The 57671-nt window shown below is 41.1% G+C and carries 61 protein-coding genes, 1 tRNA gene and 1 other annotated feature (1 of these 63 cut by a window edge); of the genes, 13 read left to right on the top strand and 49 right to left on the bottom strand.

Annotated features, from left to right (window positions below):
* On the bottom strand, positions 1-1226 hold the 5' portion of the coding sequence (locus H4683_RS22125) for an ATP-binding protein (protein WP_192598284.1). The gene continues 79 nt to the left of window position 1, outside the view; the window shows 1226 of its 1305 coding nt (coding positions 1-1226); it begins with the start codon at positions 1224-1226; its stop codon lies beyond the left edge, outside the window.
* Positions 1223-1390: a hypothetical protein gene (locus tag H4683_RS07775; RefSeq protein WP_192598283.1), complete on the bottom strand. Its 168-nt coding sequence runs from the start codon at positions 1388-1390 to the stop codon at positions 1223-1225. The genes H4683_RS22125 and H4683_RS07775 overlap by 4 nt, the downstream gene beginning before the upstream one ends.
* Positions 1391-2118: 728 nt before the next feature.
* On the opposite strand from H4683_RS07775, the gene H4683_RS07770 reads away from it, so the two are divergent.
* Positions 2119-2268 (top strand): hypothetical protein, encoded by a 150-nt coding sequence (locus tag H4683_RS07770; protein ID WP_192598282.1) that lies wholly within the window; start codon positions 2119-2121, stop codon positions 2266-2268.
* Between the two features lie 199 nt (positions 2269-2467).
* On the opposite strand, the gene H4683_RS07765 is transcribed toward H4683_RS07770, so the two are convergent.
* Both H4683_RS07765 and H4683_RS07760 read right to left on the bottom strand, forming a co-directional pair.
* Positions 2468-2974 carry a tyrosine-type recombinase/integrase gene (locus H4683_RS07765; protein WP_225941962.1) on the bottom strand — a complete coding sequence of 169 codons (507 nt, stop codon included), beginning with the start codon at positions 2972-2974 and terminating at the stop codon, positions 2468-2470.
* A 215-nt stretch (positions 2975-3189) separates the two neighbouring features.
* Positions 3190-4338 (bottom strand): IS4 family transposase, encoded by a 1149-nt coding sequence (locus tag H4683_RS07760; protein WP_192598281.1) that lies wholly within the window; start codon positions 4336-4338, stop codon positions 3190-3192.
* A 751-nt stretch (positions 4339-5089) separates the two neighbouring features.
* Between H4683_RS07760 and H4683_RS07755 the strand changes: the two genes are divergently transcribed.
* Both H4683_RS07755 and H4683_RS07750 read left to right on the top strand, forming a co-directional pair.
* Complete coding sequence (locus H4683_RS07755; protein WP_192598280.1) at positions 5090-5401, top strand: hypothetical protein; 312 nt, start codon at positions 5090-5092, stop codon at positions 5399-5401.
* Positions 5402-5508: 107 nt separating this feature from the next.
* Positions 5509-6003, top strand: a complete 495-nt coding sequence (locus H4683_RS07750; RefSeq protein WP_192598279.1) for a hypothetical protein — start codon at positions 5509-5511, stop codon at positions 6001-6003.
* Between the two features lie 391 nt (positions 6004-6394).
* Here H4683_RS07750 and H4683_RS07745 read toward each other — a convergent pair whose 3' ends face one another.
* The 4 genes from H4683_RS07745 to H4683_RS07730 form a co-directional block, all read right to left on the bottom strand.
* Entirely contained in the window at positions 6395-6718 is a 324-nt protein-coding gene (locus H4683_RS07745; protein ID WP_192598278.1) for a hypothetical protein, read from the bottom strand.
* 305 nt (positions 6719-7023) lie between these two features.
* A complete protein-coding gene (locus H4683_RS07740; protein ID WP_192598277.1) occupies positions 7024-7926 on the bottom strand; it encodes a hypothetical protein in 903 nt (300 codons plus the stop codon).
* A 337-nt stretch (positions 7927-8263) separates the two neighbouring features.
* A complete protein-coding gene (locus H4683_RS07735) occupies positions 8264-8662 on the bottom strand; it encodes a membrane lipoprotein lipid attachment site-containing protein (protein WP_192598276.1) in 399 nt (132 codons plus the stop codon).
* Positions 8663-8828: 166 nt separating this feature from the next.
* The gene (locus H4683_RS07730) at positions 8829-9278 is read right to left on the bottom strand and encodes a replication initiation and membrane attachment family protein (RefSeq protein ID WP_192598275.1); all 450 of its coding nucleotides are present in this window, start codon (positions 9276-9278) and stop codon (positions 8829-8831) included.
* 533 nt (positions 9279-9811) lie between these two features.
* On the opposite strand from H4683_RS07730, the gene H4683_RS21890 reads away from it, so the two are divergent.
* The 3 genes from H4683_RS21890 (at position 9812) to H4683_RS07720 (ending at position 10790) form a co-directional block, all read left to right on the top strand.
* Entirely contained in the window at positions 9812-9946 is a 135-nt protein-coding gene (locus H4683_RS21890) for a hypothetical protein (protein WP_275403069.1), read from the top strand.
* 70 nt (positions 9947-10016) lie between these two features.
* Positions 10017-10289 (top strand): transposase family protein, encoded by a 273-nt coding sequence (locus H4683_RS07725; RefSeq protein WP_192598274.1) that lies wholly within the window; start codon positions 10017-10019, stop codon positions 10287-10289.
* Positions 10290-10295: 6 nt separating this feature from the next.
* Positions 10296-10790: a transposase gene (locus tag H4683_RS07720; RefSeq protein WP_192598273.1), complete on the top strand. Its 495-nt coding sequence runs from the start codon at positions 10296-10298 to the stop codon at positions 10788-10790.
* 9 nt (positions 10791-10799) lie between these two features.
* Here H4683_RS07720 and H4683_RS07715 read toward each other — a convergent pair whose 3' ends face one another.
* The 13 genes from H4683_RS07715 to H4683_RS07655 all read right to left on the bottom strand — a co-directional run bounded on the left by H4683_RS07715 (position 10800) and on the right by H4683_RS07655 (position 21764).
* On the bottom strand, positions 10800-12389 hold the full coding sequence (locus tag H4683_RS07715; RefSeq protein WP_192598272.1) for a transposase: 1590 nt from the start codon (positions 12387-12389) through the stop codon (positions 10800-10802).
* Positions 12390-12825: 436 nt separating this feature from the next.
* Positions 12826-13578: a Fic family protein gene (locus H4683_RS07710; RefSeq protein WP_192598271.1), complete on the bottom strand. Its 753-nt coding sequence runs from the start codon at positions 13576-13578 to the stop codon at positions 12826-12828.
* 237 nt (positions 13579-13815) lie between these two features.
* A tRNA-Arg gene (locus H4683_RS07705) sits at positions 13816-13889 on the bottom strand.
* A gap of 73 nt (positions 13890-13962) precedes the next feature.
* The gene (locus H4683_RS07700; RefSeq protein ID WP_192598270.1) at positions 13963-14463 is read right to left on the bottom strand and encodes a metallophosphoesterase; all 501 of its coding nucleotides are present in this window, start codon (positions 14461-14463) and stop codon (positions 13963-13965) included.
* Positions 14460-15074 carry an XTP/dITP diphosphatase gene (locus H4683_RS07695; RefSeq protein WP_192598306.1) on the bottom strand — a complete coding sequence of 205 codons (615 nt, stop codon included), beginning with the start codon at positions 15072-15074 and terminating at the stop codon, positions 14460-14462. Before H4683_RS07695 ends, H4683_RS07700 begins: the two co-directional genes overlap by 4 nt.
* Positions 15074-15829, bottom strand: coding sequence for a ribonuclease PH (gene rph / locus H4683_RS07690; protein ID WP_192598269.1), 756 nt, complete (start codon positions 15827-15829; stop codon positions 15074-15076). Before rph ends, H4683_RS07695 begins: the two co-directional genes overlap by 1 nt.
* A 101-nt stretch (positions 15830-15930) precedes the next feature.
* A complete protein-coding gene (gene racE / locus H4683_RS07685) occupies positions 15931-16725 on the bottom strand; it encodes a glutamate racemase (protein ID WP_192598305.1) in 795 nt (264 codons plus the stop codon).
* Between the two features lie 8 nt (positions 16726-16733).
* Positions 16734-17141 carry a MarR family winged helix-turn-helix transcriptional regulator gene (locus tag H4683_RS07680; RefSeq protein WP_192598304.1) on the bottom strand — a complete coding sequence of 136 codons (408 nt, stop codon included), beginning with the start codon at positions 17139-17141 and terminating at the stop codon, positions 16734-16736.
* 253 nt (positions 17142-17394) lie between these two features.
* On the bottom strand, positions 17395-17619 hold the full coding sequence (locus H4683_RS07675; RefSeq protein WP_192598268.1) for a helix-turn-helix domain-containing protein: 225 nt from the start codon (positions 17617-17619) through the stop codon (positions 17395-17397).
* A gap of 61 nt (positions 17620-17680) precedes the next feature.
* On the bottom strand, positions 17681-18136 hold the full coding sequence (locus H4683_RS07670; protein ID WP_192598267.1) for an acyl-CoA thioesterase: 456 nt from the start codon (positions 18134-18136) through the stop codon (positions 17681-17683).
* Positions 18137-18383: 247 nt separating this feature from the next.
* A complete protein-coding gene (sdhB, locus tag H4683_RS07665) occupies positions 18384-19190 on the bottom strand; it encodes a succinate dehydrogenase iron-sulfur subunit (protein WP_192598266.1) in 807 nt (268 codons plus the stop codon).
* A gap of 5 nt (positions 19191-19195) precedes the next feature.
* The gene (gene sdhA, locus H4683_RS07660; RefSeq protein ID WP_192598265.1) at positions 19196-20950 is read right to left on the bottom strand and encodes a succinate dehydrogenase flavoprotein subunit; all 1755 of its coding nucleotides are present in this window, start codon (positions 20948-20950) and stop codon (positions 19196-19198) included.
* A gap of 202 nt (positions 20951-21152) precedes the next feature.
* Positions 21153-21764 carry a succinate dehydrogenase cytochrome b558 subunit gene (locus H4683_RS07655; protein WP_192598264.1) on the bottom strand — a complete coding sequence of 204 codons (612 nt, stop codon included), beginning with the start codon at positions 21762-21764 and terminating at the stop codon, positions 21153-21155.
* Positions 21765-21981: 217 nt separating this feature from the next.
* On the opposite strand from H4683_RS07655, the gene H4683_RS07650 reads away from it, so the two are divergent.
* Positions 21982-22398 carry a YslB family protein gene (locus H4683_RS07650; RefSeq protein WP_192598263.1) on the top strand — a complete coding sequence of 139 codons (417 nt, stop codon included), beginning with the start codon at positions 21982-21984 and terminating at the stop codon, positions 22396-22398.
* Between the two features lie 35 nt (positions 22399-22433).
* Here the strand turns inward: H4683_RS07650 and uvrC are convergent, their stop codons facing one another.
* The 12 genes from uvrC to zapA form a co-directional block, all read right to left on the bottom strand.
* Positions 22434-24227, bottom strand: coding sequence for an excinuclease ABC subunit UvrC (gene uvrC / locus H4683_RS07645; protein WP_192598262.1), 1794 nt, complete (start codon positions 24225-24227; stop codon positions 22434-22436).
* A gap of 60 nt (positions 24228-24287) precedes the next feature.
* Positions 24288-24602 carry a thioredoxin gene (gene trxA, locus H4683_RS07640; protein WP_192598261.1) on the bottom strand — a complete coding sequence of 105 codons (315 nt, stop codon included), beginning with the start codon at positions 24600-24602 and terminating at the stop codon, positions 24288-24290.
* 136 nt (positions 24603-24738) lie between these two features.
* Positions 24739-25716 (bottom strand): electron transfer flavoprotein subunit alpha/FixB family protein, encoded by a 978-nt coding sequence (locus tag H4683_RS07635; protein WP_192598260.1) that lies wholly within the window; start codon positions 25714-25716, stop codon positions 24739-24741.
* Positions 25717-25939: 223 nt separating this feature from the next.
* The gene (locus H4683_RS07630; protein WP_192598259.1) at positions 25940-26713 is read right to left on the bottom strand and encodes an electron transfer flavoprotein subunit beta/FixA family protein; all 774 of its coding nucleotides are present in this window, start codon (positions 26711-26713) and stop codon (positions 25940-25942) included.
* A gap of 25 nt (positions 26714-26738) precedes the next feature.
* Positions 26739-27512: an enoyl-CoA hydratase gene (locus tag H4683_RS07625; RefSeq protein WP_192598258.1), complete on the bottom strand. Its 774-nt coding sequence runs from the start codon at positions 27510-27512 to the stop codon at positions 26739-26741.
* Positions 27513-27549: 37 nt separating this feature from the next.
* Positions 27550-28131 carry a TetR/AcrR family transcriptional regulator C-terminal domain-containing protein gene (locus H4683_RS07620; RefSeq protein WP_192598257.1) on the bottom strand — a complete coding sequence of 194 codons (582 nt, stop codon included), beginning with the start codon at positions 28129-28131 and terminating at the stop codon, positions 27550-27552.
* A 94-nt stretch (positions 28132-28225) separates the two neighbouring features.
* Positions 28226-29923 (bottom strand): AMP-binding protein, encoded by a 1698-nt coding sequence (locus H4683_RS07615; protein ID WP_192598256.1) that lies wholly within the window; start codon positions 29921-29923, stop codon positions 28226-28228.
* A 230-nt stretch (positions 29924-30153) separates the two neighbouring features.
* Positions 30154-30567: a DUF350 domain-containing protein gene (locus tag H4683_RS07610; RefSeq protein WP_192598255.1), complete on the bottom strand. Its 414-nt coding sequence runs from the start codon at positions 30565-30567 to the stop codon at positions 30154-30156.
* Positions 30568-30676: 109 nt separating this feature from the next.
* Positions 30677-33034, bottom strand: coding sequence for an endonuclease MutS2 (locus H4683_RS07605; RefSeq protein ID WP_192598254.1), 2358 nt, complete (start codon positions 33032-33034; stop codon positions 30677-30679).
* 16 nt (positions 33035-33050) lie between these two features.
* Positions 33051-34757 (bottom strand): DNA polymerase/3'-5' exonuclease PolX, encoded by a 1707-nt coding sequence (gene polX, locus H4683_RS07600; protein WP_192598253.1) that lies wholly within the window; start codon positions 34755-34757, stop codon positions 33051-33053.
* Positions 34758-34881: 124 nt separating this feature from the next.
* Complete coding sequence (locus H4683_RS07595) at positions 34882-35421, bottom strand: CvpA family protein (RefSeq protein WP_192598252.1); 540 nt, start codon at positions 35419-35421, stop codon at positions 34882-34884.
* Between the two features lie 9 nt (positions 35422-35430).
* A complete protein-coding gene (gene zapA / locus H4683_RS07590) occupies positions 35431-35730 on the bottom strand; it encodes a cell division protein ZapA (RefSeq protein WP_420826549.1) in 300 nt (99 codons plus the stop codon).
* Positions 35731-36290: 560 nt separating this feature from the next.
* Here zapA and rnhC point away from each other — a divergent pair.
* Complete coding sequence (rnhC, locus tag H4683_RS07585; protein WP_192598250.1) at positions 36291-37226, top strand: ribonuclease HIII; 936 nt, start codon at positions 36291-36293, stop codon at positions 37224-37226.
* 42 nt (positions 37227-37268) lie between these two features.
* Here the strand turns inward: rnhC and pheT are convergent, their stop codons facing one another.
* The 3 genes from pheT to H4683_RS07570 form a co-directional block, all read right to left on the bottom strand.
* Positions 37269-39680: a phenylalanine--tRNA ligase subunit beta gene (gene pheT, locus H4683_RS07580; RefSeq protein WP_192598249.1), complete on the bottom strand. Its 2412-nt coding sequence runs from the start codon at positions 39678-39680 to the stop codon at positions 37269-37271.
* Positions 39681-39692: 12 nt separating this feature from the next.
* Positions 39693-40730, bottom strand: coding sequence for a phenylalanine--tRNA ligase subunit alpha (gene pheS, locus H4683_RS07575; protein WP_192598248.1), 1038 nt, complete (start codon positions 40728-40730; stop codon positions 39693-39695).
* A gap of 41 nt (positions 40731-40771) precedes the next feature.
* Positions 40772-41002 (bottom strand) — a binding site (T-box leader).
* Between the two features lie 570 nt (positions 41003-41572).
* A complete protein-coding gene (locus tag H4683_RS07570; protein WP_192598247.1) occupies positions 41573-42337 on the bottom strand; it encodes a TrmH family RNA methyltransferase in 765 nt (254 codons plus the stop codon).
* A 90-nt stretch (positions 42338-42427) separates the two neighbouring features.
* On the opposite strand from H4683_RS07570, the gene sspI reads away from it, so the two are divergent.
* The gene (gene sspI, locus H4683_RS07565) at positions 42428-42640 is read left to right on the top strand and encodes a small acid-soluble spore protein SspI (protein ID WP_192598246.1); all 213 of its coding nucleotides are present in this window, start codon (positions 42428-42430) and stop codon (positions 42638-42640) included.
* A gap of 178 nt (positions 42641-42818) precedes the next feature.
* Here the strand turns inward: sspI and H4683_RS07560 are convergent, their stop codons facing one another.
* The 4 genes from H4683_RS07560 to argF form a co-directional block, all read right to left on the bottom strand.
* Positions 42819-43271, bottom strand: coding sequence for a small multi-drug export protein (locus H4683_RS07560; protein WP_192598245.1), 453 nt, complete (start codon positions 43269-43271; stop codon positions 42819-42821).
* Positions 43271-43768, bottom strand: coding sequence for a hypothetical protein (locus H4683_RS07555; protein WP_192598244.1), 498 nt, complete (start codon positions 43766-43768; stop codon positions 43271-43273). The genes H4683_RS07560 and H4683_RS07555 overlap by 1 nt, the downstream gene beginning before the upstream one ends.
* Positions 43765-43974 carry a helix-turn-helix transcriptional regulator gene (locus tag H4683_RS07550; RefSeq protein WP_192598243.1) on the bottom strand — a complete coding sequence of 70 codons (210 nt, stop codon included), beginning with the start codon at positions 43972-43974 and terminating at the stop codon, positions 43765-43767. Before H4683_RS07550 ends, H4683_RS07555 begins: the two co-directional genes overlap by 4 nt.
* 127 nt (positions 43975-44101) lie before the next feature.
* Positions 44102-45064, bottom strand: a complete 963-nt coding sequence (gene argF / locus H4683_RS07545) for an ornithine carbamoyltransferase (protein WP_192598242.1) — start codon at positions 45062-45064, stop codon at positions 44102-44104.
* A gap of 787 nt (positions 45065-45851) precedes the next feature.
* Between argF and H4683_RS07540 the strand changes: the two genes are divergently transcribed.
* The gene (locus H4683_RS07540) at positions 45852-46307 is read left to right on the top strand and encodes a hypothetical protein (RefSeq protein WP_192598241.1); all 456 of its coding nucleotides are present in this window, start codon (positions 45852-45854) and stop codon (positions 46305-46307) included.
* Between the two features lie 281 nt (positions 46308-46588).
* On the opposite strand, the gene H4683_RS07535 is transcribed toward H4683_RS07540, so the two are convergent.
* The 7 genes from H4683_RS07535 to H4683_RS07505 form a co-directional block, all read right to left on the bottom strand.
* Complete coding sequence (locus H4683_RS07535; protein WP_192598240.1) at positions 46589-47317, bottom strand: amino acid ABC transporter ATP-binding protein; 729 nt, start codon at positions 47315-47317, stop codon at positions 46589-46591.
* A gap of 30 nt (positions 47318-47347) precedes the next feature.
* Positions 47348-48013 (bottom strand): amino acid ABC transporter permease, encoded by a 666-nt coding sequence (locus H4683_RS07530; RefSeq protein ID WP_192598239.1) that lies wholly within the window; start codon positions 48011-48013, stop codon positions 47348-47350.
* 31 nt (positions 48014-48044) lie between these two features.
* Positions 48045-48863 (bottom strand): transporter substrate-binding domain-containing protein, encoded by an 819-nt coding sequence (locus tag H4683_RS07525; RefSeq protein ID WP_192598238.1) that lies wholly within the window; start codon positions 48861-48863, stop codon positions 48045-48047.
* A 212-nt stretch (positions 48864-49075) separates the two neighbouring features.
* Positions 49076-49687, bottom strand: coding sequence for a dienelactone hydrolase family protein (locus H4683_RS07520; protein ID WP_192598303.1), 612 nt, complete (start codon positions 49685-49687; stop codon positions 49076-49078).
* Between the two features lie 39 nt (positions 49688-49726).
* A complete protein-coding gene (locus H4683_RS07515; protein ID WP_192598237.1) occupies positions 49727-50695 on the bottom strand; it encodes a ring-cleaving dioxygenase in 969 nt (322 codons plus the stop codon).
* Positions 50692-51165, bottom strand: a complete 474-nt coding sequence (locus tag H4683_RS07510; RefSeq protein ID WP_192598236.1) for a MarR family winged helix-turn-helix transcriptional regulator — start codon at positions 51163-51165, stop codon at positions 50692-50694. The genes H4683_RS07515 and H4683_RS07510 overlap by 4 nt, the downstream gene beginning before the upstream one ends.
* Before the next feature lie 238 nt (positions 51166-51403).
* Complete coding sequence (locus H4683_RS07505) at positions 51404-52384, bottom strand: diaminopimelate dehydrogenase (RefSeq protein WP_192598235.1); 981 nt, start codon at positions 52382-52384, stop codon at positions 51404-51406.
* Between the two features lie 212 nt (positions 52385-52596).
* Between H4683_RS07505 and H4683_RS07500 the strand changes: the two genes are divergently transcribed.
* Positions 52597-53748, top strand: a complete 1152-nt coding sequence (locus H4683_RS07500) for an MFS transporter (RefSeq protein WP_192598234.1) — start codon at positions 52597-52599, stop codon at positions 53746-53748.
* A 79-nt stretch (positions 53749-53827) separates the two neighbouring features.
* Here H4683_RS07500 and recQ read toward each other — a convergent pair whose 3' ends face one another.
* Both recQ and H4683_RS07490 read right to left on the bottom strand, forming a co-directional pair.
* On the bottom strand, positions 53828-55606 hold the full coding sequence (gene recQ / locus H4683_RS07495) for a DNA helicase RecQ (protein WP_338062420.1): 1779 nt from the start codon (positions 55604-55606) through the stop codon (positions 53828-53830).
* 154 nt (positions 55607-55760) lie between these two features.
* Positions 55761-56588: a DUF368 domain-containing protein gene (locus H4683_RS07490; RefSeq protein ID WP_192598233.1), complete on the bottom strand. Its 828-nt coding sequence runs from the start codon at positions 56586-56588 to the stop codon at positions 55761-55763.
* A gap of 179 nt (positions 56589-56767) precedes the next feature.
* Between H4683_RS07490 and H4683_RS07485 the strand changes: the two genes are divergently transcribed.
* A complete protein-coding gene (locus H4683_RS07485) occupies positions 56768-56971 on the top strand; it encodes a helix-turn-helix transcriptional regulator (protein WP_420826548.1) in 204 nt (67 codons plus the stop codon).
* Positions 56968-57450, top strand: a complete 483-nt coding sequence (locus H4683_RS07480) for a hypothetical protein (RefSeq protein ID WP_192598231.1) — start codon at positions 56968-56970, stop codon at positions 57448-57450. Before H4683_RS07485 ends, H4683_RS07480 begins: the two co-directional genes overlap by 4 nt.
* Positions 57451-57671 lie beyond the last annotated feature (221 nt).

Here is a 57671-nt window from a genome sequence, read left to right as displayed (position 1 = left end):
TTCTCACACAAACTTCTCAATATCCCTAAGCTGAAGTTTTTACTTCGCCCTGTAAATTGATGTAGCTGCACAGTTGTAATCGAACCTTTACTGTACGTATATTCGATTGCTTTCTTTTCGTAATCATTTAAACCATCCCATTTAGGAGAAATTAGCGAACTAATACGTTCCTCTCGTCTTATACGGCGCATTACGATATTATTTTTAAGGGTTAGAACAATCGAACCTTCTGTCTCTAAATATTCGGGGTCGTCAAGAAATAAATCTTCCATCTCTTTGTACATTCTTTTTACACCTTCGCCAAGCTCCCTTACCCACCCTAAATCCGTCAATGCCCTTGCAACGCTAGAATTTCGGGAGTAACGAACTTGTTTAATATTTTCCCGATTAACAATGTGTGGAAAACGTCCTGGACTACTTATTTCAAGTCGATCATCAAACATTTTCACTTTAATATCGTCACCATAGATATTGTACGACCTATGGGTAACCGCATTTACCACACCTTCAAGCCATGCAAATTCAGGGTATTCCGGTACAGAATTGAATTTTCCTGTCATTGGATTCAAACTAGTAAAATCCCGTAATTGTGATGAAAGAAATTTTTTCGCCTGCTGCAACATAACGGGTAGAGGTCCCTCAATCGTATGTTGTTTGACAATATTCATGGATGTGCCTACTTCCTCACTTCCACCCTCGCATCGAAAGAAACGAATACGTGAATTGGGGAAAAATCGGATTGGATATTTCGCAAAAAGAAGTACTGCTGCTGTTACTTGCATTACGCCATCTGTTGTAGGGTGAATAAAACCGCGTGCATATAAAGGCTGATATAGATCCTCACCTTCATACCCAACCGCCTTTTTATAGAGATGTAAAACATCCTCATCTAAATCCTCGATGCGACAATTCTCTACAATTTGATCTTCAAATGACCGTTCAACTTTATCGTATTCGAGGTTTAAACGTTGTTCGTGATTAAGCCGAATGCTTTCATCTCCGATTCTAAGATACACTTCATCGCTTGCAGTTTTGTGTACAGTATTAGGCGAAGCATCGACTTGAATAAGCAGTATTTGATCCTCTTGCCCTTTATCATTTACGACTGATAAAAAGCGTTCTTTTGCCCTTACATTAGGAATGCAGTGTGTTACTTTACATTGGATATAATCATTGATTTTCACATTTCCTTGGGCTTTAATACCTTCGACTCTTCCATCACTCACCCCAATAGCAATGATCCCGCCATCTGTGCATTGTCCATAGCTATAAGTGGACTATTAAGCTTGCCTGCTTTCAACTCAGCTGACTTTCGTTCGAAGTACTGACTTTCTGGTAGTGCCAATACATCCTCAATCGTCATGCTTTCAAAGTTTGGTACTTTGAACAACGGTTTCCCCTTCTTTCTTTAAATCAATTATGCTTATTTGATTCATTCGCTTAAATCACTGAAAACCCTTCTCTATAGTTTACAATATCACTATGAGAAAAGGATTCACACATTTTTAATATGAATTTTTGGGTGCTTATGTAGCAAAGTTCTGAATTCAAAGTTACACACAAATTTTATCCCTTCTCAGTACAATTACTTATTGATATAATGACATCAACAGAACCCACTACGCCTCTTCACAATGCGGACCAAGGTGGGCCATTTTTACATTTGAGGGACATTTAAATTGACTTCCTCAGAAATACTGCTCAGATCACATTAATCTGAAAGAACTTGGTTTTGCCGTTATCATTGTTACGCAAGCACAAAATAATTTAAGGCATTTTACATTCAATTAGACCGAAATGACATTAAAAACGCATATCCGTCCTTTAGCTAACATTTAAATCATCTAAATTGACTTACGTTCAAAATAAATGACGGCACCGTCTATTATCCGTCATTTAATTGGGAATAAGATCCTCTTCCATGTCCTTTTATTTCTAATTTCCTCTCATCTTCTTCGGACGTCGACTTCAATTAAAGTGAATAGGACTTCGGATAACATCAACATATAGTCCTCTTTTGATCTTAAATAGAATCTTATAGAATGGGAAAGTAGCCGAGATTGTAAGGGTGGATGGTTGCCACTTACCCTTTCCGTAACTGGAAAGGAGGTGATAATCATGGAACTATTTCTTGAGTTTTTAAAAGAAGCCCTGAAGGGAATTACGCGTGCGATTAGTGCGCATTTCTTTCAGAAAACTTTTTTAAACAAAAAGAAGACCACCCCTCGCCGTCGCAAGCACAAGGGTGGTTCTCGAAACAAAAAGTAATTTTTAATTGGCAACCACCCACCTGGACGGTAGAGGCTACAGGAGAGGAGAGTTCGCGCTCTTCTCTCTTTTACTATCTATAACCATCCTACCGCAAAAGTATGCACGGTTCAAGGAAAAGTTAGTCGGTTTCGGGTGCCTATGCAGCAAACTACTCTGAATTCATGCCGCACTTTTATTGATAACTTTAATAGAGATGTCAAAGACGATTCATCTTCTCCAACATTTCTTTTTTCGTAGGATTCGTATACAACAACGTCGTATGAATATTTGAATGTCCGGCTTGATTAGCCACTTCATGGATACTCATGCCCTTCTCAATCGCATTTGAGCAAAAGAAATGACGAAGATCATGCGGAGTTATATCTTTTCCAATCTTGGCCGAATACGTATTAAACAACCTATTTACGACAGTACGATCCAACCTTTTGTTTCGATTGCTGGGGAAAAGGAATTCGCAATCTATTTCTTTCTCCTTCCTTTCCCGCAGCCAAGACTGCAAGGCAATTTTCACTTTCTCTCCCATAAAAACGGTCCTAGATTTATCGCCCTTCCCGTCTACAATAAGTATTTCACGGGATACCAAGTTAATGTCGGTCATTTTTAAATTGAGGGTTTCTGAAATGCGTAATCCCCCATAGGCTAGAACAGTTACGATTGCATAATTTCTTGCTTTTCCACTATCCAGCACTAACTGACGAAACATTTCCGCATCCTGAAATTCAACTTTTGCGAGAGACGCATACTGCTGCTGAACTTTAGGCATGAGCAAAAAAATAACTAGTCAATTCTAGCAAAAAGACTAAAAATACCCCTTGGATTATGTTTTAATTGTTAAGGACTAACAAAACAAAAAAACATAACAAGGGGTACTGATAGTATGATACGCACATTTTTAGAGAAATGCAACACGTCTGTTGATTAACCAAATATAGGTAAACCTCTTTCGCTGAATTCCCTCAAACGACATAGGAAATCGACAACCGCACTTAGCCATTCCACAGCTAATGTCTGCACTAAAAAACTGCGGGTGAAGCTACGGAAAGAGATTGATTTTCTAACTGCTTTTTTCACTTGATCAAAAAACCATTTTAGTAACACAAATACGCTTAATGCGATAAAAAGTTGCGTAAATACAGCGTTTTTGGAGTTTCCAAATAAAATGGGGAGATTCAAGTAGCCTTTAATCCAATGGAAAAAAGACTCGATGGCCCACCTAGCCTTATACATTTCGGCAATTTCTTCAGCGCTTACGCCCATCACATTCGTAACGACACGGATATCATGCCCTTCATGATCACAGAAAGTCACAACGCGATAACGGTCAATCGTGCGTGATTGTTTCGTCCCCACCTGACACGTCACATCACCGACTACATTCGAATCCGGCTGCTGCATCCTGTTAAGCGAATGCGGTCGATGCAGTTCAACATTGTCACGAAGGCGAATGACGAAGTACTGTTTCTGCTTCTGTTTATTGGATTTGTTGAACATATCGAACCGATCATGCTTACCGTACGCACGGTCTTGGACGAGTATGAAAGCCTTGTTTGCAAGGCTTTCGCCAGCTGGGCCATCGTGACTTAGCCCACCCGTTTCCTTTACTTCAAGTGGCATGCCGGTTTCCGAAGTGTAGGCAACATGCAGTTTGATGCCGGATCGCTCGCCGTGAAATGGCGCCCAAGGTAAGCGGTTTTTTCCGACAGTAATCGTCGTAGAATCCACGAGAAGGAGCGCCTGTTTCACTACTTTTGTCCTGCGTTTTGCTCGATTACATTTACGAATCAGCAGATGGAAAAGATCCTTGAAAATTTCATAGGGAACGTTAGCTGCCTTCTTGCTGACGGTCGAATAATTAGCAGGCGACAGACCGATGGATGCCATCACCTCAGTGCCATCCCGAAAACCCGCCCATTTTTCAAGGGCAGCTGCTACAAAGAAATCGAGAAGATCTTTAACATGGAATTTGCGTGCGACATCTTCATAATGATGCTTTTCTACAAGCTCCATCAATTCTTCTGGTGAAATTAGGGTAGATAAAAGCTTTGAAATTGTGCTAAACTGTTTCATAAAGGAAGGATGCAGTTCAATCCTTCCCTGAGGACACCCTTCCTGAATATCGATGTTGGTTTAGTTGCTTTACATCGTATCAGATTGGGTGTCTTTTTTCTATGTTTTTATTGGGAAAAACTAGCTAATCAACAGACGTGATAAATAATTTACATATGTACCCGTGTAATACGTTGGTATACATGCATTCACATCAGTACTCGTTAAAGATTCTTGCACCAGTAGTAACAGTCACATACAACATCAACAAACAAATAACCGTTTCAAAACAGCTTATTGCGTTTATAAAACCAGTGGTATCAACATTTTGAAGACCCTACCCTTAAAAGAGTATATAGAAAACCCCGTGTTTTTAAAGACAAGGTCAAAACATTCTCCTCGTTTCACTCGTCGGCACTTAAAAAGAAAAACAACAATCAAATATTATATACATGCTGAAGAATTCCACTCGTACTATTTCAGCATTCTTTTTCATTAATCTTTTGTCTTTGCTTTATGTTGGGGGAAGTGCTTTCCTTCCCTTGCGAAGCAACAAGAACGGTTGCACTAATCCGTGTTCTTCAGTTCTAATCCATTATAGTAATAGGTATGGATTGACCCTAAAAGCACCTTAAACCTCACCTCTATATGAGTTCATGGCACTTGCAAAACCTTGTCTTACTTTTGGAAATCAACCTTTTTTATCGTGTCTGATACCACCCAATTAATTGTTAAAGGGTTGTGAAACATGATAAATAAGGAGATGTACAAAATGGAAGCATTGGAAACGAACATAGTAAGAATGATAGATAGTAACGGGGAACAAATCGGGGAATTCAATCGTGATGAACAATACATCAGAAGCAGAAAGCAAGATGACTTTATTAAGAAGACTGCAAAAGTTAAAACACAATTTGATGCATACAACCGCAAAGAAGGGAAATTCATTTGGGCTTATCCTGCTAAGATTCAGTACCTCATCAAGTCAAAAGAATTTACCAAAGGCGATTTAACTATGATTTTCTACCTCGCTACTTATGTGAATGGTACGGGTTACCTGTCACACGCCAACAACAAAAAATGAACCTGAAGGATATACGGGAAAAGGTTGCAGTTAGCACCCCGACATTCAAAAAGTTCATTGATAAGCTTTTACAACATGAAATCCTGCTGGATGATAGTAGCGGTTTTATGTGGAATGTAGCATACAATTTTTACGGTTCTTCAACGGGTAAAGCAAAGCCGATACAATTAGTAAGGACATATATCCATCAGGTTCGCTATTTGTATGAAGCACGAACTAAAGAAGGTAAACGGAGATATTCGCCCATTGCATTGTATCCAATATTCGCCCTCGTTCCTTATTTGCATCGTTCCAGCAATATCATTTGTAAAAATCCCGATGTTCTCCACATTGAAGATATTGAATACTTCAATATTACGGAAATAACGGCACTATTGGATTTAACACATAGCAAAAAAACATCATCCGCACTATCTTCTCTATCGCTGAATGGTCAAACTGTATTCGTGAAAGTGGAAAGTAGAAATGAAGTATATTTGAAGCTGAACCCACGAATCTTTTGGCGTGGTGCAGATGTACCCGATTATAAAATGATTGCTGAATTCGATATGATTGATAATAATCACAAAAAACGTAAACTTATCATGTCATCGGTGAACTAAACAAAAAAAGTCCCATGCATCCATCAGCATAATAACTGAAGGTGCAAGGGATTTTTGTATTGTAAGTCGTCACTGGTTAATTTTCATTCACCGTATCATTTATTCTTATAGAAGTAACGCACTCGATTGTATAAAGAAATACAACACCTTATATAAGTTGAACGAAAGATCAACGGCCCATTTATACTTGAATAGTTGAAAAAATCGCGTCAAACAAGCATATGTAGAATCAACAAAAGGGTAAAACTTAAATTCAACTTATATAGTTACTTATAATCTTCAAATTTTTCACCTGTTAAGATTTTAAATACCATTTCAGAAGAAACTTTAGACAAAGCTCCATAATTAGATTGTCCTTGAATTATTAGTTCTATTCTTTCAGATTCTTGATTTATCCAAACGTCATGCTTAAATGAATTCCAAGAGAATTGATAGTCTGGGGGCGTATATCCACTTTAACATTCTCTTGCCAAGCCGCATTTTTCAAAGCATTTATAAGATTTTCAGCTTTATCGGTATCCGTTATCTCATTTACTGTTTCGTACTCATCGTTTTTGTTTCTTTGTTTAACAATTATCGGATTACCGTTCCACGAACTGCTATAAACTCTTTGTTTTGTTGAATCATTTTTTTCAATACTACCATTTGTTGCATCTTGACTACACCCAACTAACACAAGTCCAATTGCGATAAACAAAATAATAAGTCTTTTCAAAACATCACCTCTTTTGTATAGACGTAATTATCTAACAAAAGTTACAAGTCCTTACACAGCTATCCTGCAATCGTTAATTCTGGTTGTCTTACTAAATTATATAGTCATCATGCCCAAAACAAGTACCAACTCTTATTCCAGAAAATGCTCGATTATTGAACAATTACTGTATTCCAATACTGAAAATCGCCTGACATTTTGAATGTTAATAATCAAGAGATGCAGCATAATCCAGTCCCGACAACATCCATTAACATGACGTTTTGTTCTTACTGGTAAAACAACGATTCTTTTGCTGGTCACTCTTAATTAGTCGGTTCTTTTTCTTCTGATGTGATGTCAACTTCCAGCAAAACGGAACCACTTTGGCGTTCCTTTAGCTTTCCCCAAAATATTTTCATTGCCATTACATACTTTTCAAAAGATATTTTATCGACACTTAATACTTCTTCCATGTTGGTAGTACGGTACAAGTTCATAAGTTTAGTGTCGCTTACTGTTTCAAAATATTCAGGACGTATTTTGTATAGTGCAATAGCTGCTGGACCACTACCATGCTTAAATGTATTCGATAATAAATTACATTCGCGAATGGTTTTCCATATTTCCGTTTCTACAATAGGTACTTCAACCTCACTGTCAAACCAGCCAGCCCATTCGGCAAGGTTACTTGCAATAGGTGACGGCATAGTAAAAGTTAGTTTCATTTCTTCTATTACATTCCGTAAAGCCCCGAACTGACTGTAAAAACTACCGTAATCTTTTTCTTCATTGTTTAAAGTGAATTTAATTTGATTGAGGTATTCGTTATGATGATGCGTCATTTCCTTAAACAACCACTTTCGCAACTGCTGTTCAAATACCTGATAAAGATTGCTTAATGACATTAAAACGAATTGATAGTGCATAAGTGATTGTTCTTGCATTAGGTTAACCGCATTGTTTTGAATCTGTTCATAATATTCGCTTCCATCGTCATATTCGGAATTGAAAACAGCCCTGCAAAAAATATCTTCTTCAGCTTTATTTAGGCAGGCTTTATAAGCTACCTCAGGGTTTTCCTTCACATCTTTATAAATTGCATCATACGTGCGATTGTAGGTTTCTAACAGTACATCATAAATACGCGTATAAGAATCCTTGAAGAAAGGACTAAAGTACAAATTAAAATGTACAAGCTGTTTTTCCGTTCCTTTTTTCTTTCCCATTCGGTCACTACCTTTCCCCCACCTAAGTGTTTTTTTGCTTATGCTAATAAATTCATATGTACTTAATCAACTGTAACCGATTACGAATTTTCCTACAAAGGCGTGTGCGTACCTGTCACATGTTACATCAACAATTCTACCTCTTCATCAATATCCGCCATTTTCAAGTTGTGCATCTGCTTCTTTCACGTCCGGCAACAACTTGCCCCCGTCGGCACGGGTAAAGAAGCATTACTGTTGTTCCAGTAAAGCTACTCGTTAGTTCAATAAAGGATACCTACTGACAGCCCTGTTCTGCTAAAGCCTCCGTTTGTTAAAGAAAAAAATTCTATTTTAATTACCTGTCAATATTTATTGAATCATTAGAAGGTGTAAGATATTCCTTTTCCGCTATAGAAAAGCTACACTGTTGACGGTTTATTTCTGCATAATGAACTACCTTTTTGTCATTAAGGAAAACCAATAAATAGATATCATCTCTGATATCTATATTGCTTGGGTCTTTAAAATTAACACCCAATTGTTCCTTTATACTTTCTTGCGATGTATAAGGTGTAAATAGAAAAGCTTTATCCCAATCGAAATTTGTTAAAGAGTTAATATTAATTTCACTTATATTTTTATCTTCTACAATGGAATAAATTGATTCCTCTAATTCCGTATTCTGTTGAACACTACTTTGGCTACACCCCACTAAAAGTAGTAAAGTAAAAATAATAAAAGTAATTCTTTTCAAATTATCACCCCCTGTATATCTTTATAACGTAAAAGTAATGTGAAAGTTTCAAACTCGTTGTTGTTGAACAAACCTGTCCTGTTAGTAAAAAAGGCTATACTCCTTATTGAAGTAAAGCACCCGTTAGTTGAAGAAGGATTTCCAAGTAGGGACACACTACTAATAACTACTTCTCTGATGACTCTTTGTACTTCTTATGTTCTTCCCTAACAAAGACAATAGCCTTTTCAACAGTTATTAAATTTTCCTTGTGCCAATTTTCACCCATTTCTCTTACCAAAGGGTGAACCATTCCGATTCTACTAAAAATTGCAACATAATCAAGTAATACATTTATTACTCCATCTTTTAATCCCAATAACTGCAAATCCTTAACAAGTTTTATATCATCCTCGGTAACAGTACCGTAGCGTTCTTTAATAAAATCAAAAGGTGTTGTAGATTTAACCTGTTTTATATACCATTCATCGGGTGTCATTCCAATTTTAGCTTTGGATTGTTGTTCGTTCCATTCCTCTATTGTCATTCCGTGTATTTCTTGAAATCTCTCTTCAGGTGTCGTCCCATGTATTACTTTACGTTGTACTTTCTTCCTTCCTATTTTATCTTTGGTCATTTATTCCCTCCTTAATATTCCCATCTAATCTTCTTGTTCAACTAAACTGCCTCGTTAGTTCAATAAGGAATCATTCTACCACTAATACGTTCGTCGCGACTGGAAGGTTTCATTAATTCAAAATAAACAATCTTCACATCTTACGTTTAACAAGTAAATCATCACTTTCCTTTAATAGTGAATAACACAGTTGAAGCGGCTGATGTATATACGTTAGCTTCAGTGAGTTACAAAGGTACTGCTGAACATCCTGCAACGCACCAGTACACGCCGAAGGGGGGGAGTATCGTTCCCATATAACAATGGGTTCGATATCATCCCTAACTTATCTTGTTCTAAATTACATTAATTAAAATAAGTGTGTCTGAATTTGTTTCTTTCGTTGTTAATGGGTTGTAAGCAACTAAACAGCAAAGGTTGATAAAGAAAATGAGTAAAAAAAGAAATAGAAATGAAAAAATGGTGGTCTGAATCTCACCCATTAGCTGTTTAAGGGTTATAAGACAAAACAATAAAAAAGGATGATTAAAAAAATGAAACAGGTCAATCAAGAAGAATTTACATCAAAACAAATCAAGACAATGAATCTCATTGTCGAAAAAGCACTTGCCGGAATAAAATATAGTGAAATCAATGAGGCTCAACACCAAAGTCTGTACTTGACATAAAAAATTATACAAAAAACACCTGTATCCTCTATAGTTGAAAGTACGACCCAACAACGAAAGAGGTATACAGATGAACTCCCATTTTACCACTCTTCTTCTTGATTTAACAGAGCTAGTTATTTCCAATGTCGAACGTATCCTAGAAGACTTTTTTGTTCATGCAGATCCTGCTGATCGTTTCCAAAAGTGTCCTCACTGCCTAGGAGAGGACGTTATCCATAAGGGTATTGCTTATCAACGAACAGTACGTCATCTTCCAGCCTTCGGTCGGTGTGTATTCCTTTGTCTCCCTGCAATCCGACTGTTGTGTAAGCCATGCGGGGCTACTTTTATTTTTGACTAGGCATGTGTGGAACCAGGAAAACGATACACCAAACAATTCGTTGCATCGCTCCCAGGTCACGTGGTCGGTGCGACAGTTAAGCATGCGGCAAAACAGACACAAACCCCTGCGACTACCGTGGAACGGGTTTTTAAACAATGGATGGAAGGCGAATGTAAGCAGGTTCAAGCGGTCTGTACAGAACAGACTTTAGAAAGTAATCAGCTTGTTTTGGGTATTGACGACTTCGCAATCCGCAAAGGGCACACGTATAATACGGGCCTTCATGACTTGCGGGGTGATACGTTTCTTGATGTCATCCCCGGTCGGAAACTGGAGGATTTACGGGCTTATTATCAAGAACACCCACACTGGATGAATCTTCAACCTGTAGCCGTCGTCATGGATTTGGCAAAAGCATATCATGATTGTCCCCCAAAAAACCCGTGTTTTAAAATTGAACAGGAATTTAGCGGAGGCGCTTTTACAATTAATGGGATTGACTGGAGGGTACAGTCTTAAACAAGCCTGTTAGGCTGTCCTAGCTCTGTATTTTGTGACTGCTTTGAAGTTAAAAGCTAGTATTTTGGAGTGAATCCAGATTTTTGAGCGCACTAATCCACGGATGGGAATAACGTCAATTTTGAATCCCCTCCGGAGTGCTGACACAATTCCTTCAACTCCAGCTCTGAAGTTTGATAGAAGATAATGCCTTTCGCTATTCATTTCACTTCGTACGATATCTGTTTGTAATTTGTTTTCTGTAAACCGCACCGTGTTAAACTTTTTTTGCTGTTGAATGGGACACTGATCCAGTAATGGACACGTGGCACAATTTTCTTTTGAGAATTTAGCTGTGTATACTTTTTTCTCTGCGTCATACTTCGACAGGACTGGTTTATTGTCGGCAGGACATTCTGTAATATGTTGATGTTCGTCGATTTCAAATTGATTCGTGGGCAACTTATTCTTTGAAGGCTTTCGTCCCGTCATCGTTGAAACGCTCATTTCAATATCTTTACTCTTTGCCTTTTCTAATGACTCTTGGCGGTAATAGGCACCGTCTGCGGATAAAACATCGATTTCGTCAGCGAGAGGGGCATCATCCAAAAAGTTTTCCCCGAACTCAGCGTCACTGTAAAGGTTATTTTGTACATCATGACTCAAAATAAGTCCTACATTTTTCTTTTTGTCACGGACTTCCACCAGATTGACCACATAGCCAATATCACCTTTTCCATTCTTGTACCGGTAGGTAGCGTCTGGATCCGATGGATTTTGTAAATTACCAGGGGATAACTCTTTTCCTTCCAACGGAATGAGAACACCTTCATCTGTTTCGATACACTGTTCATTTAAGAGACGAGTAAGCACCTTGAATTCCTTCATCTCTCGGCACTCATCCTTGTTAACTAAGTGTTGATATATTTCCGCTGCGTTTTCAAATTGTGTGGCTAACTTGTCCCCGGCTTCGCTACTCTTAGCGTGATAGATTGTCTTGTTTTTATGTTCACTCTTCAAGTACTCCTGAAGATGTTCAGGAACCAATGCCGGGTCCACTTTATGTGCAGCTTGTATCATCTGTTGAACAACACGGTAAACAAGTTCCAAACGAGATAACTTCTTGCAGGAACTGCTTAAAAGAAATAAGTCCATGCGTGCCATACTCTTGTCTAATTCGATAAGATCGGCTAATTGTGCAGACAATGAATCTACTTCGGCTTTGAGTAGGTCGATACCCGTCGTCACTTCATATTCAACTAAACGTTGACGAAAGTTCGTTAGCGTGTTTATGCAGATTCTTTCCTTTTCGAAATTCTCAATGCCTAAGGCATACTGATAACGATAATCAAAATAGAAGGAAGAAATTAATTTTTCATCGCTTAAAGTGTGCAATTCTTTGAGAATAAGCAGGCTGACTAGGATGTTTACAGGTTTATTCGGACGACTAAATGTCTCGCTATAAAGCACGGAAAAACGATCTTCATTGACTTTCAAAAAGATATCAGTGTAGAAGCCTTCTGCAAAACTGTTTTGAAGTGCTTCCAAAATATACTTTGGAAAGTTAAGGAATCGATCATCTATTGAAAATTGCTGCTCTTTTCTTCCGGGTTTGAACATAGGAATACCTCCAATTAGTAGCTGTACCATCTATTTTACCACTTTCCCGTTCTCTAAAGGTTGTAGACAAGATTTTTTATGTACAATCAGCGAAGGCGCCTTTTAAGTGGTAGCCGGAGTGATAAGACTGTCAGCGGTTTTCTGGCAGGCTTATCACGGGAGGCATCCACGAAGCGCCGAAGCGGTGTTCAATGGAATTACTTATGCACCCCATGGACCTTTGGAGAGTTTTTAGCTTTTTGGGTGTGAATCATACCATAGCTTAATAAACTACCCAGATATTATTGAGAAATCATAAAAAAACTGATTAAATCATCTATAAATCCTTGGCTCCCCAATATAATTAGTGATTAACTCTTCAACAGATAATTGATGCGTAGTAAGGTGCTTTTGTATCTGTTCTTCAGAAAGACTAGTAAAATCTGATGTTTTATATTCATCTGTCGTGGGAATTGTCACGTTTGAAAGTAGCTTCTTTTTTATAGTGTTGTATAAAAGGTTCTGCAATATCACGAAAAACCTCTTGCTGCAAGGTAGCTTCTTTCATTAAAATTGACGAATCATCACTAAACTTCTTTAGTCCATTAATGTATTCCTCGCGCCGTTCAGAAGAAATAATGAAAGGTGTTACATCGTTCCGCAAAGATTCTCGCAACATAATGATTCGCCCTACACGTCCATTTCCGTCTTGGAAAGGATGAATGAGTTCAAACTGATGATGGAAACTTAGAATATCTTCTAAATCGACAGATGGTAAAAGGTTATATTTTTCTAACAAGCCTTCCATCAATTCAGGAACTTCATAGGGTTGAGCCACCTTTTGGTTGCCCGCAATGTTAGGTATGCCCTTATAACGTCCGACACCATACCTTTTTTCGTCCGTTGTCCCTTTTTTCAACATCTGATGAAATTCTTTAATCAAACGTTCGGTAAAGGGTTCCTCCATCGTATCTAACATGAAACTAACTAATTCAAAGTGATTTTTACTTTCGATAATATCATCTACACTGTGACCGCCCGTTGGTACAAGATTGCGTTCATACAATGATTGAGTATCAGACAACGTCAATGTGCTACCTTCGATCTTACTTGTATCATAAGCCATCGTAACGGTCACGTAGTCATACAATCCATTTTTAAACTGATTTTTCCGTTCTTGTTCCATAACAGAGAGATATGTTATTTTCACCTGCAACCACTCCTTCTTCTTTCAATAGTATACCAAATTACTTTTTATTTAGAAATTCAAACATCATCTTCTCATCAACGACCTTCAAAAAGGCATCACTTTTTGTATACCGAAGTTTCATTCTCTATCAAATTCAAACGGATTCCAACAAAAATAAAAAAACGTTTGAAACCTTGTTGCAACAGGGTTTCAAACGTTCCTAATCTGATTCACATTTAACTGTTTTAGCACTATAAACGTCCCAGGAGGGATTCGAACCCCCGACCGACGGCTTAGAAGGCCGTTGCTCTATCCAGCTGAGCTACTGAGACAAGTGTTTCGTGTTTCGCAATCAATCGCTAACGACAAACTTTAGTATAAATAGAACTGGACCAAAAGTCAACACTATTTTTCAAAGTTATTCATTTCCACAAAATCGACCGTGTCATGCATCCTGTTTTTGAACGTTACACGCACCATCTCATCCCATTCAATCACTGCATATGTCGCTTGTTTTCCACCTCGAGGTTGCATTGTGCTCCCGGGATTAACGAATAGAATTCCCTCTTTCATTTCCGCACCGTATAGATGGGAGTGGCCGAATAGGACGATATCTGCTCCATGTTCTAGTGCTGCATAATAGAGTGGCAACAATGAATGCTTCACATCGTGTTCATGCCCATGTACAACCAAAACAATCTTGCCTTTCACTTCAATGACAACAGACGATGGATAATCCGAGTCCCAATCACAATTCCCACGTACACAATACATCTTATGCAGAAGAGGGTCATTGAATGACAGTTCACTATCTCCACAATGAAAAATCGCATCCGCAGACAGCGCGGAAACGGCTCTCACCGTTTCCATATCACCGTGCGAATCACTCATGACGACCAGCTTCAACTGTTCTCACCCACGCTGTTCAAAAATTGCGGAAGCTTTGATTTTAATTCAGAAAGAGCGGCTCCACGATGTGAGATTGCACTTTTTTCTTCAGGCGACAACTCTGCCATCGTCCGATTAATTTCCGGGACATAAAAAATTGGATCGTAACCAAAACCATTTGTCCCTTTTCGTTCATGATGAATCAGCCCTTCACAGCTACCTGAAAACGTTTCTGTTTGAATACCAGGACCAGCCACCGCTAGTACGCAACGGAAGCGCGCTGCACGAGCCTCGTACGGCGTCGTAGCAAGCCCTTGCAACACTTTGTCGATATTGTCATCATCATTCTTCCCTTCGCCTGCATAGCGCGCTGAGTACACGCCTGGCGCACCACCCAGTGCATCGATTTCAAGTCCGCTGTCATCTGCTATAACGACTTTTCCAAGGAGGCGTGCGACCGTTTCAGCTTTCAAGATTGCATTCTCCTCAAACGTTACGCCAGCCTCTTCGACGTCGATAGCTCCATCTATATCATTCAATGTAAGAACTTTTACACCGAATGGTTTGAACAATGTTTCGAAGTCTTTTGCTTTGCCTAAATTATTTGTTGCAATCAACACTTCTTTCATCATTCAACACCTCCTACCGGATTGATAAGTTGTGCGACTGAGCCAAGTGCTTCTTTTTGAATCGTAAATAACTGTTTGAGACCCTCTTCTGCTAGCGAGACAAGTCCATTCATTTCATCACGCGTAAACGTAGACTCCTCGCCTGTACCTTGCAACTCAACGAATGCGCCTCCACCTGTCATGACGACGTTCATGTCGACTGCAGCCGCTGAATCCTCTACATAATCAAGGTCGAGAATAAGCTCTCCCTCACTCGTCTTCCCTACGCTTGTCGCCGCCAGGAAATCTGAAATAGGAAATTGTGCTAATCCCTTTTCGACGTGCAATTTTGCTGCCGCCATGGCCATTGCTACAAATGCACCCGTTATCGAAGCAGTACGAGTTCCCCCATCGGCTTGAATCACATCACAATCAATCCAAATCGTACGTTCACCAAGTGCCTCCAAATTAATAACTGCACGCAATGCCCGTCCAATCAATCGTTGTATTTCCATCGTTCGGCCACCAATTTTACCTTTTGAAGCCTCACGTTGCGTCCTTTGACCCGTTGCACGTGGCAGCATAGAGTATTCAGCCGTCACCCATCCTTTACCGCTTCCACGTAAAAAATGTGGCACTCTTTCTTCTATTGTTGCAGTACAAATCACTTTCGTATTCCCGACCGAAATAAGGACTGACCCTTCCGGATGAATCAAATAATCTGTTTCTATTGTGACTGGCCTAATCATATCGGCCGTTCTTCCATCATGTCTCATATTAAGTACCCTCCATCATTCAGATTGCGCATTCATCTTATCATAACCCATTTCATATACGCAAAAACCCGAAATATCCTTTTAGGACATTCCGGGTGATTTTATAAAGTGATATGCCTTACATCGGGGGTTTTAATCGATAGCCAGTCTGTGACGATTTGGTGGAACTTTTCTGTATCCCCCGTCGTATAGAAGATCGTTTCCTGTTTACTATCTACTGTATGCTCAATACCATTCGAAAGTAGTGCCCGTTCGACATCACTCACCGTCTCTACGGCCGATGAAATGATCTCCACGTTATTCGGCAAGAAATTTTTGATTTGGTCTTGTAAAAGAGGATAATGCGTACAACCTAATATTGCTGTATCAAAATCTTTTTCGGCAAGTGCGAGAAGTGCATTCGAAACAACGACACGCGCATTTTCTGACTTATACTGACCGCTTTCAACAATTGGTACGAATTCTGGACACGCAAGTGGATGAACCTTTGCATTCGGCGATAGAACATGAATAGCATCGTCGTACGCACCACTGTTAATTGTTCCAGTTGTTCCGAGAACTACAATTTCTCCTACCACTGAAGCTTTGACCGCCGCACGTGCTCCAGGGTCAATCACTCCTATTACCGGAAATGGAAATTGTTCCTGGATGTCATTAAGCGCAACAGCAGTAGCTGTATTACAGGCAATGACGAGCATTTTTATCCCCATTCCGGAAAGTGTTGTTGCCATCTCAATTGTAAACTTCCGAACCTCATCTGCCGGTTGCGGCCCATAAGGACAACGTGCAGCATCGCCTATATAGATAATTCGTTCATTGGGTAGTCTCTCGAGCATCTCTTTTACGACAGTCAGACCGCCAACACCCGAATCGATAATTCCGATTGGTGCTTTCACTGGTATCCTCAATCCTTTTTCATCTCATGATGTAGTTTAGTTAACAGGTTAGAAAAATTCTCCACTTGTTGTTCATCGAAATCTGCTAAAACCGTGTTTAAGTAAACACGACGCTTATCAATTACTTCTTCGATAATACGTTCGCCTTCACTTAAAAGATGAATTCGCACGACACGTCGATCTTGTTCGTCGCGAACCCGCTTCACAAGGTTATTGTTTTCCATTCGATCAACCAAGTCCGTCGTTGTGCTAAAAGCGAGATACATCTTGTTAGAAAGATCCCCAATTGTCATATCGCCGTGTTCAAACAACCACTGCAATGCAACAAACTGCGGCGGCGTGATCGTATAATTACTAAGAATTCTACGACCTTGTTGTTTGATGATACCTGAAATATACCTCAATTCCTTTTCCATATGCGCTACTTCTTCAGTATATTGATGATTTGATGAACTATGCTCCGTCAAGTAAACCAGCTCCCTGAAAACGATTACTGTCTACCTATTGTCACCCTTTTTAGCGTGTAAGGCAATACCTTTTATGTTGATGTCTAAAAAGTCCTGAAAAATAGTTGTCAAACGTTCACTAGATACATATCTTAAAATCTTTATCGCAAGTCATAATACAACTCAACCGCCTCGTTTTTCACGTTCTCAACGGACATCCCTATTAATACAATTGTAACTCCCCGAGCCGTAATAATTCAACAATCGCTTGCGCCCTACCGGATACCCCGAGTTTTTGAATTGTGTTCGAGATATGATTCCGAACAGTCTTCTCACTAATTCCGAGCCGCCCCGCAATATCTTTTGTCGTATTATCGCTAACGAGTAGATTAAAGATTTCCCGCTCTCTTGCTGTGAGCAAGGAACGATGTTTAGATTCTTCTGTCAAGACGCGCCCCTCCTATCCACTTTCACTTTAAAATATGTGAAGGTGATGCAGGCTGTGCCGGCTACTTGATCTTTTCGTTGACAAATTGCGCCTTCTCTTCCTCCGTCCATGAAACACTTTTTCCAGTTTGCCTTCCAATCTGCACAATTGATCCGCGTCCAGTGAAAACAATGTCTCCTTTTTCGTTCTTCGCCATGTAATGAATATCAACAGAACTTTTCCCAATTGTGTTTACTTTCACAAAAATAGCCAGTGCTTCATCGAAAAAAACTTGCTTCAAATAATCGCATTGTAAGTCTGCAACTACGGGAATCGTATCACCGGCAGAATCAAGCCAGCTGTTCATGAGGTTGATATGTTTTAAATATTCAATCCTTGCATACTCAAAATACGCAAACGTCACCGTATTGTTCAAGTGACCAAACATATCTGTTTCCGAAAATCGAACGGATACCGGTACTGAGAATGTAAATTCCGATGTCCATTTTGACAAATCTTTTATGTAAGTTGCCCTCATCGTATAATTCCTCCTATAAATAAAATGAATGATCGTTCATTTTATTAGTCTAACAGATATCCCCTTTATAATGAATCGAAAATACTTTTATCCAAATAAAGTCTATCTCCCTTTAGTCGCTTCGCCGACAAATTCGGTCGCCTTGCTAGTGGGAGTGATCTATTGGATGAAAGATCAGTCGCTTCGCACGAGACGACGATAAAAACCCCTGCGAGGCAAATTTGCCTCGCAGGGGTTTAGACTAAAATCAGTCTACCATATGGTCGCTTCCGAAGAAGTTTTTAAACATTTGGACATTCGTTGCGCGGTTCATCGCAGCAATCGATGTTGTAAGTGGAATTCCTTTTGGACAAGCAACAACACAGTTTTGTGAGTTCCCGCATTCTCCAATTCCACCGTCTGTCATCAGTGTCGCTAGTCGTTCGTCTTTGTTCATTGCACCCGTCGGATGCGTATTGAACAGACGGACTTGTGATAGAAGCGCAGGCCCCATGAAGTTCGTATTGTCGTTAACGTTCGGGCATGCTTCAAGACATACGCCGCACGTCATACATTTTGAAAGTTCATATGCCCATTGGCGCTTACGCTCAGGCATACGGGGTCCTTCTCCAAGATCATATGTCCCATCAATTGGAACCCATGCCTTGATTTTTTTCAATGAATCAAACATAAATTCTCTGTCAACAATCAAGTCACGGACAACCGGGAATGTCTTCATCGGTTCCAGTTTGATTGGTTGTACGAACTGATCTACAAGCGCTGTACAAGATTGACGCGGACGTCCGTTGATAACCATCGAACACGCTCCACAAACCTCTTCCAAACAGCTCATGTCCCAGTTAACAGGTGTGGTTTTCTTACCTTCTTTATTGACCGGATTACGACGAATTTCCATTAGAGCAGAAATGACGTTCATATTTGGTCTATATTCTATTTCAAAACTTTCCCAATAAGGCTGCGAATCAGCAGTATCCTGACGACGAACATCAAAAAGGACAGTTTTCTGTGCAGTCTGCTGTTGGCGATCCTGTACGGCTGTATTATTGTTGCTCATTTACGTCAATCTCCTTTCTTCGCGGAGTAATCGCGTGTACGTGGCGGGATTAAGGAAACGTCTACTTCTTCATAACGGAAGATTGGTGCAGACTGTCCATCAAATTTCGCCATCGTCGTTTTCAAGAAGTTCTCATCATCTCGGTTCGGGAAGTCCGGTTTGTAATGGGCTCCACGACTTTCATTACGATTAAGTGCACCAAGAGTGATAACTCGAGCTAAGTATAGCATGTTTTTCAGCTGACGCGTAAATGTTGCGCCTTGGTTAGACCATAGCTGCGTATCAGTAATATTGATGTTTTCATAACGTTCAAGAAGCTCCACGATTTTATCGTCTGTCGCTTGTAATTTATCATTATAACGAACTACTGTTACGTTATCTGTCATCCATTCACCAAGTTCTTTATGAAGAACATACGCATTTTCCGTACCATTCATTTTGAGTGTATCATCCCACTTCTGCTGCTCTTCTTTCACAGCAGCGTCGAAGATTGTTGAAGGAAGATCTTCCACAGAACGTTTTAAACCTTTCATGTATTGAATAGCATTCGGTCCTGCGACCATACCGCCGTAGATTGCTGAAAGGAGTGAATTTGCACCAAGACGGTTCGCTCCGTGTTGTGAATAATCACATTCACCGGCCGCGAATAGTCCTGGGATACTTGTTTGCTGATTATAATCGACCCATAGTCCACCCATTGAATAGTGGACAGCTGGGAAGATTTTCATTGGTAATTTACGTGGATCGTCGCCTGTGAATTTCTCATAGATTTCAATGATTCCACCCAGCTTGATATCAAGCTCTTTTGGATCTTTATGCGAAAGGTCCAGGTAGACCATATTTTCACCGTTTACACCGAGTTTTTGGTTAACACAAACGTCGAAAATTTCACGGGTTGCAATATCACGGGGCACTAGATTACCGTAATCCGGATACTTTTCTTCAAGGAAGTACCAAGGCTTTCCGTCTTTATAAGTCCAGACACGTCCACCCTCACCACGAGCGGATTCACTCATGAGACGAAGCTTGTCGTCACCAGGGATTGCCGTCGGATGAATTTGGATGAACTCCCCATTTGCGTAGTCGGCTCCTTGTTGATAGACGATAGAAGCTGCCGAACCTGTATTGATGACAGAGTTTGTCGTTTTCCCGAAGATGATTCCAGGTCCGCCTGTTGCCATAATAACTGAGTCGCCTCTAAATGCTTTGATTTCCATTGTCTTCATGTCTTGCGCTTTAATACCGCGACAAACACCTTCTTCATCAAGAACAACGCCAAGGAATTCCCAGTGTTCATATTTCTGAACGAGTCCGTCTACTTCAAATTTCCGAACTTGCTCATCTAGTGCGTATAGTAGTTGCTGTCCTGTTGTCGCACCTGCGAAAGCAGTACGGTGATGCATCGTGCCTCCGAAACGTCGGAAATCCAGAAGTCCTTCTGGCGTCCGATTGAACATAACGCCCATCCGGTCCAATAAACTGATGATTCCTGGTGCTGCATCCGTCATTGCTTTGACTGGTGGCTGGTTCGCAAGGAAGTCACCGCCGTATACAGAGTCATCGAAGTGGATTGAAGGCGAGTCGCCCTCCCCTTTCGTATTAACTGCACCGTTGATACCGCCTTGGGCACATACAGAGTGGGAACGTTTAACCGGTACAATTGAGAACAAGTCAACCGGCGTACCGTCTTCAGCCGCTTTGATAGTTGCCATCAGACCGGCTAGTCCGCCGCCGACGACAATCAATCTGCTTTTTGCCATTATTGTTTCACTCCTCAAATTATAGGTGATCTTGTGTTTTGATAAAGCGAAACTTCAATCAGCGGGGAGTTTCTTATCCTCCACTGATTGTTAGTTAAGCCATTCGGGCTTTTAGGGGGAGTTGATCCCCCACTTATTCTTCTTATTATCTAGAAGACTCGAAGTGGGGGTCTTACTACCCGTTAATGCGGGATAAATTAATTTACAAAACAAAAGCAAGTAGCGCTTGTACACCAATTACAGAAAGAACTAGGAAAATTGCCATCGATATATACGTAACGATAGCTTGCGAACGCGGAGACTGTGTAATTCCCCAACTTACTAGGAATGACCAAACCCCGTTCGCCAAATGGAACGTTGCCGCGATAACACCTGCCATGTAGAATGCGAGCATAAATGGATTCGATAAGATTTCAGCCATCATATCGAAGTTTACTTCAGCACCCAATGCCTTCTGGATTCTTGTTTCGTAGATGTGCCAAGCAATGAAGACAACAAGGAATACACCTGTCACCCGTTGCAATAAGAACATCCAGTTACGGAAAGTGCCGTAACGCTGTACGTTATTCTTCGCTGTAAAGGCTATGTAGACACCATAGAACGCATGGAACATAAGCGGGATGTATATCACGAACCATTCAAGAAAAAGAACGAATGGTAAGTTCCCCATAAAACTAGATGCGTTGTTGAATGCTTCTGCACCGCGTGTTGCAAAGTGGTTGATGACCAAATGTTGAGCAACAAAAAGCCCAACCGGAATGATACCGAGCAAAGAATGAAGACGGCGCAAATAAAAATCTGATTCTCTTGACAAGTCTTTTACCCTCCTTTAATACTGAGGTAGTAGTCCGCATTTTTCATCATTTAAATACAAAGTGAATATTGACGGCCTACCTCTTCGTGGTACACTATTATAACATATCTATTGTACTCCTCTGTTTTAGAGAGGTCAAGACGATGTCAGCATTTGATTCACCTTTCCAGAAACGCTTAGTGACTTACATAATTTTCCGAAAGGGTTGCATGTTCAATTGACAAATAATACGTATGATTCACAGACTCGATTTGGCTACGAAATTTTGAGGGATCATGTTTTACCAAGTATACTTGGTAAACACGAGGATGATATCCTTTACTGGGCTGGAAAAGATGTAGCTCGGAAATTCCCTGTTTTCAAGGTTGAAGAGCTACCTGATTTTTTCTCTGAAGCTAGATGGGGTGACCTGTCCCTTGAACAAAGAAAAAAAGAGGAAGCGTTTTACACGATGAAGAGTTATGATGGGACAAATGTCCAAAATAGGTCATGTCAACTTGAAGCCGGCTTTCTCGCTGAGCAGTATCAGAAGTTGAATGGACTCCTAACTGAATGCTTCGGAGAAGTAAATTCGAAGGATGGTAGTATCCATTTTCATGTAAAATGGGATCCGAAGACCAAAATCGAACTATAAAAAAGAGATGCGTCCTTGATGGATGCACCTCTTTTTCATTTCTCTTTCCGCAGTCTTTCTTCTTTAAAATACATTTCAACCGATTCCGCCACAGCCTTAGGTAGTCCTGCTTCTTGTAAAGTTTGAACGGAGGCTTCCCCAATCTTTTTGACCGAACCGAACTGTTTAAGCAATTGCTTCTTCCTTTTTGGTCCAACACCTGGCAATCCATCCAATGCAGAAATCAATGCATTCGTACCCCGTTGCTGACGGTGGAATGTAATTGCAAAACGGTGAACTTCGTCTTGAATTCGCTGTAGCAAATAAAAGGCTTCACTCGTCCTTTTAAGTGGAATCAAATCGACTGGATGTCCATAAAGGAGTTGCGCTGTCTGGTGTTTGTCGTCTTTCGCAAGTCCTGCAATGGGAATAGATAGGCCTAATTCGTCTTCGATGATTTCCCTTGCCGCTTCCATATGCCCTTTGCCCCCATCGATAACGATGAGATCAGGTAACGGCAAATTGTCGTTCAATACGCGTAGATAACGTCGTTTCACAACTTCACGCATGGCGGCATAATCGTCATGCGCCGCAGCAGTCTTCGTCTTGTATTTCCGATAATCTTTGCGATTCGGTTTTCCATCGATAAAGGATACCATAGCAGAAACAGGATCCGCTCCGTATGTGTGCGAATTATCAAAGGCTTCAATTCGTAGCGGGATAGCAATATTCATCGCATCGCCAAGTTCTTCGCACGCCCCGATTGTTCGCAGTTCCTGACGCTCAATAAGATGGAATTTCTCCTTAAGTGACATTTCCGCATTTTTTATCGCAAGGTTAACGAGAGTGTTCTTTTTCCCACGTTGAGGAATAAAAACATGGATACCTAGAAGCTGATGAACAATTTCACTATCGATCCCCTGCTGAAGATAGATTTCTCTTGGTTTCAAATGCTCGGATTTATCGTAAAACTGACCAATGAATGTCAACAGTTCTTCTTCTGGTTCTTGATATACAGGAAAAAGCGATACATCTCGCTCAATCAATTTTCCTTGCCGAACAAAAAATACTTGAACACACATCCAACCTCGATCCACTGAATAACCGAAAATATCACGATCTGTGAAATCGTTCATTGTTATAGCTTGCTTTTCCATGACTGCTTCAATATTCGCAATCTGATCCCTATACTCTTTCGCGCGCTCAAATTCAAGACTTTCCGCTGCAGAGGTCATTTTTTCTGTTAACTCTTTTTTCACGCTCTTATATCCACCATTTAGAAAACGAGTGATGTCATCAACCATTGCCTTATAGGTATCTTCAGCCACATTATTAACACAAGGAGCTAGACACTGACCTAAATGGTAATACAAACAGACGCGATCCGGGATCTTTTGACACTTTCTATATGGGTAAAGCCTGTCGAGCAATTTCTTTGTTTCGCTAGCGGCATACGCGTGCGGATAGGGACCGAAATACTTTCCTTTGTCTTTCTTCACCTGTCTCGTGATGATTAATTTTGGATGACGTTCTGCAGTGATTTTCAAATAGGGATAGGTTTTATCATCTTTTAACATGACATTATATTTTGGATCATATTGTTTTATCAGATTCAATTCAAGAATTAGTGCCTCAAGGTCTGAAGTCGTTACAATATATTCAAAATTCACAATTTCACCAACTAGACGCTGCGTTTTTCCGTCATGGCTTCCTGTGAAGTAACTACGAACCCGATTTTTCAACACTTTAGCCTTACCGACATAAATAATTGTCCCTTGCCTGTCTTTCATCAAATAACAACCTGGTAAGTCAGGCAATATGGTCAGCTTCTGTTCAATCAGTTCATTCATTTTTCTCACCTACTAAAAAAACCGGACGCCTGTAAAGGTCCCGGTTAGGATTTCTTTTCCTTATGCGTGTTTTTCGATTAATTTTGCAAGTGCTTCTTTTGGTTGGAAACCAACAACTTTATCTACAGGCTCTCCGTCTTTAAATAGAACGAGAGTAGGAATTGACATAATGCCGAATTTCCCTGCCGTTTCCTGATTATTGTCAACATCTACTTTGACAATCGTTGCTTTGCCTTCGATTTCTCCGCTGAGTTCTTCAAGAACCGGAGCAATCATTTTGCAAGGTCCGCACCAAGGTGCCCAAAAGTCTACAAGGACTAGTCCTTCTTTAATGTTGTCTCCAAAAGTTTGATCTGTTCCAGTAATAATAGCCATATGAAAATTTCCTCCTTTGATGAATAACTCTACCGATATTATAGCATGCACCCATACCTCGGGCTAACTATATGCCCGAGAATAAAGGCTGGGCTAGAAGTCAGCAAACACCGACTTCCAACTCAGCCTTATCCACTTAATCAGTTCGTTTTAATTTTTTTATTTCTTCAATCATCATTGGAATAACTTCGAATAAGTCACCAACGATGCCGTAATCTGCCACTTTAAAAATCGTTGCTTCAGGATCTTTGTTAATCGCAACGATTACTTTCGAGTTGGACATGCCCGCCATATGCTGGATAGCACCGGATATACCTGCTGCAATGTATAAGTCTGGAGTTACAACTTTACCCGTTTGTCCGATTTGTAGTGAGTAATCGCAGTAATTTGCATCACACGCACCACGGGAGGCACCAATTGCTCCACCTAAAAGGGTCGCCAATTCTTGTAACGGCGCAAATCCTTCCTCACTCTTCACACCACGACCACCTGCAACGACAACTTTCGCTTCCGATAAGTCAACACCTTCTGTCGATTTACGGACAACTTCTGCAATGATTGTACGAAGGTTGGTAATGTCAACCGATACCGATGATTTATCACCTGAGCGGCTTGTATCATGATTAAGTGGTGCAATATTATTAGGACGAATTGTGATGAAAAGAAGTCCATTTTTGTTTTTCACTTTCTCAAATGCCTTTCCAGAATAAATCGGGCGGATGAATACTGCATCATCTCCTTCTCCTTCAATAGCCGTCACGTCTGAAATAAGTCCAGATGCAAGTTTACTAGCAATTTTAGGAGAAAGATCTTTCCCAAGAGCTGTATGCCCGAAAACAACGGCTTCTGGATTTTCCTGTTCGTAAACGGCCATGAACGCCTGGCTGAAACCATCTGATGTATATTGTTTTAAATGTGGATGTTCAACAGTGATAACACGGTCAGCCCCGTAATGAATCATTTCATCCGCTAATGACTGGACAGCGTCGCCGAGCAATACCCCTACTACTTCTCCGCCACCAGAAATCTTTTTCGCTGCCGCAATCGCTTCAAACGAAACGTTACGTAATGCACCTTCTCTTGCTTCCCCAAGTACTACTACTTTTTTAGTCATGAAATGTTCCTCCTATTTCAAATCAAATGCGCCTCGGCGTATTTGTTGCGTCCAGATTTTGAATTGAGCTTGCTCAATTCAAAATCTGTGACATCCGCCGGAGGCTTTAACTTTATTCAGCCGATGTTTGAACCCCATTGAATTGTCTACGGTTTTTGCATTCACCTTGCCAATTATTAAAGTGGGAGGCTTCAGCTGAATGAAGTTAAGAATTCTAATTGAATTAAATTACTTTCGCTTCTGTATTAAGTAAATTCACAAGTTCTTTCACCTGATCCGCAACGTCACCTTCAAGAATACGTCCAGCTGCTTTTGCTTGTGGAAGATAGATTTCGATTGTTTCTGTTTTCGCTTCCACTTCATCCTCGTCTAGGTCGAGATCATCAAGTTCCAGCTCCTCAAGCGGCTTTTTCTTCGCTTTCATGATTCCTGGAAGTGAAGGATAACGTGGCTCATTGAGACCTTGTTGCGCCGTTACAAGTAGCGGCAACGATGTTTCGATTGTTTCCGAATCTCCTTCAACATCACGAATGATTTTGACGGAAGTTCCATCGATTTCAAGATTCGTAATTGTCGTTACATAATTAATGCCGAGTAACTCAGCAACGCGCGGACCGACTTGGCCTGACCCGCCATCGATTGCCACATTTCCAGCTAGAATCAAATCTACTTCTTTGTCTTTTAAATATTCCGCGATGATCTTTGCAGAAGTATATTCGTCCATCTCATCAAGATCGTCTTCAGTGTTGATAAGGACCGCTTTATCGGCACCCATTGCAAGTGCAGTACGCAGTTGTTTTTGGGCTTCGTCGCCACCAATTGTAATAACTGTAACTTCACCTTCATGTGCGTCGCGGACTTGGATTGCTTCTTCAATCGCATATTCGTCATAAGGGTTGATGATGAACTCCGCACCGTCATCAGCAATTTTACCGTTCGAAACCGTAATCTTCTCTTCTGTATCAAATGTACGTTTTACTAAAACATAAATATTCATCTTGCAGACCTCCTCAACTTTTTGATTATTGTCCTTTAAAAACAGGTTGGCGTTTTTCAAGGAATGCTTGAATTCCTTCTTTAGCATCTTCAGAAACGAAAACTTCACCGAATGAATTCGATTCCGCTTTCACACCTTCATAATAAGAAGAATGCTTTGAATACTGTAACATATCAAGTGCAGCCTTCACCGCAACAGGACTTTTCTTTGCGATTTTTTTCGCGATTTCCATTGTTTTTGGAAGTAATTCTTCATCCGAAAAAGCTTGATTGGCAAGCCCCAAACGGACTGCTTCCTCTCCCGTGATTGGATCACTCGTCAAAAGCATCTCAGTAGCTTTAGCCATTCCAACATAACGTGGAAGTCGTTGTGTGCCCGCGAACCCAGGGATGAGGCCCAATTGCAATTCCGGTAATCCCAACTTCGCTTTTTCCGACACAATACGCATATGACAGCCCATCGCAAGCTCCAATCCGCCGCCAAGTGCCGCTCCGTGAATCGCAGCAATCACTGGTTTGTGAAACGTTTCAAGTCGCTCGAACACTTCTTGCCCACTTGCAGAGAGTTTTGAAAACTCATCACCGGAGGTCACAGATAAAAATTCTTTAATATCCGCTCCAGCAGAGAAAAATTTCCCTTCCCCGTGCAGTACAATAACACGTACCGTTTCGTCGTTCTCCACTTGGTCAAGTAAAGCATCTACTTCCAGTATCAATGCGCGTGAAAGCGCATTTGCAGGGGGTCTGTTGATTGTCGCGATTGCAACACCGTCTTCAATGGCTACGTTCAAAAACTCCATTTCATCCCATCCCTTTCTAGTGGTTGTTCATGAAATCTTAAGCTTTCATCCCATTCATGATGAGCCTATGTACTTCTGGTGACAACTTCATTAAATCATATTTCTGGTCATTCATCACCCATGAAGTAATCGTTTCATCAATTGTTCCAAATACCATTTGCCTAGCGAGACGAATATCTAGCTGTTCGTCAAGTTCGCCATTTTTAATTCCTTCTTTCAAAATCGCATCAAGAAGCACTAAATATTCTTTAAGAACATCGTTAATGCGCATCCGTAACTCTTTATTCGATTGCCGTAGCTCTAGCTGAGTAACAATTGCAAGATGGCGGTCTTCGTGAAGTACACGGAAGTGATTATCGATCATTTCAAATAATTTTTCGGATGTGTTAACATTCTTTTTCAATATAACTTCAACGTTCTCTACAAAAATCGCCATTTTTTCTCTAAATACCGAAATAAGGATATCTTCTTTGTTTTTAAAATAAAGATAGATCGTCCCATCTGCTACACCGGCCTCTTTTGCGATTTTCGAGACTTGGGCTTGGTGGTATCCATTTTCAGCAATGACAATTACAGCTGCATCTACAATTTGCTTATATTTCGGCTTATCCCGTTTCACTTTTTCTATCACCACCAACTAAAAAGAAAATATGAATGAATGATCATTCATATTTTCATAATAATATTTATATGTTCTAAAGTCAAGCATTACATCAGGAAGTGAGTGATTCCCTCTGAACTTTCTTTTTTTCTTCGTCTACGAGTGACCGGCGTAAGATTTTGCCAACTGCTGTTTTCGGTAATTCTGTGCGGAATTCGTATAGTCTCGGAACTTTGAACGCTGCCAAACTCTGGCGGCAATATTTATTTAGTTCTTCTTCGGATACAGTAGTGCCTTCTTTTAAGACGATATAGGCTTTAACAGTTTCCCCTCTATAGGGGTCTGGTATACCTGCAACTACACACTCTAAAATCGCTTCATGTTCGTAGAGGATTTCTTCAATCTCGCGTGGGTAAATATTAAAACCACTTGCTATAATCATATCCTTTTTTCGATCTACTACATAGAAATAACCTTTATCATCCATATAACCAAGATCTCCGGTCATGAACCATCCATCACGGAAAGTACGTTCCGTGTCTTCAGGTCGGTTCCAGTAGCCTTTCATTACTTGAGGTCCCTTTACTGCAATTTCACCGATTTCTCCGTTAGCGAGCGGTTCTGATGATTCCGGGCCAAGTATGCAAGAGTCTGTATCCGGCCACGGAACACCCATGGAGCCTTTTGCTCGTTCTTCCGCCCATAGGAAATTCGCATGTGTTACAGGAGATGTCTCGGTTAATCCATATCCCTCGACAAGTTTTCCACCAGTAACTTTTTCGAATTTCTCTTGCACTTCTAGCGGCAATGCAGCGGACCCACTAATACATGCTTTGATAGAAGATAGATCGTACTTCGCAAGATCAGGGTGATTCAATAAGCCAATGTAAATCGTCGGTGCACCAGGGAATAGCGTAGGCTTTTGTTTATTAATCGTTTTCAAAGCCGTCTCAAAATCAAATTTCGGTATTAGCACCATCTTATTACTTAGCATAACAGAAAGTATAAGGACTGTCGTCATTCCGTAAACATGGAAAAACGGCAAAATACCCATCACTACCTCTTCGCCCTCTTCACACTTATAGAGCCATTCACTACACATTTTGCTATTCGAAATAAGGTTTTCGTGTGACAGCATTACGCCTTTAGGAGGGCCAGTCGTTCCCCCTGTATATTGCAGCAATGCAATGTCTTCATTATAAAGAAATTCATAGTGTACTGGATCTGGTTTTGTTGTCTTCATAATCTCAGTGAATAAATGATTCATGCCCCGATGTTCGACCTTCACCTTAATGCCGTGCTCTTTCTTCTGGATAAAAGGATAGATGAGATTTTTCGGGAATGGTAAGTAATCTTTTATCCCTGTTATAATGACATTTTCCAATTTCGTATCTTTAATGATTCTTGAGATTCTTGGGAATAAAAGATCGAGTGAGATGATTGCTTTTGCACCTGAATCAACTAATTGATATGAAAGTTCACGCTCTGTATAAAGTGGATTGGTCTGTACCACGATAGCACCGGTGTAAAGAATTCCGTAGTATGCGATTGCACTCTGCGGACAATTCGGTAACATAATTGCCACGCGATCCCCTTTTTCAATGCCGATTGACTTCAAATAGTTTGCAAATTTCAGTGACGATTCATGGAATTCCCTGAACGTAATATCTTTCCCTAGAAAATGTATGGCGGTTTTTTCGGGATACTTCGTACTAGACCTCGTAAGTAATTCTTGGATTGGGATCCGTTCATAATCAAGCGTGTTTGAAATTTCGGCAGGATATAAATCCAGCCAAGGCTTCGTTGTCATAGAAAAACCCCTTTCTTCCCCTTATTTAATTCTTAGAATATTCCTATTTCCAATTATAGCGGTAAATGAACACGCTTACAATTAGAATATTAGCTAGATATAAAAAAGATGCCTTGACCGGCACGAAATGGTCAAGGCGTGTTTGATAATAACCAGTAAACTCCTACTAAAACAAATAGAATACAAATGACGAGTAAAATTTTTGATAGTTTCTCCATTTTTAACTACTCCTATGAAATACTTGCTCCTATGACGAATGATAGGCCAACCGATATCATTAGGGATATAAATCCTACAGAACGGTTATCCGCCTCAATTTCCTTATCTATATTAAACTTCGGTGTTAGAAATTCAAATAATAAATAAGCAAAGACGAGTAAAACAAATCCGTACAGTCCCCATCCAATCATTTGAGGTAATGAGTTATGCTGTTCAATTGAGTAGCGAAAAATATTTGCCACCCCAAAAATCTTTCCGCCTGTTGCGAAAGCGACTGCTAAATTCCCTTTACGGATTTCTTCCCAGTTTTTATATTTCGTGACGATTTCAAATAATACCATCGAAACAATCAAACAAAGGACAACGACACTGAAATAGCCCGCTGTTTCCACTAAGGGGTGGCCCCAAAATCCTGATTTCGTCATCGTTAATGCCCCTTTCACGTTCGTTCATTCCTACCTTTACGAATGAAAATGAAAAAGGTTTCAAAAAAACCGAAACTAATTTGAATTTTTATTAAAAAATCGTTTCCTATTATTTTAACTCAACAACAGTGACACCATGTCCACCTTCACCGGCTTCGCCGTATCGATAATTTTTCACTTTGGAATGGGTTTTCAAATACTGTTGAACACCCTGCCTTAATGCACCTGTCCCTTTTCCGTGAATGATTGATACTTGATGGTAATTTGAAAGGATTGCATCATCCAAATACTTTTCAGTACGGATGATTGCATCTTCATACCGTTCCCCTCGAAGATCGAGTTCGAGTTTGACATATGCGTTCCTTCCTTTTACTGAAGCCGAGACTACAGTTTGTTTCTCTTTTTCTGGTTTACTATACTCCAAGCCGCTTTGGTCCAGTTTCATTTTCAGAATACCGATTTGGACAATCCATTCCGTAGGAGACACTTTTTCGATGAGCGTCCCTTTTTGCCCGTAACTAAGTACTTTTACTTCGTCACCCGCTTGGAGAGGTCTTGGTGCAGCCTTCGCTTTGACTGCATTCTTCTTCGCTTCAGCCGGAGATGCCGCCTCAAGCCTTTTGCGGGCTTCAATCAATTCATGCTCTTTCACGTTTGAACCTGCATTCAAACGCAATGCGCGTAACTCAGAGATAACCGCTTCGGATTCACGTCTTGCTTCGTCCACAATTTTTTTCGCTTTTTCTCTCGCTTTTGCTACCATCTGTTCTTTCTTTTCATCGAACTCAGCTAATTTTTCTTCTAATTGACGTTTCAATCGTTCTGTCTCAAGCAAAATCCCATGTGTTTCTTCAGCGTCTTTCTCCGATTGAACACGACTTGTTTCGAGTGATGCAATCATAGAATCGACTTCGCCACGATCGGTACCCGTGAACGTTTTTGCACGCTCAATAACACGTTCCTGTAACCCAAGACGTTTCGAAATTTCAAACGCGTTACTGCGTCCAGGAACGCCAATTAACAGACGATAGGTTGGACTTAATGTGTCGATATCGAATTCCACACTTGCATTAGCTACACCAGGACGATTAAAGCCATATGCTTTTAACTCCGGATAATGCGTCGTCGCCATTACTCTCGCGCCATGCCCGTGTACTTCATCGAGAATCGAGATTGCAAGCGCAGCCCCTTCTTGAGGATCTGTACCGGAACCAAGTTCATCGAAAATAATAAGTGATCGATCATCATATTTCTTGATGATGTCAACGATATTTACCATATGAGATGAAAACGTACTTAGACTTTGCTCAATCGATTGTTCGTCACCAATATCTGCGTAGACAGCGTCGAATACGGCAATTTCTGAACCGTCAAGTGCTGGGATTGGGAGTCCGGCTTGCGCCATCAGTGTGCATAGACCAACCGTTTTCAGTGTAACTGTCTTTCCACCAGTGTTCGGACCTGTAATGACGATTGTCGTGATTTCTTTTCCAAATTCAATTGTATTCGCCACTGCTTCCTCAATCGGCAAAAGTGGGTGTCTGGCTTTTGCTAGACGGATATAGCCTTCATTATTGACGGCGGGCTTGGTACATTTATGTGCAATACCAAATTTCGATTTCGCTAGAATAATATCGATTTCAGACAGTATAGTTACTAGCGTGAATAGATCATGCGCAACTTCCTGCACTTTTGCCGATAATTCAAGAAGAATTTTCTCAATCTCTTCCTGTTCCTTCATTTTCAGATTACGAATTTCATTGTTTGCTTGAACAACCGCATCTGGTTCAATGAACAGCGTCTGGCCAGATGAGGACATATCATGGATAACGCCTCCGTAATGCGATTTGTACTCCGCTTTCACGGGAATAACAAAGCGATCATTGCGAATTGTGACAATCGAGTCTGACAACATTTTAGAGGCGTTTTTGCCACGTGTATAACTTTCTAACTTGTCACGCACACGGCCTTCTTGCATGCGCAGACCTTGGCGAATTGTGCGCAGTGAACTTGATGCGCTATCCACTACATGTCCATTGTCATCGATGGCTCCATTTATTTCATGTTCCAATCCAGTCAAGATAGGGATGGCTTCTTTTTTTGCGATGAAATGCGGGATGGTAATCTCTTCATCCGCTACAATCGCTTCGATGAATTGACGTAGTATTCGGCTCGCGCGAATTGTGTTTGCCGTTTCCATCAGTTCATAGGCACTCAACATGCCACCCATTTGTGCTCGTTTCGCATGGGGTCTAATATCGCTAATTCCACCCATTGGCACATTTCCTCGAACCCGCAGGATGGATAAGCCTTCGTCCGTTTCCTCAAGAAGGCGGACAACTTCATTGTAATCCGTAACAGGTACTAATTTTTCCATATATGAACGTCCGGCATACGATGTGCAATGTGTCGCGACAATATCTCGGATTTTATCGAACTCTAGTGTTTTTAAGACACGGTTTTCCAATGTCTTACACTTCCCTTCATTTCTTTATGATTTCTCGGATGAATTTCTCAAGCGACCATGTATTGATGACCGTTTCTTTTTTTAGCCAAGCTTTCTGACCGTAGTTAACACCCGTTTCCATGTATTTTAATTGATCAATTGCATGGGCGTCGGTATTGATGGCAATATTGACACCCGCTTCTTGCGCCATGATTAAATGCTCTTTTGCAAGGTCAAGCCGATATGGATTGGCATTCAATTCTAGGACCTTCCCGTATTCCTTCGCCCATTCAATCAGTTGTGGAATAGCAGGATTATAACCATCCCTTTGACCGATAATCCGTCCTGTCGGGTGTGCAATCATGTCGACATGTGGATTTTTCATAGCCCTATGGAGTCGCTCCATAATTAGTTCTTGCGATTGGCTAAAGCTTGAATGGATGGATGCGATGACGAAATCCAGTTCTTGTAATAGTTCATCATCAAAATCAAGTGTGGCGTCGGGGAGAATATCCATTTCCGTTCCGCAAAAGATTTCGATGTCATCATACTGTTCATTCAACGAACGGATTTCAGCAATTTGTTCACGTAAACGCTTAGGTGTGAGACCATTCGCCACCTTTAAGTAGTGACTATGATCGGTAATGACCATATGCGAGTATCCTTTTGCGCGACACGCCTCGACCATTTCTTGGATTGAGTACCCTCCATCCGACCATGTGGTATGCATATGCAGGTCTGAACGTATGTCTTCAATTGTGACCAAGCCAGCAATTTCATCCACACGATCGATTTCATGGCTATCCATCCGGAGTGCCGGCGGAATGAACGGCATGCCAAAATGCGCAAAAAATTGTTCTTCGGATTCAAATGTCGTTACAGAACCATCTTCATTCTCCACGCCATATTCACTAATTTTCATCCCTCTAGATTTCGCAATCTGACGCATTCGAACATTATGATCCTTCGATCCAGTGAAATGATGAATTGCCGTTGCAAATTGTGATTCCTTAACGAAACGAAAATCAACATCAATCGCGTCTTCCAAATCCAATGTAACAGATAGTTTCGATTCACCGGCAGCAATCGTCGCAACGAGCGGCAATACTTGAAGAAGCTTATCCCGCACAATTCCTGGTTCGTCCGTTACGATGATGAAATCGACATCGCTACTTTCCTCTTCTGTACGTCGGTAACTACCTGCAACAGAAAAATGCTTTATTTCTTCGATTGTCCGCATCTCTTGTTCAATGAAGGTAACAACCTTTTCTACTTGCCAAATCGGAAACTTCCCAAGGCGTGTCCCCAAAATATCAATTTCACTCAGAATATTTTCTTCAGTCTTCTTACCAAAACCAGCGACCTTACTCACGTCTCCGGCAACACATGCCGCACGGAGCGAATCTACGGAATCGATTCCAATTGCTTCGTGAAGTTTAGCAATCCGTTTGCCGCCAAGACCTGGTAATTTAAGCAGTGGAATTAGCCCTTTCGGTACCGTTTCTTCTAATTCTTGCAGTAAACCGGACTCCCCTTTTTCCATTAAATCTGTAATGACAGCGCCTGTCCCTTTACCGATTCCTTTCAATGCGAGAATATCATCCATTTCGGATAAACTACGTAGATCGAGTTCAAGTACACTGGCGGCTTTTCTAAATGCAGATACTTTGAAATGATTTTCTCCAAGCAACTCCATGTATAATGCGATTTTTTCCAATGTACGGATAATTGTTTTTTTATTCATCATAAGTCCTCCAATTATGAAAAGCATAAGGTGCCGTTGAGCATCTTCCAGCAGGCCTGAAACGACTCAAGGAGTTGACGCCTGAAGTCTAGAAAAAAGCTTCCCTCCAACAAGGGGGAAGCAATCAATTTATATAGATATACCACCATTTTTTTACGGATTCAGATAAAATCGGCGTATGTTCGAACATCGTATTTGCCAGAAGTGAATTGCTTATCATATTCTGAACGAAATCTATCGGGAGCATTGCAATCAGGTAGAGGATAAGGAACATGAGAATATAAAACTCGACAAATCCAAGCATAGCCCCACCAAATCGGGCAATAAAGCCTAATACGGGCAAATACTTCAAGAAATCAAACATCGAAGCAATAAGCTGTAAGCCAAATTTAACAACAAGAAAAATCAAGACAAATGCGAGCAACCGATAAAACGTTTCATCGAGATCCAATTGCTCTATCGTCATGGATAATTTTGAACCCGCCGTCACGCCCGGATATGGAATCCAAAGGACAAACTTTTCCGCAAGTTGTTTATAGTACGTATAAGCAACTACGAGTGCAACGATGAATCCTGTCATATGTATGATTTGTACGATAAGTCCTCGTCTAAATCCTGTTATGAGCCCTCCAAGTAGGAGAAATAGTATTAGTAAATCAAGCATGTAAGTCAGTCAACCCTTCAATTTTCTCAATTCTTCTTCCAACTGTTCAACTTGCTCTTTTAACTTAAGATAATCATGTACACTATTTACGGCGGTGAGCACAGCGATTTTTGTACTGTCGAGATTGGGGTTGTTGGCACTAACTTCCCTCATCCTGTCATCAACTATCGAGGCGACCAGCCGCATATGAGTGCTAGTTTCGGTTCCGACCATCTTATAGGTCTGTCCGTATATATCAACTGCTATGCGCGTCTTCTGCTCGTCTGCCAATAACCTGACCTCCCACGTAAAAACTCTGTTTCTAATCATACCATGAAAGTGATTTAGATGTGAATAATTGAATGCGTAATCCTAACATAATTACCGTTATGGCAAGTTGATTTAAGTGGTTATCGTAATTGAAACCAATCAGCAACTTATGAAATTACAACTCGATGAAAATACGCGAATTGATTCATGCCAGGTTAAAGGCGTTAAGCATGGATTTCCACTTTATTCCGGATGAAGTGAAATCATATCACAATAGAAAATTTTAGTGCAACTATCAGAAAACAAGCTAATAAAAAGACGGATTTCGGAGCAGCTTTCCGTACGTTTAATTGAATAGGAATCCAATATTTCGAATCTACGATACATAATAAAAAGCGAAACAATAATTCGTTTTTAAAAAGACTGCTACCAATGAAGACCTAAATTATTTAGATTCGAAAATTGCCAGCATGATCGCAAAATTTATGATTTGTAATTTCAGGCATAATTGTAGCCACAAGAGTAAAAGGACAAGCAGGAAATTCTCCATTCCATCGGTGAGTATCTTGCTTGTCTTTACTGTATAATCTACAGAATGAATCGGCGAAAGGAAGAGAAGAATGAGTAATAATGTTATTCAAGTAACTCATAAAGAGTTGCAGAAAGTAATGGGTCATTATGCAGCATCCAAAGTCACGCGCAATGCACCCGGCGTCGTCTTTGCGGCGAAACTGGACGATACAGCAATTACGGTATACAAGTCGGGTAAAGTACTGTTTCAAGGCGCGGGTGCGGAACGGGAAGCATCACGTTGGGGAATTACAGAAGGGAAACTTTCACCAGAAAAAGTGAAAACGAAAGGCGATACCCTTCCCGATCGACTTGAAGAGCTATCCGTCCTCGGATCTGATGAAACAGGAACGGGCGACTTTTTTGGTCCTGTAACCGTCGCCGCTTGTTTTGTTCGGGCTGATCAAGTGGAACTTGTACAAGAACTTGGAGTGAAGGACTCGAAATTGCTGACGGATGATCTAATGCGAAAAATCGCGCCGGACCTGCAAGCGACGCTCATCTATAGCGTATTGACGTTGAAAAATGATAAGTACAATGAGATACAGGCTCGCGGCTGGTCTCAAGGGAAAATAAAGGCGCTTCTTCATAATCAGGCGCTTAAGCATGTGCTACGGAAAATGGACGAAGAACAACCAGATTATATTTTGATTGACCAATTTGCAGAACGCGGCATTTATTATAATCATATTAAGGCAGAAAAAGAAATCATACGGGAGAATGTACTGTTTTCAACGAAGGCAGAAGGGCTACATGCTTCTGTTGCTGCCGCCTCGATTATTGCGCGGGTGGCATTTCTTGAGGAAATGGATCGAATGAGCAAAATTGCCGGAATAACACTTCCTAAAGGAGCGGGTGCAAAAGTGGATGAGATAGCTGCTAGGATTTTATTGAAGAGTGGCGAAGAGTCGTTGAAATCGTTGACTAAATGGCATTTTGCTAATGCCGGGAAAGCGAAGAAGATTGCGGCGAGTAAAAGAAAATAGAAAAAGACCGTACTGGATTTATTCCAAGTACGGTCTTTTAATTTACCCTCGAAGCAATGCGCCTGCTTCTGTTGTTAATGCGTTCAGCACTTTTTCATGCGCTTTTACCACTTCTTCGTCAGTCAATGTGCGTTCAGGGTCTGCATACGTTAATGAGAAGGCCAGTGATTTCTTACCGTCCTCTACGTTATCCCCTTCATACAAGTCGAATAATTTTACGTTTTTCAGCAATTTACCACCCGCGCTACGAATCACGTTTTCAAGTGTTCCTGCAGAAGTTTCGCTCGCTACGACGAGTGCGATGTCCCTTGAAATCGATGGGAAACGTGGTACCGGAACGTAAAGTAAAACGTCTGTTTCGATGGACAGTACTTTTTTAAGATTCATTTCCATTGCATAAGTGTTTTTCAAATCGCGTTTTTTCTGTTCTGTTGGATGAATTTGACCAATCAATCCAATTCGTTCACCGTTATGCACAATGTTCGCAGTTCGGCCAGGATGCATGCCTTCGATAGTCGTTTGTTCAAACGATAATCCACCAGCAAGACCTAAGCTGTCCATCATCCCTTCTACAATCCCTTTTAGAACGAAGAAATCAACCGTTTTGGTCTCAGCTTGCCACGCATGGTCCACCCATTTCCCAGTAATAACTGCCGCGACGTGTTCGACTTCCAACGGTAAACCGTCTTCCTCTTCCCCAAGGAATACCGAACCAGTTTCATACAGCGCAACCGAGTCTGTGCGGCGTGCGACGTTGTAGGTTGCCGCTTCGAGAAGATGCGGAATCAGACTTTGACGAAGAATACTGCGATCTTCACTCATTGGCATAAGAAGCTCAGTAACAGGAGCCGTTTCGAGTGCGAAAGCTTGGGCCTGTTCTTTTGAAGTCAATGAATACGTTAGCGCCTGAACTAATCCAGCACCTTCGAGGAAACCACGAACGATGCGACGCTTCGCCTGATAAGGTGACAAACCGCCTGGTATTGATTCAGAAACAGGGAGTGTCATCGGAATTTCATCATAACCATACATTCTTGCAATTTCCTCGATGATATCCTCTTTTATACGCAAGTCTTGTCTGCGTGTAGGCGCATCGATGACTAGCTGACCATTCACTGCTTCTGTGCTAATTTGTAGCCGCTCCAAAATTGATAACATCTCTTCAAGAGAGATTTTCATGCCCAGACGATTGTTGATGTAGTCAGGTGAAACAATGATGCGTTCAGGTGTCTTGTCGAGTTCGTCAATCATGACTGAACCAGCAAGCACTTCCCCACCCGCAATTTCAGATATTAGTTGTGCCGCACGTTCTGCAGCTGCGATAACACGTTCCGGATCGACACCTTTTTCGAAGCGTGTACTTGCATCACTGCGCAGTCCAACTTCTTTCGATGTACGGCGGATGGATGCAGGTGCAAAGTAAGCGGACTCGATAACAACTGTTGTCGTGCCTTCATGTACTTCAGAGTTCAAGCCGCCCATAACGCCTGCGATTGCGACCGGTTCTTTGCCGTTTGTGATGACAAGTTGGTGAGCGTTCAATGTCCGTTCGACGTCGTCAAGCGTTGTGATTTTCTCACCTTCTTCCGCAAGACGGACAATGATTTCTCCTGTTCCAAGACGGTCATAGTCGAATGCGTGGAGTGGCTGACCATATTCCATCAGCACATAGTTCGTGATGTCCACAACGTTATTATGTGGACGTACGCCAGCTGCCATCAAACGATTTTGAAGCCATAATGGAGATTCTCCAATTTTGACGTTCTTCACAACTTTTGCAACGTACATCGGATTGTCCTTCATCGCATCGATACGCAATTTCAATAGATCTTGTGCTTTTTCAGTTGATTCCTTATAAGCAATTTTAGGTAATGCAATTCCTTGGGATAAAATCGCGCCCACTTCATACGCCACACCTAGCATGCTGAGCGCATCCGAACGGTTCGGTGTCAAGTCAAATTCAAGCACCTGATCATCGAGTCCGAGCAATGGAAGTGCGTTTTCGCCAGGAATAGCTGTTTCAGGAAGGACGTAAATCCCTTCTGCATACGCTTTCGGTACGAGTTTCCCTTCAATCGCAAGCTCCTGAAGCGAACAAATCATACCGTTCGATTCCTCACCACGTAGTTTTGCTTTCTTAATTTTAAAATCGCCAGGTAATACAGCGCCCACACGTGCAACAATGACTTTTTGTCCTGCTGCAATGTTCGCTGCTCCACAAATAATTTGTGTTGTTTCTTCCCCAACGTCCACTTGGCAAATATTCAATTTATCCGCTTCAGGATGCTTTACACATTCCTTGACATAACCGACAACAACATTCGTCATGCCCTGTGAACGGTCGATGATGGAATCGACTTCAATCCCTGAGCGTGTTATTTTTTCAGCAAGTTCTTCAGGCTTAATGCCCTCTATATTTACATAATCATTTAACCATTTAGTCGATACGTACATGTCGTTTCCTCCTCACGCTTCTGTCCGATGGAATTGCGATACAAACCGCACGTCATTCGTATAGAAATGACGGATATCTTCCACACCATATTTCAACATCGCAATTCGTTCAGGCCCCATACCGAATGCAAAACCTGATACGACCGCTGGATCATAACCAGCCATTTTCAGAACGTTTGGATGCACCATACCTGCACCCAAAATTTCAATCCAACCTGTTTTTTTACAGACGTTACAACCGTCTCCACCACATTTAAAGCAAGAGATATCCATTTCAACAGACGGTTCAGTGAACGGGAAGAAACTTGGGCGCAAACGAATTTCACGTTCAGTGCCAAACATTTTCTTCGCGAATAAAGACAAAGTCCCCTTCAAATCGCTCATTCGAATATCTTCCCCAATGACAAGACCTTCAATTTGCGTAAACTGATGCGAATGTGTGGCATCATCATTATCGCGACGATACACTTTACCCGGGCAGATAATTTTAATTGGCGCGCCGCCTTTTGCTTCCATCGTCCGCGCTTGAACGGGTGATGTATGTGTACGAAGAAGAATATCTTCTGAAATATAAAACGAGTCTTGCATATCACGCGCTGGATGGCCTTTCGGCAAGTTGAGCGCTTCGAAATTGTAATAATCCTTTTCTACTTCAGGACCTTCGGCGACTTCATACCCCATACTGATAAAGAAGTCTTCGATTTCTTCGACAACACGAGTAAGAGGATGATGGTTCCCCGTGCGTGCAGGACGCCCCGGTAAGGTAACGTCAATCGCCTCTTTAGCAAGCTGTTCGTTGATAGCTTTTTCTTCAAGTTTTGCCAATCGCTCTTCGAGTACTTCCGTCACGGTTTCACGAATGACATTGACAAGTGCCCCCATTTGCGGACGTTCTTCTGCTGGGAGTTTCCCCATTCCTTTAAGAAGATCGGTAATTGGCCCCTTTTTCCCTAAATAAGCAACACGGACTTCGTTTAAATCTTTCAGGTTTGATGCTTCTTTAATTTTCGCAAGTGCACGTTCTTTCAATTCTTTCAGTTGTTGTTCCATTCAAATTCTCCTTTCTGAAATAAAAAAACCCCGCCCCCTATAAAAGGGACGAGGACGACTTCGCGGTACCACCCTGATTATCACGCACGAATGCATGATCTCTCAAATCGGATTAACGGTCCTCTACCGGCACACCTTTACAGCTTGCGCTGGTCCTGGCGGCAGCTCGCGGGGTGAACTTCGACAAACACTTACCCATCTGCGCTTCCAGTCAAGGCGCGGACTCCCTTTCGGCTCGTATGTTATCTACTTTTCCCGGTCAATGCTTTTGTTTATTTGCAATTAAACATTAGTATAACTGATTTCGTTTTGTTCATCAACAGCAAGCTAAATTGATTTTACCTCGATAGACAAAGAAACATCGATTTGGTATACTTACAGTAGAAACAGGATATATTTAAAAAGACCGCTTGACGCGATAACGTCAAGACGGTTATGCAATAGCATAAGGTCGCTTTAAGGGCGATTAGCACACTTTAATAGCGGTAAACCACTCCAATGCTGCTAGGCTCAAGGGTGGTTTACTTTTTTTCTGGTCTTAGTGATAGTTTGATGATGTCAACTACGAGATTTGCAATCCCAATAGAGACAATCATTATTTCAAACAAACTCACTTGCAGCACCCCCTCTCTGTCTTGGAATACCATGACAGTGCGACATATGGGAATGCTAACCACCCTTGAGCGTCCTATTCGATTACCTTACCATTATACCATACGTACGTTCCTGAAAGATAGGGAAAGAAAGCCAGAAACTTACGCTTCTGGCTTTCTTTTTTTATTGACCTAAAGATTTGTATATGTCGTCCCTATTGTACGTTAACATATTGGCAACAAGACTATTCACCGTTTAACGTAAGCGTAAAGTAAAATTCCGGTTGCAACTGCGACATTCAAGGATTCTGCTTTTCCGTACATTGGAATTTTGACTATTTTATCCGCCTGGTCAAGTAATTCGGGCGCAACACCGCTTCCTTCATTCCCCACGATGAGTGCGAATTCGGTTTGTGGATCGACATCAGAATGGTTGACTGCGTTTTGCAGTCCTGTACCAATCACCTCGATACCCGCTTCTTTCACTCGTCCAACCCATTCCATAAGACTCCCTTTTACGATAGGAATATTGAAATGCGAGCCTTGTGCTGAACGGACTGTTTTCGGACTATATGGATCAGCAGACCCTTTTCCTAGAATAACTGCATCTATGCCGGCAGCGTCAGCAGTGCGAATCATCGTGCCTACGTTACCGGGATCCTGAACTGCATCAATCATCAATACTTTTTTCCATGAAGCGAATTCATCTTCGGAATGCTTAGGCTGGCGACACTGTGCGAAAATCCCTTGTGAATGTTCCGTTTCCGAAATTTCATTGGCGACTGCCTGGTTCACTTCAACGATATGTACGCCTTCAATTGACCAGCCGTGAGGTATTTCCACTCCGTCGCGTAAAATTAATGCGACAATCGCTCCCTCTTTTTTTAGTGCCTCTTCTACAAGATGGAATCCTTCAATTAGGAACTCCTCTGATTTATCGCGTTCTTTCCTTGTCGTGACAAGCTTCTTCCAGTGTTTCACAAGTGAGTTTTGTGTCGATTCAATGCGTTTCATAAATTTTTAGACCGCCTTTTTCTTTTAGTGTAACAAATGACCGTATAGTTGGCGATAAATGTGGTCAAAATAAGGGTGGAGGTTGATAATATGGATTTTCAAATACGGGACGCAATTACCGCTAACATGACGAATAATTCAGCAGATGACATCCGTAACGTCGTGGAGGATGCCATCAAGCGTGGCGAAGAACACCTCTTGCCAGGACTCGGTGTGTTTTTTGAAAAGTTGTGGAATAGTTCGGGTGAACAGGAAAAAACGAAGATGGCCGGTGAGTTAGCACAAGTATTCACTGCAAGCTAAAGACCAAAAAGCCGCTCATTAGTGAGTGGCTTTTCTTTATTGAACTATATAAGTTGAACGAAAGATCATCGGCCCATTTATACTTGAATAGTTGAAATAAACGCGTCAAACAAGCATATGTAGAATCAACAAAAGTGTAAAACTTAAATTCAACTTATATACCTCCGATAATTTTTATTTAAAAAGACATATTTCTACTGAATAAATCAAAGCCCATCGCGGTAGCTACGCCGAATACGAGTGTCCAAAGCGCAATACTAATCGCCATCCATAACGTCGTGTTCATTTTAGTAGCCCCAAATAACAGTCCAATAAAGGCGGCGATATGCGTCCCGATTAAAATCGGACCAAGTAGCGCAAGTCCCGGCATACCGTATTTATTCCAAATTCGTTTGCCCCGTTCTGTTCGTTTTGAATCCTCTTTTCCACTCTTCTCTTTCCTCGAATCCATCCATAGTTTCACCTTTTGAAACGCGACAATGAGGATCAGCACGGTTAGCATATTTCCAACAAATGCAAGAATCATAACCCAAACCGAAGATAATCCTCTAATTATACCTAGTGGGATAACAAGCGCAATTTCCAACCATGGGATTGCAGCTCCTAAAAATACAAGGAAATAGTCAAACATCATTCATCCTCCGTTATGTACTTTTTAATGTTTTTATAATAAATAAAATACTGACCAACAGCGAGTAATAAAAATCCAATGATCATCTCTGTTCTCCCAAAAGGCGACGCCACATATATACCAGCGAGAATCGGGATTGCCAATGTGTAATATGAATACACTTTCTTCGTAGCCCGTTTAGTTAGTTCCTGGAACAGTTCATCGTCTTCCATATACTCTTGCGGTTTCAAAGTAAACAAATTTATTTTGTGCATGGGCATTGACCGATTATGCTTCACAACATTCCAATTGAACAATGCGAGAAATAGTATGAACAATAATAATACGATAGATACAACAAATTTTTCTATGTTATTCCATTCAACTATAAACTCGAAACCACCATCTTTGAATGTTTTAAACTCGGAAGAAAACCCAATCAAGAATACAAACGCCATTAAAAAAATTATAGAAATCATCTGCCAAAGTGGATAAGAAACCCGCATATCTTTCTTCATTTTCCCTCATCCCCTTCTAACCAAAATAATTCGTTAATGTCACAGTCTAGCGCATGCGCCAGTTTCAGTGATAATGTTACAGACGGTGAAAATTCTCCTTTTTCAATGAAACCGATTGTCTGCCGTGTAACACCGACCCGCTTTGCAAGTTCTATTTGAGTGAAATCATTCCGTGCACGCAATTCCTTCAACCGATTTTTCAGCATTACATCACCTCACATCATCAGTGTACACTATACTTAACATAAGGTAAACTATTATTAACATTATGTGCTGTTTAATTAACAAAAACAAGTCCAGGTAGCTATTACCTGGACTTGTTGATGTGCTTTATTATAATAACGAAGCAAGAACAGCTTTTTGTGCATGCAGTCGATTACCTGCCTGTTGGAAGACACGGGAGTTTGGACCGTCAATAACGGAAGCCGAGACTTCCTCTTCGCGATGTGCGGGTAAACAATGCAAAAACAAATAATCTTTTTTTGCATGAGCAACCAACTTATCGTTAATTTGAAACGCTTTGAAAGCTTCTAAGCGTAAAGCGGCTTCCTCTTCCTGCCCCATACTCGTCCAGACATCCGTGTAGACGACATCCGCATCCAAAACTGCATCGACCGGGTCAATTGTATCATAGACACTCCCACCGTTAAGGACGGCAATCTTTTTCGCTTTCACAAGAAGGTTTGGATTGAATTCAAATCCTTTAGGTGTTGCGACAGCCACATGCATGCCCATATTTGCAGCAGCAATAACCAGTGAGTGCGCCACATTATTGCCGTCTCCAACATATGCGAGTTTCAACCCGGCCAGTGAGCCTTTCACTTCTTTGATGGTCAATAAATCCGCCAAGGCCTGGCAAGGGTGGAATATATCCGTCAGTCCGTTGATGACAGGAACCGATGTATGCAAGGCTAACTCCTTCACCATTTCATGTGAATTCGCACGGATCATGACGCCATCTAAATACTCCGACAGGACATTGCCTGTATCGTAGACTGACTCTCCACGCCCGATTTGCAGATCGCGCGCATTCATAAACATCGCATGACCTCCGAGATGGATCATGCCAACTTCAAATGAAATACGTGTACGTGTCGAATGCTTTTCGAAAATCATGCCCAGCGTCTTGCCTGCTAAAAGCGGCGGTAATTTACCTTGTAGCGTATCTTGTTTCATATTATAAGCGTATTGTAGTAAGAATGAAATTTCTTCACTTGTATAATCAAGAAGCGTCAGCAAATCTTTTCCTTTCAATCCTTTTGCAATATCCGGTTCGTATTCCTCAATTTTTAACATACCTACATCCCCAATCATCATTTTCGTATCGTATAACTCATTATATGTATGTATATTTATGAAGTCAAATGAATTTTTATTAGTTATAGGGTATAAAAACCAAAAATCGGCTTTGCATACAATTCTAATTATTTTTTACCGAATATATATCAGCGAATTTAATGATGATTGTTGAGCATTATGAAGCAGATTCATATTTATAGCTAAACAACAAAAAGCGTTAAGTGATTTCTGTGAAGAAAATCACCATGAATATGTGATTGACATAGCCGGATTTTGTATACAAGGGTTATAGCTTTAGTTGGGATATAGTCGCTTAATGCAAAAAAAAGATGTTTGCTTTGTGTTTACAAAGGTATACCTTTATAAAAGCGTGGAAAATAGATGTTTTCCGTCCTTTAAAGCCTGTTTCGGATTTAAAAAACGTATATTGAACTTAGAGGATTTTAAGGGCTTTCGTATAACGTTCGTTATCCATGTTATAGCGTTTTGTCACGCGAGTACGATATAGTGGGAAATACAACTATCGTGTGACTAATGAGATCATCATACGAACAATCTTGAAACTCTTTTTTGAGTCCATACATGGAGATACGAAAGGTTTGGAGAATATATTTAAGGATGTTCGAGGAGTGATAGTACGTTTGGTTTTCTTTTTTTAATAGATTATCGTTTGACAACAAATTAATTTTGATGAAATCAATTGAGTATTGATTTCAAATATTATACAATAGTGGATGACTAAGTATTAATATTCAGTATACTAAAAAAGAGGAATGGTGTTGTCATGGAAAAGGGAGTCAAGATTAAATTTACTGATAAGGAATACTGGTTATTCACGATTTTATTGCTATTAATGTTGATAATTATAATTACATTGAGTGCTTTTTCCAACTTTTATCCTGGAGGTTATTTATTTGAAACAAGTGATAACGAAGTCTTTATTGAAAAAGGGACGTTGAAAAAAGAAACCTATAACTTTACAATCACCAAAGATAACGAGCTTAGAATTGCTTTGTTAGAAAGTAATATAGATCAATTAAAAATAATATGGTATGTGAGTCTTATCTCTATGACAGCAATCTTAATAGGGGCCGTTAATTTTTTAAGATTAAAAAATAAGATATTTTTTAAATTCACTTTATTTTTGTTTATTTTATTTTTGATAATTATATTCATTTCATATATGAACTATATAAATAATAATATAGAAAGTCTAATTTTAAATTTGAAAAGAACATAAATACTTGACTCAGTCCGAGAAACCCCCGATATGGATGGCTACTAAATGATTTGGTATATTTAACGTAGACACAGGATACATTAAAAAGACCACACCGATGTTTGCGCATCGATGCGGTACTTATAATAGACAGGTTCCCATTAATAGGGGATCAGCGTCCCTAGATGAAATAATCCACCCGAGCCGTTAGAAACTCAAGGGTGGATTATTTCTTTTGTGACATCGAATACGCCAATGCAATCATTGCAACATTTATTATTCATAATGAGCACTAAAATGGTTTAATGATTCAGCACTTTAGATAGAAAGTTCTTCGCACGCTCAGAATCAGGATTGGTGAAAAACTTTGATGGCGGGGCTTGTTCTACAATTTTCCCATCTGCCATAAAGACAATCTCATCGCAAATCTCTTTAGCAAAGCCCATTTCATGTGTCACGACGACCATTGTCATGCCGTCCTGTGCCAGTTTACGGATGGCATCGAGCACTTCGGTAACCATTTCTGGATCAAGTGCAGATGTCGGTTCATCAAATAGCATAACTTGCGGATCCATGGCGAGTGCTCGTGCAATCGCGACACGTTGTTGTTGTCCACCTGAAAGTCGATTAGGATACGCATCGAATTTATCATCGAGTCCAAGGGAAGTAAGCAGTTCTTTGCCCCTTTTTTCCGCGGCCTCTTTACTCATCTTTTTCACTTTCATTGGTGCCATCGTCACATTTTGGAGTGCCGTTAAAAATGGATACAAGTTAAAACTCTGAAAAACAAATCCGATATTTAGACGTGCTTTGTTGATATCCGTCTTTTTATCATGAATCGAAATCCCGTCCACAGTAATTTCTCCAGTATCAATCGGTTCCAGTGCATTGATCGTCCGAATCAACGTCGATTTCCCCGCACCACTTGGTCCAATCACCGCGATGACGCTGGATTTCGGTACTTCGAGCGATACATCTGTCAGTACCTGATGCCCGCCAAACGATTTAGTCACCTGTTTAATTGAAATCATAACAAACACCCCTCTACAATAAGCTTACACTCAATTCTCACGTGATAACAACCGTTTTTCGAAATAGCGGATGATTAGCGACAAGCTGAATGTCATGACAAAGTAGACAACAGCAACAAACGTCCACACCTCGAGCGGCTTAAACGTATTGACGACCAGATTTTTTGCATCTAGCGTGAGTTCCGTCGCTGAGATGACTGAGATGAGTGATGAATCCTTAATGAGCATGATGAACTGCGATGCAAGTGGCGGTAAAACACGTCGAAAGGCTTGTGGCAATATGATATGCCGCATTGCCTGTGTATGCGACATCCCTGCAGATCTCGCCGCCTCCATCTGCCCTGTCGCGACGCCCTGTATCCCAGCACGTACGATTTCTGCTATGAATGCGCCTGTGAAAACAGCAAGGCCTAAAACCGAGCCCCAATAAGCTCCAAGCTTTATAAATTGACCCAGTACAAAATAAATCCATATGAGTAAAACAAGTAGTGGCACTCCACGCATCACTTCGACATAAATCGAGGCTACCAATCGTATGAATTTATTTCTCGAAATACGCCCCATTCCAACAATAATGCCAATCGGTATAGCGAACAGAAGTGCTAACGCTGAAATTTCCAACGTTTTAAGCGCACCATAGATAAAAACATCTATATTGTCTGAGATGATACTCCAGTTATATTGATAACCGCCCATCCTTGTTCCTCCTCTTCCCCTGAAGAAGTCATCAATCCTCTACGACTTTATCTAACCAATCGCTTGTTTCAAACCACTTAGCGCGCGAAGAAAGTTCTTGCGGGCTTTCAATGTAACTATCCAAAAATGAGTTGAGCCATTGAAGCGTTTCGAAATCATTTTTCTTTACGACAATTCCTAGATTTTCTGCTGAAATTAATCCTTCTACTTGCGTTACTTGACCCTTATTTTGAAGTTTCCATACTGCAATTGCCGGCTCATCATAAATGACTGCATCCGCTTGGCCTTGTGTCATCGCTGTTGCCGCTAACGGGAAATCGTCAAAGTCCATCACTTGCGCATTTTTGAAAAGGTCTTTGGCTAAGAGTGAACCTGTCGTTCCAATGCCTACCGCAATTTTCTTTCCTTTTACGTCAAGATCTTCCCATGACTTTGTTGAGGTATCCCCATCCGGTACCATAAGTGCTTGCCCCGTTTTATAATACGGATTCGATAAACTAACGGCTAACGCACGATCTCCACGAATCGTCACACCAGCAACAACCAAGTCCACTTCCCCTGTTTGCACTGCCGTAATCAATCCATCAAATACGAATTGCTTAAATTCCACTTCCACATTCAGCTCTTTACCAATTTCATTCGCAAGATCGATGTCATAACCGATGAAATCGCCCTCTTTGGACTTCATTTGGAATGGGAAATATCCAGGTGCTACGCCAAGAACAATTTTCTTCTTTTTCAAGACATTTTGAAGCGTCGAGTTATCCGTTGAAGGACCGACACTATCATTGCTACATCCCGTTATAATCAAAACCGTACTCATTAGTAATGCTGTCAGCCATTTTTTCATCGCTCGTCATCCCCTTTGATAGTCATTAAGTATTAGTCACTCTATCATTATTCAAAATCCCATTAGCAACTATAAAGTACTATATCATTAATTAATATGCATGTAAATGCATATTAATTCTTATAGGTAATTAAAAAAGTCCCTCAACCGATTTTTTCGATTAAGGGACTTTTTTGAAATTAATGAGAACCTTATAGACACCTGCTAAAACATTAACTTGTGCATTTTTGATACCAATCAGCTGCTGCTTGTACTTCCGTTTGGGTTAGCGAATGCCCATTGGATTCCCAATGAGCATGCACATCTGCTCCTGCTATAATCATTTTGTTTTGCAATGCAGTAGATTCAACAGCGGGACAAAATGGGTCATTCTGGCCTGCAGAAATGTATACAGGTATACCCGTCAAGTTCGGCCATTCTGCACCCTCCCTCGGAAACAGCGGGTGATGCAAAATGGCTCCTTTTAAGGAATCCTTATGATGAAACAGCAAACTCGCCGCTATATTAGCCCCATTTGAATAGCCGATCGCTATGATGTTTGATCTATCAAATCCATATTCTTTAGAAGCACTGTCAAGAAATGTGTCTAATTCTTCCGTACGGAATACCAAATCTTCTTCATCGTAGACCCCTTCCGCCAGTCGACGGAAAAATCGAGGCATGCCATTTTCCATTACATTACCACGAACACTTAACACCGACGCTTCCTTATCTATTACATCTGCTAGAGGCAACAAGTCTACTTCATTTCCTCCAGTCCCATGTAAAAGGAGCAAGATCGGTTTTGTTTTATCAATTCCCTGTTTGAAAATATGTTGCATGATTCTTCCTCCTAATCAGTGAACACTTCTAAGTCAGAGCTCTTAATTCGTTACGAGTGGTTTCAAGTTTTGTTCAATCTGTTCTCTTCTTGATTCCAAAAATGGAGGAAGTGCAAGGCTTTCTCCTAAATGATCAACATGTTCGTCTGTTGCGAATCCAGGACCATCTGTTGCAAGTTCAAAAAGGATACCATTCGGCTCTCTGAAGTAAAGGGAGCGGAAGTAATAGCGGTCAATGAACCCTGAGTTAGAGAGTCCGGCTGCAGTGACTTTTTCAATCCATTTGCGCATTTCCTCTTCATTATCAACACGGAAAGCGACATGATGGACACTACCTTTTCCAGGACGTTCAATCGGAAGGTCACTGCGCTCTTCAAGATGAATCTCGGAACCATTGCCGCCTTCCCCAGTTTCAAATACGAGAATATCCGGTTGATCTGCAACATCCGATGTATATTGCCTTGTTTGCTTATAACTCAAAACATCTGTGAGAACGCCAGCTGTCGGTGCAGCGTAACGAACCGTTAATTTTATCGGACCTAACCCTAGGATCCCGTATTCAGTCGGAACCGGACTTTTATCCCATGGTTTTCCACCTTTAACGCCTTTGTTCTTTTCATCCGATACAAGCGCCAAGCGTTGCCCTTCTGGATCTTCAAATGATAGCACTTGATGGCCAGCTCTTTCCGTTATGTCACTATGTTGAACTTTGAATTCCTCAAAACGATTTTTCCAATAGCCTAACGCTTTATCGTTTGCAACACGTAAGGATGTACCCGAAATACTGTTTGTTCCTCTATGCGTCGCAGCAGCCATCGGCATTTCAAAGAACGTCAACTCCGTCCCAGGGTTTCCAACTTCATCTCCGTAAAATAAATGATACATCGATGGTGCGTCTTGATTGACTGTCTTTTTCACTAAACGCATTCCCAAAACATTGGTGTAAAAATCATAATTATTATTCGCTAATGCTGTAACTGCTGACAAATGGTGAATTCCTTTTAATATCATACTGTTTCCTCCTCAGGATCAATTGATTTTTGAAGTTTCTTTAATAAATAGAGTAATTGGGCTTGTTCTTCACGGTCTAAACCACAAAACTGAGTTGCTTGAAATTGCTCTTGAGGTGGAACTACTTCCTTATAAAAACGGCTACCTTCTTCTGTTAATGTTATAAACTTTGTTTTCCAATGCTGTTCTCGCTTAATCCAACCCATTGTTTCCATCTTTTTCAGGAGCTGTGCAACGTTTCCTTTAGTTACCACCAGTTTATCGGCTAATTCTTGCTGAGCGATTGGCTGATATAAACCGATTTGCACCAAAATATCAAACTGCGCAGCTGATAGATTCCATTGTTTTAGATGCTGATTTGTTTGACGAATACTTTGGTTGTAAAATCGTGATAATCGAAACCAAACAAGGAGTGCAAGACGTTTGTTTCTTGGGGATAATAGCGTCTTGTCAAGGTTTTGATTTCCCAATAAATCACCTCAATCTGTTTTATTATTATCAGTATATAACTAAACCGATAACGAATCAAGCATAATGTGTTGAACAAAAAATACCACAATCCCTGGAGATTGTGGTAAATCAAAGTTGTTACGATATCAGCATTTCTTGAACGCATATCAGCACTGTATTAGCAGGTATCAGCGCATTATCGATGGATATCAGTACATAATTGGCTTATATCAGCAAAACAGAACTTTATAACTACACTCAAAGCAATTCTTTCCGCAAATCCGCCGCACTTTTCGGCGACAGCATGCCAGGTGCGATGTCAAACACCGTTTTTGCGCCTGTCTCACCGTTTTGACTCAACCGGTAAGCTGCACGTGCATAGGCGACGAGGACGCTTGATGTGAATTCGGGATTACTATCCAGTTTTAACGAATACTCCATCACTTGCGAATTGCCTTCACCAGTCTTGCCGCTTCTGATGACAAAACCGCCATGTGGCATTGCTGCATGGTCCGTATCCAGCTGCTCTTGTGAAATGAAATTCACAGTCGTATCATAATCCGAGAAATAATCGGGCATTGTCACTATCGCGATTTCCACTGCTTTTGCATCTGCTCCATCCTTTAGAACAACGTAGCATTCACGTGTATGTTTTTCACGCGTCGATAGCTTAGGTGCTTCGCCGCTACGCACACGATTAACTGCATCCGAAACTGGAATTGTATATTGGACAGCCCCCTTAACGCCGTCAATCCTTCTAACCGCATCGGAATGCCCTTGACTCAACCCTTTCCCCCAAAACGTGTACGTCGCCCCTTCCGGCAAAATCGCTTCGCCAAAAAGACGGTTAATGGAGAATAAACCTGGATCCCAGCCGACTGAAATAATTGCCGTCTTGCCATTCGGTTTTGCGGATGTGTCAACCGCCTCAAAATAATCAGGGATTTTCGCATGTGTATCAAAACTATCTACCGTGTTGAATAACGCGGCAAGTACTGGGCCCTGTTCAGGTAAATCATTTTTCGATCCACCGCAGAGAATTAGCACGTCGATTTTATCCGTGTAATTGGTGATATCATCCATTTTATAGGTAGATACATTCGCACTTAGTAAATGGACATCTTCAGGATTTCTTCTCGTAAACACCCCGACAAGTTCCATGTCTTCATTTTGAGCGATAGCAGATTCAACACCGCGACCTAGATTTCCATACCCTGCAATTCCAACTCTAATTTTCATCCTTAACTACCCCTTCCATATGGGGTACCCGATTCTGATACAAGCTTGGGTTGCATCAGAATCGGATACCTTTTTCTATTCCTTTTTAATGATTTTATCGTAAGCACTTTAATTTACCAACTTTAACGAACGTTCACACACTGTTCTTTTTACTCAGTTGCAAAAAGTGTTAGACTATGAAAGATGCACTTTAATTGAAATGAGGCTTTGAAATGCGGATTTTTGTTTATCTTATCGTCTTTTTCTCGTTTTTTGATTTATTTTCCCAGCTACCTGTCATGAGCCCGTTCGCGCTATCACTCGGCGCCACACCATTTCTCACTGGACTTGCAGTTGGCATGTATTCTTTTTCTAACACCATCGGGAATATCATTTCCGGTTTCATGACAGATCGAAGAGGCCCTTTCGTAATTCTACTAATTGGACTTTTTGCATCTGGCTTATCTTTATTCCTCTATTCTTTTGCTTACGGGCCGCTATCATTGCTCGGTGTAAGATTCGTCCATGGATTCATGGAAGGATTGATTGTACCTGCCGCATTCACGTTCTTGGCCAACCGTGCAGAAGAATCAAAACGGGGAAAAAGTGTCGCAATTTCCGGCGCATTCGTTGGTTTGGCCGCAATTATCGGCCCTGCTTACGGCGGGATTGTCGCTTCGAAAACAGGAACCCCGTTCATTATGGCAGTGAATGGTGGAATCATGCTTCTTTTAGCTATTTGCGCTTTCTTCATCCTGCGTTCGTTTACATACGTACGGAAGCACCCATCGTCACAAGCAAATCGTTTTCGTGTCAAACAGCTATTCCAACATCCAGGAATGGTAAGAGCCTTCGCTGGCGCATTTTTCCTGATGTTCTCCCAAGGTGTTTTGGCACTTGTGTTACCTTTGAAAGTTGAGTCACTTGGATTCGATACAAAAACGACCGGATTGCTTCTTAGTGCGTTTGGCGTTGTCGCGATCCTAATTTTCCTATTACCGACGAATCGTATTTTTGACCGTGTACGACCTGTTGTGACGTTGGCATTCGGGATATCACTAATGGGATTGAGCATGCTATTCCTTAGTCAAGTCGAGGAATTAAATTTCCTATATGCCGCAATGGCGGTTTACGGGATAGGATTCGCATTCCTTTTCCCTTCTATAAATTCGCTACTGATTGATTCGTCATCTGCTGAATTTCGCGGGAAAGCTTATGGTTATTTTTACGCATTCTTCTCAATTGGGGTCGTCGCGGGATCAGGTGTTATTGGTGCGTTGGATCTCAATTATAAAGGAGCGTTTATGCTTACAGGAATTATCTTGCTGACCGTTGCGCTTTATGCGTTGATTGGTATAAGAAAAATGAAACGCACAACGGCTTAAAAATTTTATAGTGATCGTTTTGAAAAGAGGCACAGAGCATCCCATGGGAGATGTTCTGTGCCTCTTTTCATGCTTTCTTTCAAACTTGTTGCATTGCATACGAACGAATCTCTTCCATAAAAGCTTCCCCGTATCTTTCTAATTTCGCTAATCCAACACCATTTACTTCAAGGAAATCCTCTTCTGTCATCGGTTTTCGGGCTGCCATGTCCTGTAATGTTTTATCGGAAAATACGACAAACGGCGGTACACCGGCATCTTGCGCCAACTGCCTACGAAGTGCCCGAAGCTGTTCGAACAACGGGTCATCTTTTGTAATTTGTTTCGTAACGACCGTACCTTTTCGCTGGATACTCACTTTGCCAAGCAGGACATCTTTTCCTCTTTCACTCACATAAATGATTGGGAACTGCCCATTTTCAACGCTTAGGCAGTTTTCTGAAATTATGAATTCGATAAAATCAGAGATGTCTTTTGCGCTCCGATCTTTCATTAATCCATACGTCGATAATTTATCGAATCTAAATTCGAGTACTTTCTTATTACGTGATCCTGTCAACACTTGTGCAATCATCGTTTTCCCGAACTTTTGGCCCATGCGGATGACACAGGAAAGGACTTTCTGTACGTCTTCAGTCACATCAAAGCTTTCCCTAGTGTCGTTACAATTCGCACAGCGTCCACACTCCTTGACGTCCGTCTCACCAAAATACATGATGATGAATTTCTGGAGACATGTTTCTGTATGGCAATAATCAATCATCGACTGCAACTTTTCAAGTTCTGCCGGTATCCTGCTAACGTCTTGCGACTGATCAATGAGGAAGCGTTGTGTCTGGACATCTTGTGATGAAAACAATAATGTACAGTCACTATCAAGCCCATCACGCCCTGCACGTCCTGCTTCCTGATAGTAACTTTCCATGTTTTTCGGCATCTGATAATGGATAACGTAACGGATATTTGACTTGTCAATCCCCATACCGAAAGCATTTGTCGCAACCATGACAGACGCTTCATCATTCAAGAAACGGTCCTGCTCTGACTGCCGTTCCATATCTCCAAGGCCTGCATGGTATTTCGCCACCGACACTCCGCTTTTTAACAGGAGATCATACACACTGTCAACCGCTTTGCGTGTAGCTGCGTAGATGATGCCAGCCTCTCCTTCATTTTTACGGACGTAGTCTTTGACAAATTTTTCGCGGTTTTGTCCTTTTACAACAGAGAATGCGAGATTGGCACGTTCAAAACCTGTCATCACCGTATTTTCTTCACTTATTCCAAGTTGACGACAAATATCTTCCCGTACAGCCGGTGTCGCAGTTGCGGTTAGCGCAAGGACGACTGGCTTTTCATCGAATAACGAGACGATGCTACTAATATTCCGGTAACTCGGGCGGAAATCATGACCCCATTGCGAAATACAATGCGCTTCATCGATTGCGATCATTGGAATTGTCATCCGTCGCAATTGATTTTTGAAGGCGGGAGAGTCAAGCCGTTCCGGTGCCACATAGAGCAATCGGTACTTGCCTTTAGCGGCCAATTCCATCGTTCCGAAGTATTCCTCCGTCGATAGCGAGCTATTGATGTAAGCTGCGGGTATCCCCACCTGATGAAGTGCATCGACCTGGTCTTTCATCAATGAAATAAGTGGTGAAATGACGAGAACAGTCCCCTCCATCACAAGTGCTGGAACCTGGTAACAGACAGACTTCCCGCCTCCTGTTGGCATGACACAAAGCGTATCACGCCCTTGTAGAGCCCCTTGAATCACTTGTTCTTGTCCCGTTCTAAACGATGGATAGCCAAAATATGTAGTCAAGATTGTTAATGCTTTTTCGATCTGGACCACCTCCCCTTTTATAGTTCAAAGAAAAAAGCACCGGAATCAGATGCTTTTACTTGTTGTTAGATACGTATTCATTTTTCAACATGCGCTTTTCTATAAGAATACCAGAATGCAGCTGTTTTTGGAATGAAACTACTTCGCACTCAACGTACTATCTTCATTTATTTACAATGGAAGCTTTGTTAGGCGAACTGAATAGTTTTGCAACGGCAAGACCTGCTATAAATGTCACGATACTTAAAGCGATAGCTGCTCCACCTGTCGGCATACCTGGATAAACGACCACGACTGAACCCAAGATGAGGCCAATAATGATGGCAAATGTAACATACGTAAAATGAGTCAATAGATAACTGATCGCTTTGCTGCTGACGATGAAACCAACAATAACGCCTGCCCCAATGACAGCGATAATTGGGAAGTTCAAGTTTGCCAATGCGCCAATCGCCGTCGAATAAACACCGAGGAGAAGCAAGATAAATGAACCGCTAATTCCTGGCAGGAGCATCGCCATACTTCCGGCCCAGCCTGCGAAGAATAGGCCCACTGCATTCGATCCCGTCAATACCATAATCGGCGTCGCATCAAGTGGTTTAATGAAAGCCGTAGACGCCAATGCCACTCCAAGAAGAATGATTAGCAGAAAATGTCCTGCCTTGAAATTCCTCTTCACATCCGCCTGTTTCGCAATGAATGGCAGCACACCAATGATTAGACCCAAAAAGAAGAACTGTGTCGGCGCATGATGATTTTCAAGCAGATACTTGATTACTTTACTTAATGAAAGCAACGCAACGCCTACCCCGATACCAAGCGGCAAGAGGAACCCGATATGCTTTTTCCAATTGCGGCTAAAAAACCCGCTGATTGATGCTAATAATTCATCATATATCCCCAAGATGAAAGCGATTGTTCCTCCACTTACTCCTGGAATCAGGTCGCTAATTCCCATAAAGAATCCTCGATATAAATTTCTCCACTGCATAAATGACGTTCCTCCATTTTCAATTGAATACTAGTAGTATACCATCATTCATTTCACTGATGAAATTTCAGATGAAGTTATTCCATTTTCTTTCCTCTGCAAAATAATTTGTAAAGTCAACTAGACATAATGACAAGTCAACTATACAATATAGATAAGTAAGTTAAAGGAGAATGCCGATGTTGATTAACCGAGTGAAGGAATTACGCGCACGCTTTAATTTAACGCAAGGCGAGCTGGCTGAACGAGTGGGTGTGACGCGTCAGACAATCGTATCGCTTGAAAAAGGGAGCTACACCCCTTCCCTACTACTTGCCATGAATATCGCTGAAGAATTTGATATGCCGATTGAAGAGATTTTTTCAAAGGAGGATAAATTATGAAAAAAACTACAGCCGGAATGATTTTACGAATTTCACTTTTTGTTGCTATTGCCCTAGTTGTCTATGGTTCCTATAAAACCGGAGAGTATTCCACGCTTTTAAGTGAGCGGAAGATTGATTTTGAAACCTATCAAGATGCTTCACTATTTTTTAAACGTTTCAATCTTGCAATACCATCATTTTCCGGAATCGCTATGCTATTTTGGTTTATTTATACAAAGAAAGATGCAGAAGGTAGAATTAATGTGAAACAGGAGACATTTCCCGAGTTCAATCATGGGGACGAGCGCGAGGCCTTGCTTACCGGAAAGGCTGCAAAATCAGCATTAGCTATTATCATTATCTATACAGCAGTCATTCTGTTTTCATATGAACTCTCCCTCTATTCAATTCCTTTCATGATTTTCGCAACTGCATCCATTCCGATTGTCGGGCTGTTGGCCTATTCTATTTCGTACCGCTATTATTATTCGAAATGAAAAAGGATCCAATGTTTAAATAGATTGAGTGCTCGGGCGATGGGATTGGTCGCTTGGCACGATAATCAGTCGCTTTGACAGTGGAATTGGTCGCTTGACACGATAATCAGTCGCTTGACATGATAATCAGTCGCTTTGACAGTGGAATTGGTCGCTTGACATGATAATCAGTCGCTCGGCAGTGGAATTGGTCACTTCGCTTGATAATCAGTCGCTTCGGC

Origin of the sequence: Sporosarcina limicola, from assembly GCF_014873855.1 — a bacterium.
GTDB classification, from domain to species: Bacteria; Bacillota; Bacilli; order Bacillales_A; family Planococcaceae; genus Sporosarcina; species Sporosarcina limicola.
This window is presented reverse-complemented; position numbering and strand designations above follow the sequence as displayed.

Bases quoted from the DNA above. Each gene is read 5' to 3' on its own strand.
- H4683_RS07770 (WP_192598282.1), top strand. From the start codon at position 2,119: ATGGAACTATTTCTTGAGTTTTTAAAAGAAGCCCTGAAGGGAATTACG.
- H4683_RS07765 (WP_225941962.1), bottom strand. From the start codon at position 2,974: ATGTTTCGTCAGTTAGTGCTGGATAGTGGAAAAGCAAGAAATTATGCA.
- H4683_RS07760 (WP_192598281.1), bottom strand. From the start codon at position 4,338: ATGAAACAGTTTAGCACAATTTCAAAGCTTTTATCTACCCTAATTTCA.
- H4683_RS07755 (WP_192598280.1), top strand. From the start codon at position 5,090: ATGGAAGCATTGGAAACGAACATAGTAAGAATGATAGATAGTAACGGG.
- H4683_RS07750 (WP_192598279.1), top strand. From the start codon at position 5,509: ATGTGGAATGTAGCATACAATTTTTACGGTTCTTCAACGGGTAAAGCA.
- H4683_RS07740 (WP_192598277.1), bottom strand. From the start codon at position 7,926: ATGGGAAAGAAAAAAGGAACGGAAAAACAGCTTGTACATTTTAATTTG.
- H4683_RS07730 (WP_192598275.1), bottom strand. From the start codon at position 9,278: ATGACCAAAGATAAAATAGGAAGGAAGAAAGTACAACGTAAAGTAATA.
- H4683_RS21890 (WP_275403069.1), top strand. From the start codon at position 9,812: ATGAAACAGGTCAATCAAGAAGAATTTACATCAAAACAAATCAAGACA.
- H4683_RS07725 (WP_192598274.1), top strand. From the start codon at position 10,017: ATGAACTCCCATTTTACCACTCTTCTTCTTGATTTAACAGAGCTAGTT.
- H4683_RS07715 (WP_192598272.1), bottom strand. From the start codon at position 12,389: ATGTTCAAACCCGGAAGAAAAGAGCAGCAATTTTCAATAGATGATCGA.
- H4683_RS07695 (WP_192598306.1), bottom strand. From the start codon at position 15,074: ATGAAAGAAGTGTTGATTGCAACAAATAATTTAGGCAAAGCAAAAGAC.
- rph (WP_192598269.1), bottom strand. From the start codon at position 15,829: ATGAGACATGATGGAAGAACGGCCGATATGATTAGGCCAGTCACAATA.
- H4683_RS07680 (WP_192598304.1), bottom strand. From the start codon at position 17,141: ATGGAAAAGGAATTGAGGTATATTTCAGGTATCATCAAACAACAAGGT.
- H4683_RS07670 (WP_192598267.1), bottom strand. From the start codon at position 18,136: ATGAGGGCAACTTACATAAAAGATTTGTCAAAATGGACATCGGAATTT.
- sdhB (WP_192598266.1), bottom strand. From the start codon at position 19,190: ATGAGCAACAATAATACAGCCGTACAGGATCGCCAACAGCAGACTGCA.
- sdhA (WP_192598265.1), bottom strand. From the start codon at position 20,950: ATGGCAAAAAGCAGATTGATTGTCGTCGGCGGCGGACTAGCCGGTCTG.
- uvrC (WP_192598262.1), bottom strand. From the start codon at position 24,227: ATGAATGAACTGATTGAACAGAAGCTGACCATATTGCCTGACTTACCA.
- trxA (WP_192598261.1), bottom strand. From the start codon at position 24,602: ATGGCTATTATTACTGGAACAGATCAAACTTTTGGAGACAACATTAAA.
- H4683_RS07635 (WP_192598260.1), bottom strand. From the start codon at position 25,716: ATGACTAAAAAAGTAGTAGTACTTGGGGAAGCAAGAGAAGGTGCATTA.
- H4683_RS07630 (WP_192598259.1), bottom strand. From the start codon at position 26,713: ATGAATATTTATGTTTTAGTAAAACGTACATTTGATACAGAAGAGAAG.
- H4683_RS07625 (WP_192598258.1), bottom strand. From the start codon at position 27,512: ATGGAGTTTTTGAACGTAGCCATTGAAGACGGTGTTGCAATCGCGACA.
- H4683_RS07615 (WP_192598256.1), bottom strand. From the start codon at position 29,923: ATGACAACGAAGCCTTGGCTGGATTTATATCCTGCCGAAATTTCAAAC.
- H4683_RS07610 (WP_192598255.1), bottom strand. From the start codon at position 30,567: ATGACGAAATCAGGATTTTGGGGCCACCCCTTAGTGGAAACAGCGGGC.
- polX (WP_192598253.1), bottom strand. From the start codon at position 34,757: ATGAATAAAAAAACAATTATCCGTACATTGGAAAAAATCGCATTATAC.
- H4683_RS07595 (WP_192598252.1), bottom strand. From the start codon at position 35,421: ATGCTTGATTTACTAATACTATTTCTCCTACTTGGAGGGCTCATAACA.
- zapA (WP_420826549.1), bottom strand. From the start codon at position 35,730: ATGATTAGAAACAGAGTTTTTACGTGGGAGGTCAGGTTATTGGCAGAC.
- rnhC (WP_192598250.1), top strand. From the start codon at position 36,291: ATGAGTAATAATGTTATTCAAGTAACTCATAAAGAGTTGCAGAAAGTA.
- pheT (WP_192598249.1), bottom strand. From the start codon at position 39,680: ATGTACGTATCGACTAAATGGTTAAATGATTATGTAAATATAGAGGGC.
- pheS (WP_192598248.1), bottom strand. From the start codon at position 40,730: ATGGAACAACAACTGAAAGAATTGAAAGAACGTGCACTTGCGAAAATT.
- H4683_RS07570 (WP_192598247.1), bottom strand. From the start codon at position 42,337: ATGAAACGCATTGAATCGACACAAAACTCACTTGTGAAACACTGGAAG.
- sspI (WP_192598246.1), top strand. From the start codon at position 42,428: ATGGATTTTCAAATACGGGACGCAATTACCGCTAACATGACGAATAAT.
- H4683_RS07560 (WP_192598245.1), bottom strand. From the start codon at position 43,271: ATGTTTGACTATTTCCTTGTATTTTTAGGAGCTGCAATCCCATGGTTG.
- H4683_RS07555 (WP_192598244.1), bottom strand. From the start codon at position 43,768: ATGAAGAAAGATATGCGGGTTTCTTATCCACTTTGGCAGATGATTTCT.
- H4683_RS07550 (WP_192598243.1), bottom strand. From the start codon at position 43,974: ATGCTGAAAAATCGGTTGAAGGAATTGCGTGCACGGAATGATTTCACT.
- argF (WP_192598242.1), bottom strand. From the start codon at position 45,064: ATGTTAAAAATTGAGGAATACGAACCGGATATTGCAAAAGGATTGAAA.
- H4683_RS07540 (WP_192598241.1), top strand. From the start codon at position 45,852: ATGGAAAAGGGAGTCAAGATTAAATTTACTGATAAGGAATACTGGTTA.
- H4683_RS07535 (WP_192598240.1), bottom strand. From the start codon at position 47,317: ATGATTTCAATTAAACAGGTGACTAAATCGTTTGGCGGGCATCAGGTA.
- H4683_RS07530 (WP_192598239.1), bottom strand. From the start codon at position 48,013: ATGGGCGGTTATCAATATAACTGGAGTATCATCTCAGACAATATAGAT.
- H4683_RS07525 (WP_192598238.1), bottom strand. From the start codon at position 48,863: ATGAAAAAATGGCTGACAGCATTACTAATGAGTACGGTTTTGATTATA.
- H4683_RS07515 (WP_192598237.1), bottom strand. From the start codon at position 50,695: ATGATATTAAAAGGAATTCACCATTTGTCAGCAGTTACAGCATTAGCG.
- H4683_RS07505 (WP_192598235.1), bottom strand. From the start codon at position 52,384: ATGAAAATTAGAGTTGGAATTGCAGGGTATGGAAATCTAGGTCGCGGT.
- H4683_RS07500 (WP_192598234.1), top strand. From the start codon at position 52,597: ATGCGGATTTTTGTTTATCTTATCGTCTTTTTCTCGTTTTTTGATTTA.
- H4683_RS07490 (WP_192598233.1), bottom strand. From the start codon at position 56,588: ATGCAGTGGAGAAATTTATATCGAGGATTCTTTATGGGAATTAGCGAC.
- H4683_RS07485 (WP_420826548.1), top strand. From the start codon at position 56,768: ATGTTGATTAACCGAGTGAAGGAATTACGCGCACGCTTTAATTTAACG.
- H4683_RS07480 (WP_192598231.1), top strand. From the start codon at position 56,968: ATGAAAAAAACTACAGCCGGAATGATTTTACGAATTTCACTTTTTGTT.